This window comes from Microbacterium sp. (genome assembly GCF_047605725.1).
Lineage (GTDB): Bacteria > Actinomycetota > Actinomycetes > Actinomycetales > Microbacteriaceae > Microbacterium.
The window spans coordinates 1-51,913 of record NZ_JASGFE010000014.1 but is presented as its reverse complement, the minus strand read 5'-3'; the positions used below and the strand labels follow the sequence as shown (position 1 = coordinate 51,913).

The 51,913-nt window shown below is 71.5% G+C and carries 48 protein-coding genes, 2 pseudogenes and 1 riboswitch; of the genes and pseudogenes, 19 read left to right on the top strand and 31 right to left on the bottom strand.

Annotation, left to right across the window (positions count from 1 at the left end; genetic code table 11):
* Together QM641_RS04845 and QM641_RS04840 are read left to right on the top strand one after the other, a co-directional pair.
* Nucleotides 1-207 (top strand): annotated as a pseudogene (locus QM641_RS04845) (DUF1003 domain-containing protein); the annotation flags it as partial.
* Nucleotides 204-1,358 (top strand): P-loop NTPase, encoded by a 1,155-nt coding sequence (locus QM641_RS04840; RefSeq protein ID WP_415114003.1) that lies wholly within the window; start codon nt 204-206, stop codon nt 1,356-1,358. The pseudogene QM641_RS04845 and the gene QM641_RS04840, both read left to right, overlap by 4 nt.
* On the opposite strand, the gene QM641_RS04835 is transcribed toward QM641_RS04840, so the two are convergent.
* On the bottom strand, nt 1,359-1,796 hold the full coding sequence (locus QM641_RS04835; protein WP_415113999.1) for a twin-arginine translocase TatA/TatE family subunit: 438 nt from the start codon (nt 1,794-1,796) through the stop codon (nt 1,359-1,361).
* A gap of 72 nt (nt 1,797-1,868) precedes the next feature.
* On the opposite strand from QM641_RS04835, the gene QM641_RS04830 reads away from it, so the two are divergent.
* Nucleotides 1,869-2,513 carry an O-methyltransferase gene (locus tag QM641_RS04830; protein WP_415113998.1) on the top strand — a complete coding sequence of 215 codons (645 nt, stop codon included), beginning with the start codon at nt 1,869-1,871 and terminating at the stop codon, nt 2,511-2,513.
* Between the two features lie 70 nt (nt 2,514-2,583).
* Here QM641_RS04830 and QM641_RS04825 read toward each other — a convergent pair whose 3' ends face one another.
* From QM641_RS04825 to dapE, 3 genes are all read right to left on the bottom strand, one after another.
* Nucleotides 2,584-2,757 (bottom strand): DUF3117 domain-containing protein, encoded by a 174-nt coding sequence (locus QM641_RS04825; protein ID WP_082406089.1) that lies wholly within the window; start codon nt 2,755-2,757, stop codon nt 2,584-2,586.
* Between the two features lie 62 nt (nt 2,758-2,819).
* Entirely contained in the window at nt 2,820-4,028 is a 1,209-nt protein-coding gene (locus tag QM641_RS04820) for a hypothetical protein (RefSeq protein WP_415113996.1), read from the bottom strand.
* Nucleotides 4,016-5,086, bottom strand: a complete 1,071-nt coding sequence (dapE, locus tag QM641_RS04815) for a succinyl-diaminopimelate desuccinylase (protein WP_415113994.1) — start codon at nt 5,084-5,086, stop codon at nt 4,016-4,018. Before dapE ends, QM641_RS04820 begins: the two co-directional genes overlap by 13 nt.
* 43 nt (nt 5,087-5,129) lie before the next feature.
* On the opposite strand from dapE, the gene dapD reads away from it, so the two are divergent.
* The gene (gene dapD, locus QM641_RS04810) at nt 5,130-6,074 is read left to right on the top strand and encodes a 2,3,4,5-tetrahydropyridine-2,6-dicarboxylate N-succinyltransferase (protein WP_415113992.1); all 945 of its coding nucleotides are present in this window, start codon (nt 5,130-5,132) and stop codon (nt 6,072-6,074) included.
* Nucleotides 6,075-6,112: 38 nt separating this feature from the next.
* Here the strand turns inward: dapD and QM641_RS04805 are convergent, their stop codons facing one another.
* Genes QM641_RS04805 through QM641_RS04795 form a run of 3 tightly spaced genes read right to left on the bottom strand, consistent with a single transcriptional unit; the run spans nt 6,113 to nt 8,521 of the window.
* Complete coding sequence (locus tag QM641_RS04805) at nt 6,113-6,850, bottom strand: amino acid ABC transporter ATP-binding protein (protein WP_415114007.1); 738 nt, start codon at nt 6,848-6,850, stop codon at nt 6,113-6,115.
* A 29-nt stretch (nt 6,851-6,879) separates the two neighbouring features.
* On the bottom strand, nt 6,880-7,650 hold the full coding sequence (locus QM641_RS04800) for an amino acid ABC transporter permease (protein ID WP_415113990.1): 771 nt from the start codon (nt 7,648-7,650) through the stop codon (nt 6,880-6,882).
* Nucleotides 7,651-7,684: 34 nt separating this feature from the next.
* On the bottom strand, nt 7,685-8,521 hold the full coding sequence (locus QM641_RS04795; protein ID WP_415113988.1) for an ABC transporter substrate-binding protein: 837 nt from the start codon (nt 8,519-8,521) through the stop codon (nt 7,685-7,687).
* Nucleotides 8,522-8,740: 219 nt separating this feature from the next.
* Here QM641_RS04795 and ppk2 point away from each other — a divergent pair, with 219 nt between their 5' ends.
* A complete protein-coding gene (gene ppk2, locus QM641_RS04790; protein ID WP_415113986.1) occupies nt 8,741-9,604 on the top strand; it encodes a polyphosphate kinase 2 in 864 nt (287 codons plus the stop codon).
* A 136-nt stretch (nt 9,605-9,740) separates the two neighbouring features.
* On the opposite strand, the gene ddaH is transcribed toward ppk2, so the two are convergent.
* The 6 genes from ddaH to typA all read right to left on the bottom strand — a co-directional run bounded on the left by ddaH (nt 9,741) and on the right by typA (nt 15,945).
* Nucleotides 9,741-10,499, bottom strand: coding sequence for a dimethylargininase (gene ddaH, locus QM641_RS04785; protein WP_415113985.1), 759 nt, complete (start codon nt 10,497-10,499; stop codon nt 9,741-9,743).
* 1 nt (nt 10,500) lies between these two features.
* Nucleotides 10,501-11,796, bottom strand: coding sequence for a citrate synthase (locus QM641_RS04780; RefSeq protein ID WP_415113983.1), 1,296 nt, complete (start codon nt 11,794-11,796; stop codon nt 10,501-10,503).
* 38 nt (nt 11,797-11,834) lie between these two features.
* A complete protein-coding gene (gene dapC / locus QM641_RS04775; protein ID WP_415113981.1) occupies nt 11,835-13,007 on the bottom strand; it encodes a succinyldiaminopimelate transaminase in 1,173 nt (390 codons plus the stop codon).
* Complete coding sequence (gene fdxA / locus QM641_RS04770) at nt 13,008-13,328, bottom strand: ferredoxin (protein ID WP_415113979.1); 321 nt, start codon at nt 13,326-13,328, stop codon at nt 13,008-13,010. It abuts the gene before it with no gap.
* 77 nt (nt 13,329-13,405) lie between these two features.
* Nucleotides 13,406-13,786: a histidinol dehydrogenase gene (locus tag QM641_RS04765; RefSeq protein ID WP_415113977.1), complete on the bottom strand. Its 381-nt coding sequence runs from the start codon at nt 13,784-13,786 to the stop codon at nt 13,406-13,408.
* 245 nt (nt 13,787-14,031) lie between these two features.
* The gene (typA, locus tag QM641_RS04760) at nt 14,032-15,945 is read right to left on the bottom strand and encodes a translational GTPase TypA (protein ID WP_415113975.1); all 1,914 of its coding nucleotides are present in this window, start codon (nt 15,943-15,945) and stop codon (nt 14,032-14,034) included.
* Between the two features lie 126 nt (nt 15,946-16,071).
* On the opposite strand from typA, the gene QM641_RS04755 reads away from it, so the two are divergent.
* The 4 genes from QM641_RS04755 to QM641_RS04740 are packed head-to-tail and all read left to right on the top strand — an operon-like array spanning nt 16,072 to nt 20,099.
* Nucleotides 16,072-17,205 (top strand): ABC transporter ATP-binding protein, encoded by a 1,134-nt coding sequence (locus QM641_RS04755; protein ID WP_415113973.1) that lies wholly within the window; start codon nt 16,072-16,074, stop codon nt 17,203-17,205.
* Nucleotides 17,205-18,380, top strand: coding sequence for a spermidine/putrescine ABC transporter substrate-binding protein (locus tag QM641_RS04750; protein ID WP_415113971.1), 1,176 nt, complete (start codon nt 17,205-17,207; stop codon nt 18,378-18,380). Before QM641_RS04755 ends, QM641_RS04750 begins: the two co-directional genes overlap by 1 nt.
* Nucleotides 18,373-19,257 carry an ABC transporter permease gene (locus tag QM641_RS04745; protein WP_415113969.1) on the top strand — a complete coding sequence of 295 codons (885 nt, stop codon included), beginning with the start codon at nt 18,373-18,375 and terminating at the stop codon, nt 19,255-19,257. Before QM641_RS04750 ends, QM641_RS04745 begins: the two co-directional genes overlap by 8 nt.
* Nucleotides 19,254-20,099, top strand: a complete 846-nt coding sequence (locus tag QM641_RS04740) for an ABC transporter permease (RefSeq protein ID WP_415113967.1) — start codon at nt 19,254-19,256, stop codon at nt 20,097-20,099. The genes QM641_RS04745 and QM641_RS04740 overlap by 4 nt, the downstream gene beginning before the upstream one ends.
* A gap of 2 nt (nt 20,100-20,101) precedes the next feature.
* On the opposite strand, the gene QM641_RS04735 is transcribed toward QM641_RS04740, so the two are convergent.
* The 6 genes from QM641_RS04735 to QM641_RS04710 form a co-directional block, all read right to left on the bottom strand.
* Nucleotides 20,102-20,455, bottom strand: coding sequence for a cupin domain-containing protein (locus tag QM641_RS04735; protein WP_415113965.1), 354 nt, complete (start codon nt 20,453-20,455; stop codon nt 20,102-20,104).
* A gap of 22 nt (nt 20,456-20,477) precedes the next feature.
* A complete protein-coding gene (locus QM641_RS04730) occupies nt 20,478-21,866 on the bottom strand; it encodes an aspartate aminotransferase family protein (RefSeq protein ID WP_415113963.1) in 1,389 nt (462 codons plus the stop codon).
* 79 nt (nt 21,867-21,945) lie between these two features.
* Entirely contained in the window at nt 21,946-23,604 is a 1,659-nt protein-coding gene (locus tag QM641_RS04725; RefSeq protein ID WP_415113961.1) for a dipeptide ABC transporter ATP-binding protein, read from the bottom strand.
* Nucleotides 23,601-24,545: an ABC transporter permease gene (locus tag QM641_RS04720; protein ID WP_415113959.1), complete on the bottom strand. Its 945-nt coding sequence runs from the start codon at nt 24,543-24,545 to the stop codon at nt 23,601-23,603. The genes QM641_RS04725 and QM641_RS04720 overlap by 4 nt, the downstream gene beginning before the upstream one ends.
* Nucleotides 24,538-25,464: an ABC transporter permease gene (locus QM641_RS04715; protein ID WP_415113957.1), complete on the bottom strand. Its 927-nt coding sequence runs from the start codon at nt 25,462-25,464 to the stop codon at nt 24,538-24,540. The genes QM641_RS04720 and QM641_RS04715 overlap by 8 nt, the downstream gene beginning before the upstream one ends.
* A 90-nt stretch (nt 25,465-25,554) precedes the next feature.
* Complete coding sequence (locus QM641_RS04710; RefSeq protein ID WP_415113955.1) at nt 25,555-27,180, bottom strand: peptide ABC transporter substrate-binding protein; 1,626 nt, start codon at nt 27,178-27,180, stop codon at nt 25,555-25,557.
* 139 nt (nt 27,181-27,319) lie between these two features.
* Between QM641_RS04710 and QM641_RS04705 the strand changes: the two genes are divergently transcribed.
* Together QM641_RS04705 and QM641_RS04700 are read left to right on the top strand one after the other, a co-directional pair.
* On the top strand, nt 27,320-28,114 hold the full coding sequence (locus tag QM641_RS04705; protein ID WP_415113953.1) for a CPBP family intramembrane glutamic endopeptidase: 795 nt from the start codon (nt 27,320-27,322) through the stop codon (nt 28,112-28,114).
* A gap of 251 nt (nt 28,115-28,365) precedes the next feature.
* Nucleotides 28,366-29,355 (top strand): hypothetical protein, encoded by a 990-nt coding sequence (locus QM641_RS04700; RefSeq protein WP_415113951.1) that lies wholly within the window; start codon nt 28,366-28,368, stop codon nt 29,353-29,355.
* Nucleotides 29,356-29,624: 269 nt separating this feature from the next.
* Here QM641_RS04700 and gcvP read toward each other — a convergent pair whose 3' ends face one another.
* From gcvP to QM641_RS04680, 4 genes are all read right to left on the bottom strand, one after another.
* On the bottom strand, nt 29,625-32,441 hold the full coding sequence (gcvP, locus tag QM641_RS04695) for an aminomethyl-transferring glycine dehydrogenase (protein WP_415114005.1): 2,817 nt from the start codon (nt 32,439-32,441) through the stop codon (nt 29,625-29,627).
* 62 nt (nt 32,442-32,503) lie between these two features.
* Nucleotides 32,504-32,896: a glycine cleavage system protein GcvH gene (gcvH, locus tag QM641_RS04690; protein ID WP_415113950.1), complete on the bottom strand. Its 393-nt coding sequence runs from the start codon at nt 32,894-32,896 to the stop codon at nt 32,504-32,506.
* Nucleotides 32,893-34,017: a glycine cleavage system aminomethyltransferase GcvT gene (gene gcvT / locus QM641_RS04685; protein WP_415113949.1), complete on the bottom strand. Its 1,125-nt coding sequence runs from the start codon at nt 34,015-34,017 to the stop codon at nt 32,893-32,895. Before gcvT ends, gcvH begins: the two co-directional genes overlap by 4 nt.
* Nucleotides 34,018-34,168: 151 nt before the next feature.
* Nucleotides 34,169-34,263, bottom strand: a riboswitch (glycine riboswitch).
* 63 nt (nt 34,264-34,326) lie between these two features.
* A complete protein-coding gene (locus QM641_RS04680) occupies nt 34,327-35,499 on the bottom strand; it encodes a MarP family serine protease (RefSeq protein ID WP_415113947.1) in 1,173 nt (390 codons plus the stop codon).
* A gap of 284 nt (nt 35,500-35,783) precedes the next feature.
* Here QM641_RS04680 and QM641_RS04675 point away from each other — a divergent pair, with 284 nt between their 5' ends.
* The 6 genes from QM641_RS04675 to QM641_RS04650 are packed head-to-tail and all read left to right on the top strand — an operon-like array spanning nt 35,784 to nt 42,345.
* Nucleotides 35,784-36,458: an NUDIX hydrolase gene (locus QM641_RS04675; protein ID WP_415113945.1), complete on the top strand. Its 675-nt coding sequence runs from the start codon at nt 35,784-35,786 to the stop codon at nt 36,456-36,458.
* Nucleotides 36,459-36,469: 11 nt separating this feature from the next.
* Nucleotides 36,470-37,798: a quinolinate synthase NadA gene (nadA, locus tag QM641_RS04670; protein ID WP_415113943.1), complete on the top strand. Its 1,329-nt coding sequence runs from the start codon at nt 36,470-36,472 to the stop codon at nt 37,796-37,798.
* Nucleotides 37,795-39,441, top strand: coding sequence for an L-aspartate oxidase (gene nadB, locus QM641_RS04665; protein WP_415113941.1), 1,647 nt, complete (start codon nt 37,795-37,797; stop codon nt 39,439-39,441). Before nadA ends, nadB begins: the two co-directional genes overlap by 4 nt.
* Nucleotides 39,441-40,280: a carboxylating nicotinate-nucleotide diphosphorylase gene (nadC, locus tag QM641_RS04660; RefSeq protein WP_415113940.1), complete on the top strand. Its 840-nt coding sequence runs from the start codon at nt 39,441-39,443 to the stop codon at nt 40,278-40,280. Before nadB ends, nadC begins: the two co-directional genes overlap by 1 nt.
* Nucleotides 40,277-41,404, top strand: coding sequence for a cysteine desulfurase family protein (locus QM641_RS04655; protein ID WP_415113939.1), 1,128 nt, complete (start codon nt 40,277-40,279; stop codon nt 41,402-41,404). The genes nadC and QM641_RS04655 overlap by 4 nt, the downstream gene beginning before the upstream one ends.
* Nucleotides 41,401-42,345 (top strand): glycosyltransferase family 2 protein, encoded by a 945-nt coding sequence (locus QM641_RS04650; protein ID WP_415113938.1) that lies wholly within the window; start codon nt 41,401-41,403, stop codon nt 42,343-42,345. Before QM641_RS04655 ends, QM641_RS04650 begins: the two co-directional genes overlap by 4 nt.
* 122 nt (nt 42,346-42,467) lie before the next feature.
* Here the strand turns inward: QM641_RS04650 and QM641_RS04645 are convergent, their stop codons facing one another.
* Both QM641_RS04645 and QM641_RS04640 read right to left on the bottom strand, forming a co-directional pair.
* Nucleotides 42,468-43,484, bottom strand: a complete 1,017-nt coding sequence (locus QM641_RS04645) for a zinc-dependent alcohol dehydrogenase family protein (RefSeq protein WP_415113936.1) — start codon at nt 43,482-43,484, stop codon at nt 42,468-42,470.
* Between the two features lie 178 nt (nt 43,485-43,662).
* The gene (locus QM641_RS04640) at nt 43,663-45,528 is read right to left on the bottom strand and encodes an ABC transporter ATP-binding protein (protein ID WP_415113934.1); all 1,866 of its coding nucleotides are present in this window, start codon (nt 45,526-45,528) and stop codon (nt 43,663-43,665) included.
* A gap of 289 nt (nt 45,529-45,817) precedes the next feature.
* Between QM641_RS04640 and QM641_RS04635 the strand changes: the two genes are divergently transcribed.
* A complete protein-coding gene (locus tag QM641_RS04635; RefSeq protein WP_415113932.1) occupies nt 45,818-47,263 on the top strand; it encodes an MDR family MFS transporter in 1,446 nt (481 codons plus the stop codon).
* 22 nt (nt 47,264-47,285) lie between these two features.
* On the opposite strand, the gene QM641_RS04630 is transcribed toward QM641_RS04635, so the two are convergent.
* Entirely contained in the window at nt 47,286-47,432 is a 147-nt protein-coding gene (locus QM641_RS04630; protein WP_415113930.1) for a hypothetical protein, read from the bottom strand.
* Between the two features lie 71 nt (nt 47,433-47,503).
* Here QM641_RS04630 and QM641_RS04625 point away from each other — a divergent pair, with 71 nt between their 5' ends.
* On the top strand, nt 47,504-47,992 hold the full coding sequence (locus tag QM641_RS04625; RefSeq protein ID WP_415113928.1) for a DUF6328 family protein: 489 nt from the start codon (nt 47,504-47,506) through the stop codon (nt 47,990-47,992).
* Between the two features lie 13 nt (nt 47,993-48,005).
* On the opposite strand, the gene QM641_RS04620 is transcribed toward QM641_RS04625, so the two are convergent.
* The 5 genes and pseudogenes from QM641_RS04620 to QM641_RS04600 all read right to left on the bottom strand — a co-directional run.
* Nucleotides 48,006-48,644 (bottom strand): DUF1345 domain-containing protein, encoded by a 639-nt coding sequence (locus QM641_RS04620; protein WP_415113926.1) that lies wholly within the window; start codon nt 48,642-48,644, stop codon nt 48,006-48,008.
* 81 nt (nt 48,645-48,725) lie between these two features.
* Nucleotides 48,726-49,445 carry a DUF1684 domain-containing protein gene (locus QM641_RS04615; RefSeq protein ID WP_415113925.1) on the bottom strand — a complete coding sequence of 240 codons (720 nt, stop codon included), beginning with the start codon at nt 49,443-49,445 and terminating at the stop codon, nt 48,726-48,728.
* Nucleotides 49,442-50,575 carry an LLM class flavin-dependent oxidoreductase gene (locus QM641_RS04610; protein ID WP_415113923.1) on the bottom strand — a complete coding sequence of 378 codons (1,134 nt, stop codon included), beginning with the start codon at nt 50,573-50,575 and terminating at the stop codon, nt 49,442-49,444. The genes QM641_RS04615 and QM641_RS04610 overlap by 4 nt, the downstream gene beginning before the upstream one ends.
* Nucleotides 50,572-51,606, bottom strand: a complete 1,035-nt coding sequence (locus QM641_RS04605) for an LLM class flavin-dependent oxidoreductase (protein ID WP_415113921.1) — start codon at nt 51,604-51,606, stop codon at nt 50,572-50,574. Before QM641_RS04605 ends, QM641_RS04610 begins: the two co-directional genes overlap by 4 nt.
* A gap of 15 nt (nt 51,607-51,621) precedes the next feature.
* Nucleotides 51,622-51,913 (bottom strand): annotated as a pseudogene (locus tag QM641_RS04600) (ABC transporter ATP-binding protein); the annotation flags it as partial.

The window sequence follows — 51,913 nt, the reverse complement described above, 5'->3', positions numbered from 1 at the left end:
CGCGACCGCGTGCAGATCGAGCAGGACCGCCAGCGCGCCGAGCGCAACCTCGCCGACACCGAGTATCTCGCCCGCGAGATCGTCGCGCTGCGACTGTCGCTGAAGGACGTCACCGACGACGTCGTCACGCGGGACGTGCTCCGCCACGAGCTGCGGGCGCTGCTGGACCAGCTCGACGAGCGCGCCGCCGGACCGGACGAGCGATGACGGCATCCGCCGACGCGGTGCGCGCCGCGGTGGGCGCGGTCGTCGACCCGGAGCTGCGCCGCCCGATCGGCGAGCTCGACATGGTGCGCGAGGTCGCCGTCTCGGCCGAGGGGTCCGCCTCGATCGGGATCGCGCTGACGATCGTCGGATGCCCCGCCGCCGACCGCATCGCCGCCGACGTCCGCGCCGCAGCCTCAGGCGTGCCCGGTGTGACGGCGGTCGCGCTGAGCGTCGGGGTGATGAGCCCGGCCGAGCGGCATGAGCTCACCGAGCGCCTGCGCGGCGGACGCGCCGCTCGCCGGATGCCGTTCGGCCCCGACTCCCTCACCAGGGTGATCGCCGTCACCAGCGGCAAGGGCGGCGTCGGCAAGTCCACGCTGACGGCGAACCTCGCCGTCGCTCTCGCCGCGCGCGGGCTCGCGGTGGGGCTCGTCGACGCCGACGTGCACGGGTTCTCCATCCCGCGGCTGCTCGGCCTGGTCGGCCCCGACGGCACGGCGCCGACCCCCACGCGGCTGGACGAGCTCATGCTCCCCCCGGTCGCCTACGACGTCAAGGCCGTCTCGATCGGGATGTTCCTGCGCCCGCGGCCCGGTGAGGCGCCCGTGGGAGCCGTCGCGTGGCGCGGTCCGATGCTCCACCGCACCGTGCAGCAGTTCCTCACCGACGTGTACTTCGGCGACCTTGACGTGCTCCTGATCGACATGCCGCCGGGCACCGGCGACATCGCGATCTCGGTCGGCCAGCTCCTGCCCGGCGCCGAGGTGATCGTCGTGACGACGCCGCAGCCGGCGGCCGCCGAGGTGGCTGTGCGCAGCGGCCTGGTCGCCCGCCAGACCGGCCAGCGCGTGGTGGGCGTGATCGAGAACATGTCCGCACTGACCCTCCCCGAGGGTTCCACGATGGCCCTGTTCGGCGCCGGCGGCGGGGACGCCGTCGCCGAGGCGCTGTCGACGGATGCCGAGCCCGTGCCGCTGCTGGGCACCGTGCCGCTCAGTGCGGCTCTGCGCGAGTGCGGCGACGACGGCAGGCCGGTCGTGGCGGCCGAGCCCGGCGATCCCGCCGCCCGCGCGATCCAGGCGATCGCCGCGGCGATCGCGCGCAGCCCTCGGGGACTGGCCGGCCGCGCGCTGCCGCTCACGCCGCGCTGATCAGGTCGCCTCGGAGTCGAACGGGACCGTGGGCGTCCGCTTCGCGGCATCCCCCGCCGTCGGGTTCTGCTCGGTGGAGGCACCGCCGATCGGGTCGGACGCGACCGTGATGCCGCCCAGCGGACCGGACGCACCGGGCGCCGGATGGAGCACACTTGCCGCCGCCACGGCCGGCACGGCGGGCTCCTCCAGCAGCGCATCGCGGATGATCCGACGCGGGTCGTACTGGCGCGGGTCGAGCTTTCGCCACTCGACGTCGTCGAAGTCCTCGCCCATCTCCTCCTTGACGCGCGTCTTCGCGCCGCGGAGCCACTCGCGCGCGCGCACGGTGAACCGCCCCAGCATCTCCGCGTACTGCGGCAGACGCTCGGGGCCGAGCACCACGACGGCGACGACCCCGATCAGGAGGAGCTTCTCCATGTCGAGCCCGAAGAACATGGGTCAAGGTTACCCGTGCGCCTGAGCGTCGAACGCCCGCACCACGCATAATCTTGCCGTGGAGGTGCACACATGGGTGATTTCGATGCCGTCCGCAGATTCGTCGACGAGGCCACGGTCGAGCCGGAGGCGTGCGCACGGGCACGCGCGCACGCACTGGAGCTGGGCGCCGACCCGATCAGCGCACCGGTCGGCGCGCAGTGCGCGCTCATCGCCGCCGCCTCGAGCGCGCTCAACATCGTGGAGATCGGCACCGGAGGCGGGGTGTCGGGGCTCTGGCTGCTGCACGGCTCGCCCCGGGCGACGCTGACGACGATCGACAACGAGCCCGAGCACCTCGCGGCGGCTCGACAGGCGTTCGCCGAGGCGAAGATCGCCCCGGCGCGTACGCGGTTCATCTCCGGCCGCGCGGCCGACGTGCTCCCCCGCATGAACGAAGCCTCTTACGACATCGTGCTGGTCGACGGCGACCCCGAGAGTGTCATCGAGGACGTCGAGCACGGACTCCGGCTGGTCCGCCCGGGCGGCACGGTGCTGGTGCCGCGCGTGCTCGCCGGCGGCGCGGTCGCCGACCCGGTGCGCCGCGACCGGGTCACGACGCTGTACCGCTCGCTGATCCAGGAGACCCAGGACTCCCCCGCCGTGCTCGGCGCGCTCTCGATCGTGGGCGAAGGGCTCCTTCAGCTGACCGCGGTCGCGGTCGATCGCACGCCCTGACCGCGCACGGCCTTCTCGAACGCGATGAGCGGCCGGTCCGAGGACCGGCCGCTCATCGCGTTCGAGAAGGTCAGGCTGCGCCGACGACCTCGCCGAGGACGCTGTGCAATTCCTTCGCCTCGTCGTCGTTGACCGACACGACCAGACGCCCGCCGCCTTCGAGGGGCACGCGCACGATGATCAGGCGTCCCTCCTTCACGGCCTCCATCGGTCCGTCTCCGGTTCGCGGCTTCATGGCTGCCATCGCGGTTCCCTTTCGTTCGCGGACTACCCGTCAAGTTTAGCGGGCGGCGCGGGTCGCGCCGCTCACGGCACCTGCCAGGCGGTCTGACCCAGTCCGTACATCTGGAGGATCCACCACCATTGGCCCGCGAGCCCCGCCGCGAGCACCCCCACGCGCCACGCCGTGGAGCGGGGGGCGGCCAGTGCCCCGGTCAGCGGGGTGAGCGGCACGAGCAGGCGGAACACGCTCGACTGGGGGAAGACCACCGCGAGGAGGTACAGGAGGTAGGCCGCCGACCACAGCCGCACCTCGGCGCCCAGTCGCCGCACGTGCGGCTCGAAAGCCAGCGCCCATGCCACCAGCCCCACAAGCGCGATCAGGACGAGCGGGCCGATCACCTCCGGCACCCCGCAGAGGCGGGCCCACATCGCCGCCCCCTGCAGCACGCCCTCGAACGGCACGAAGCCGTCCCCGGCCTCGGGCAGCCAGATGCGCCGCCACGACAGCTCCGTCTCCAGGTAGGCGCCCGGAACGCCGGTCACCGCCCCGGCGATGAGCGGCCACGACAGTCCCACCGCGGCAGCCATGAGGCCCAGCAGCACGATGTGGACGACCTCCCGTGCGCCGAGGATCGCGTCGCGCCGCCGACGCCACAGCAGCGCGCCGTGGAGGGCGAGCAGCAGCGCGAAGGCGAGCACGCCGGGCCGCGTGTAGCCCAGCAACGGCACCAGGAGGTACAGCGGTCCGTAGCGGCGCCGCTGCACGCACACGAGGGCGAGGAAGAGCCACAGGAGGAACAACGTCTCGGCGTAGCCCACCTGCGCAAGCGCCGCCAGCGGCCCCGCCGTGAAGAACACCACCGCCCAGGTCGCGGCCACGTCATCGAGGCCGGAACGCAGCAGCGCGTGCAGGGCCAGGCACGCGAGATAGCCGGCCACGAACGACACGACGATCGCCGCGACCGGATACGACCCGGTGGCCACCGACACCATCCGGCACAGCGCGGGGTAGACCGGAAGGAACGCCCACGCGTTCTGCGTGACCTGCCCGTCCGCCGTGCGCGGCAGCTCAGCGGGGTAGCCGCCGGTGCCCACTACCCAGTACCACTGCGCGTCCCACGCCATCGACATCGACGCGAGAGTGGCGGGCTCGCCGTGCCGCGCCGAGGCGCCGACCTGGGCGGCCAGCAGGAACAGGAGGGTCGTGACGGCGCGCGCGGCCAGGTAGATCACCGCGATGCGGAGGGCCACCGGAAGGCGCACTCCGCGCGCGGCGAGCCTCAGATCAACCACGCTCGCAGACCCCGCTCGACGTCCTCGATCTGCGCGAACGGGACGCGCTCCTCGTCGTGGTGGGCCAGGCGAGGGTCGCCGGGACCGTAGTTGACGGCGGGGATGCCGAGCGCCGAGAACCGCGCGACGTCGGTCCAGCCGTACTTGGGGCGGGGAACGGCGCCGACCGCGGCGACGAACTCCTGGGCCAGCGCCGCGTCCAGCCCCGGGCGGGCGCCCTCGGCCAGGTCGACCACCTCCACCTCGAACCCGTCGAAGACGTCGCGCACGTGCTGCTCGGCCCCGGCGGCATCACGGCTCGGCGCGAACCGGTAGTTGATCTCGACCTCGCACAGGTCCGGGATCACATTTCCCGCGACGCCGCCGCCGATGCGCACGGCATTGAGCCCTTCGCGATACTCCAGACCTTCCACCTCGACCGTGCGGGGGCGATATCCGGACAGGCGCGTGAGGATGGGCGCGGCCATGTGGATCGCGTTCTCGCCCACCCACGCGCGCGCACTGTGCGCGCGCACGCCGTGCGTGCGCACGACGGCGCGCAGGCTCCCGTTGCAGCCGCCCTCGACCTGGCCGTTGGAGGGCTCGCCGAGGATCGCGAGGTCGCCGGCGAACAGGTCGGGGCGCGTACGGGACAGCCGCGTGAGCCCATTGAGGTCCGCCTCCACCTCCTCGTGGTCGTACCACATCCAGGTGATGTCGAGGCGGGGTCGGACGAGCTCTACGGCGAGCTTGAGCTGCACTGCGACCCCCGCCTTCATGTCCACGGTGCCGCGGCCCCACAGGCACGGCTCGCCGTCGACCTCGACATCGCGGGTGGGCACGTTCCCGTTGATGGGCACCGTGTCGATGTGTCCGGCGATCACGACCCGCTGGGCCCGGCCGTTGCGGGTGCGCGCCACGATCGTGTCGCCGTCGCGGAACACGTCGAGGTGTTCGAGGTCGCGCACGACCTCGAACATCGCGTCGGCCAGAGCGGTCTCGTCTCCCGACTCGCTCGGGATGTCGCAGATGGCACGGGTGAGGTCGACGCTGGAGAGCGCGGGATCGAGCCGAGGCATTCCCCGAGTCTAGCCATGCGAGTCAGGCGGTTACCCTGGTGTGGTGAACGATGAACGATGGGTGTGGGGTGCGGGTCTTCAGACCGTGGATGCCGACGGAACGGTCCTCGACGCGTGGTTCCCCGAGCCCGCACCCGGGCGCGCCCCCGAGCATGCCGACACCGGCGCGCTGACGGCCTTCGTCGGCCCGGACGAGCGCCGTGCGGTCGAGCGCGAGGCGATCGTCGTCGAGATCGACCTGGACGCGCCTCCGGCCGGCACGGCGGACGCCTATCTGCGACTGCATGCGCTCTCCCACCGGCTGGTCGCTCCGAACGACGTGAACCTCGACGGCCTGTTCGGGCACCTTCCGATCGTCGCGTGGACCAATGCGGGACCCATGCGACCCGAGGTCGCCTCAGGGCTCCGCCCGCAGCTGGTGCGCCACGGCATCCACGTGCGCAGTCTCGACAAGTTCCCGCCGCTGACCGACTACGTGAGCCCTCCCGGCGTGCGCATCGCCGACACCTCCCGCGTGCGCCTGGGCGCCTACCTGTCCCCAGGGACGACGGTGATGCACGAGGGCTTCGTGAACTTCAACGCCGGCACGCTCGGGGCGTCCATGGTCGAAGGACGCATCTCGCAGGGCGTGGTCGTCGGCGACGGCAGCGACATCGGCGGCGGCGCCTCGATCATGGGAACGCTCTCCGGCGGCGGCACGCACCGCGTCTCGATCGGGGCTCGCACGCTCCTGGGAGCCAACGCCGGCATCGGCATCTCGCTCGGCGACGACTGCGTCGTCGAGGCCGGGCTGTACGTGACCGCCGGCTCGAAGATCGTGCTGGCCGACGAACCGGTGCGCGCCGACGGCACCCGTCCGGTCGTCAAGGGCGCCGAGCTGTCCGGCCGGGACGGCATCCTGTTCCGCCGCAACTCGCTCTCCGGCGCGATCGAGGCGGTACGCCGCCGAGGCGTGGGCGTGACCCTCAACGAGGCGCTGCACGCCTGACCCGGCACGCGGCAGCCCGGCTCGGGGCCGTCGCGCGCTCAGAGCACCTGGGACAGGAAGCGCTGCAGCCGTTCGCTGCGCGGATCCTCGAACACCTGCTCCGGCGCACCCGACTCGATCACACGGCCCTGGTCCATGAACAGCACCTGCTCAGACACCGAGCGCGCGAAGCCCATCTCGTGAGTGACGACGAGCATCGTCATGCCCGATGCCGCCAGCTCCGCCATCGTGGCCAGCACGCCCTTGACCAGCTCAGGGTCCAGAGCCGAGGTGGACTCGTCGAAGAGCATCACCTCGGGATCCATCGCGAGCGCCCGCGCGATCGCCACGCGCTGCTGCTGACCGCCGGACAGTCGCGACGGGCGCACGTCGGCCTTGTGCGCGAGCCCCACCCGATCGAGCTCGGCGATCGCACGCTCGGACGCGGCGTCCTTCGACATGCCCTTGAGCTTGGTCAGGCCCAGCGTGATGTTCTCGCGCACGGTCTTGTGCGGGAACAGGTTGAAGTGCTGGAAGACCATGCCCACGCGCTGGCGCAGCTGATCGGGGTTGTCGGCGAGCACCGAGCGACCGTCGAGCAGCACATCGCCCGAGTCGGGCTCCAGCAGGCGGTTCACGATGCGCAGCACCGTCGACTTGCCCGAGCCGGACGGGCCGATGATGCACGCCGTCGTCGCAGCCGGCACGTCGAGGTCGATGCCGCGCAGCACGCGGTTGCGCCCGAAGGCGAGGTGGATGTCGCGGGTCGCGACGCTCACGCCATGGCTGTGCGACACGGCCGGCCCGTGCGCGGCGGGTTCGGTGCTCAATGCGCCTCCTGGGTCAGGGCGACCGGGTCGCCGTCGCTCTGGTCGCCGTCGTTGCCGTCGGCCCTGCGGCCCTCGCGCAGGCGCTTGTCGATAGCGTTCACGGCGTGGGTGAGCGGAACGGTGATCGCGAGGTAGAACAGCCCCGCCAGCACCAGCGCGGACTGGTTGCCGGTGTTGGCCGCGGCATCCTGACCGATCCGGAACAGCTCGCGCTGGCTGGCGAGCAGGCCCAGGAAGTAGATCAGCGAGGACTCCTTGATGAGCGCGATGAACTGGTTCACCAGCGCCGGCAGCACGCGGCGCACGCCCTGCGGGATGACCACGAGGCGCATCGCCGAGCCGTGCGAGAACCCGAGCGCGCGCGAAGCCTCCATCTGACCCGCGTCGACGCTCTGGATGCCGGAGCGGAAGATCTCGCCGATGTACGCGCTCGCGATGAGCGAGAGGGCGAGAATGCCGAGCGGATAGGGGTTCGGGCCCCAGATCTGCATTCCGAGGGGCGAGAGCCCCACGCCGATCAGCAGGATCGTCACGACCGCGGGAAGGCCTCGGAACACGTCGGTGTAGACGCGCGCCGGCCAGCGGAGCCAGCGGTGCCGGGACAGCCCCGCCACGGCCAGCAGCATGCCCAGCAGAGTCCCGATGACGCCCGACGCGAGTGCCAGGATCAGGGTGTTGGGAAGACCCACCGTCAGCAGCTCGGGGAAGGCGGCCTTCATCGCCTCGAAGTCGAAGAAGGTCTCCCAGAGGTTGGTCAGGGCGTCCATCGGCCCTCCTCACCGGTACGGGGCTGGCGGGGGCTCACTGCTGCGCGGCGCCGCTGCCGGGGACGAAGCCCTCGGGGATCTCGCGGTCGGGGTAGTACTGCTTCTGCAGCTTCTCCCACGTGCCGTCCGCGATGACCTCGTCGAGCGCCTCGTTCAGCGCGTCCAGCAGTGCGGTGTTGTCCTGCGAGACGACGAAGCCCATGCCGTTCGCATCGAGCTGCGAGGCGACCGCGACGACCTTGCCGCCGGATTCCTCCGCCATCTTCTTGCCGATCACGTCGGGGGTGATCCAGGCGTCCGCGGTGCCGGTGTTGAGCTGGTTGATGGCGGCGTTGTAATCGGGCACGCGCACGGGGTCGAGGCCGGCCTTCGTGGCGTAGTCGTCCTGCACAGTGCCCTGGACGACCGCGACGCGCTTGCCCTCGAGCTGGTCGAACGAGGTGATGTCGGAGCCGGCCGGCACGTCGAGGCCGAGGAAGCCGAAGTCGTACTTGTTCGTGAACGCGACGTTCTTCTTGCGCTCCTCGGTGATGCTCACCGAAGAGGAGCCCACGTCGAACTTGCCGGTCTTGACCTGCGCGAGCAGGGAGCTGAACTCGGTGCCCACGAACTCGACCTCGAGGTCGAGCTTGGCGGCGACCGCGACCAGCAGGTCGTTGTCGAAGCCGGTGAACTTGCCGTCCTCGATGTATACGTTCGGCGGCGCGTCGGTGAGCGTGCCGGCACGCAGGACGCCGGGCTGGATCAGGCCGTACGGGTTGTCGTCGGCGGCGGCGTCGGAGGAGGCGTCCGAGCCGGACGCGCACGCCGTGAGGGACACGGCCAGAGCGGCGGCGGCGAGGGCGGCGAGGGAGCGTGAGCGCAGAGTCATGAGGGACTGTCTTTCGAGTCGGCGGGACGGCCACGGGCGCGCTGGGCGGCACCGAGCGTCTAGCGAACGTATCGGATGGTGCGGGGCGCGGCCGGACCGGAACGAAACATTTCGACACGTGCGCCGCGGGACCGCGAGCTTGTTCACGGCATCCTGCGCTGGCGCACCGACCGACCGAGCCCCTAGGGTCGAGGGAAACCAAACCGAGGAAGGTGGGGCATGGGCGCACGTGTGCCGAAAGGCTTGTACGAGGCCGAGCTGAAGAAGCTGCAGGGCCAACTGGTGGAGATGCAGGCGTGGGTCCAGGAGACCGGCGCCCGCATCGTGGTGATCTTCGAGGGCCGCGACGCCGCGGGCAAGGGATCCACGATCAAGCGGGTCACCGAGTACCTCAACCCGCGCGTCACGAAGGTGGTGGCGCTGCCGACGCCCACCTCGCGCGAGCAATCGCAGTGGTACTTCCAGCGCTACGTGCCGCATCTGCCGGCCTCCGGCGAGATCGTGCTGATGGACCGCTCCTGGTACAACCGCGCGGGGGTGGAGCACGTGATGGGCTACTGCACCAACGCCCAGTACCACCGGTTCCTGCACCAGGCGCCGATCTTCGAGCGGATGCTGGTGGAGGACGGCATCCTGCTGCTGAAGTACTGGTTCAGCGTCTCCGACGTCGAGCAGGAGAAGCGCTTCCGCTCCCGGCACGACGACCCCATGCGGCACTGGAAGCTCTCCCCCAACGACGTGCTGTCGATCACGAAGTGGGAGGACTACTCCCGGGCCAAGGACACGATGCTCGTGCACACCGACATCCCCGAGGCGCAGTGGAACGTCATCGAGTCCGACGACAAGCGCCGCAGCCGCCTCAACATGATCGCGCACCTGCTGTCGTCGATCCCCTACCACCGCGTCGAGCGGCCCACCGTGGAGATCCCGGAGCGCCCGCCGGCCGGCGGGTACGAGCGCCCGCCACGCGACCTGTCGCACTACGTGCCCGACTACGCCGGCGACCTCATCGCCGCCCACCAGCGGGCCAAGGAGGAGCGTCGGCAGGCCAAGGCCAAGGCCGACGCCGAGGCACTGCCCTGACGCCGAGTCACTGCCTTAACGCCGAGTCACTGCCCTGCAGCACAGTGACTCGCTTGCAAGGCAGTGAGTCGTGAGCTGACGCAGTGAGCGGATGCCGAGCTGAGCCGCGATCTCCCACCGAGGCGGGGGTCGCGGCTCAGTCGCGTACGCGCACGGACAGGCAGGTGACGCAGCCCTCGAGCTTCTCGAACTCGGTGATGGGCACCGCGACGACCTCGAGCCCGCGCTCGCGCCACAGCGCGGCCGTCTGCGGCGCGTCGGCGGACATGAGCACCGTGCCCTCGTCGAGGACCACGACCGCGGTGCCGTGCTCCTCCGGGACGCCTGCGAAGCGCGCGAACCCCGCAGGGTCGTCCACCAGCGGCTCGTAGCCGACGACAGTGCCGTCGGGGAGGGCCGTGATGCCGCTCTTCAGATGCAGGACCTTGGTGACCGGCACCGTCTCGACGCTCCAGCCGCGCGGAGCAAGGAGGGCCCGCAGCTGCGCGATGCCCTCGGCATTGGTGCGCGAGGACGCGCCCACGTAGACGGTGCGGCCGACCTTGAGCACGTCGCCGCCGTCGAGCGTACCGGGCCCCTCGATCGCGGCGACCTCCAACCCGGTCCCCTCGACCACCGCGCGCGTGGTGACGATCTCGCCACGGCGGGAGTCGACGCCCGGACGCGTGATCACCGCGAGGTCGCCGAAGACGACCACGGTGTCCTCCACGAACACGCCGTCGGCGTGCTCGTCGGCGGCGGGGATCTCGATGACCTCCCAGCCGCGGGCGCGGAACACGTCGACGTAGCCCCGCCACTGGTCCAGGGCCAGGTCGGGGTCGACCGGCACACGGCCGATGTGGGTGAGCTCCCCCTCGGCCAGACGCGGGGACGGACGGCGCACGAGCAGGCGCATATCAGGAACCTCCTGGGTAGTCGCGGCGCGGGGAGCCCACGTACAGCTGCTGGGGTCGGCCGATCTTGGTCTGCGGGTCGGCCTGCATCTCACGCCAGTGCGCGAGCCAGCCGGGCAGGCGCCCGATCGCGAACAGCACCGTGAACATGCGAGGGGGAAAGCCCATCGCCTTGTAGATGACGCCGGTGTAGAAGTCGACGTTGGGGTAGAGCCGGCGCTCGATGAAGTAGTCGTCGGCCAGCGCGATCTCCTCCAGCTGCTTGGCGAGGTCGAGCAGCGGGTCGTTGACGCCGAGGGCGGCCAGCACCTCGTCGGCCGACTCCTTGACGAGCTTCGCTCGGGGATCGTAGTTCTTGTAGACGCGGTGGCCGAAGCCCATGAGCTTGACCCCGTCCTCCTTGTTCTTCACGCGCTCGACGAAGCGCTCGACGGTCTCGCCGGAGTCCCGGATGCGCCCGAGCATCTCCAGCACCGCCTCGTTGGCGCCGCCGTGCAGCGGCCCGTACAGCGCGTTGATGCCCGCCGAGATCGACGAGAACTGGTTCGCTCCGGTGGACCCGACCAGACGCACCGTCGAAGTCGACGCGTTCTGCTCGTGGTCCTCGTGCAGGATGAGCAGGCGCTCCAGCGCCCGCGACATCACCGGGTTCACCTCATAGAGCTCGCTGAGCACCCCGAAGTTGAGCTTGAGGAAGTTGTCGACGAAGCTCAGCGAGTTGTCCGGGTAGAGCATCGCCTGTCCGACGCTCTTCTTGTGCGCATAGGCGGCGATGACCGGGAGCTTGGCGAGCATCCGGATCGTGTTGAGCTCGATGTGCTCGGGATTGTGCGGGTCGGACTGGTGCTCGTAGTACGTCGACAGCGCGGCCGTGGCCGCCGAGAGCACCGACATCGGGTGCGCGGTGTGCGGGAGGGCGGAGAAGAAGCGCTTCAGATCCTCGTGCAGCAGGGTGTGGCGGCGGATGCGCTCATCGAAGGCCGCCAGCTCGTCGGCCGAGGGCAGCTCGCCGTAGAGCAGCAGCCACGCGACCTCCAGGTACGTGGAGTGCTTGGCCAGCTGCTCGATGGGATAGCCGCGGTAGCGGAGGATCCCCCGGTCGCCGTCGATGTAGGTGATCGCCGATTTCGCCGACGAGGTGTTGACGAACCCGTAGTCGAGGGTCGTATGACCGGTCTGGCGCGTGAACGAGGAGATGTCGACCGTCGGCGTTCCCTCGGTGCCGACGAGCACGGGCAGCTGCGCGGTCCGGTCGCCGACGGTCACGGTGGCCAGCGGTGGGGTGCCCGTGTCGTTCACGAAGCCTCCTCGGGTCGTCGGGGCGCGGTGGCTCCAGCCTAGCCGTCGCGCGAAGGCCGACCGGACGCGTCGACCGATGCCGAAACCTGCGCGAAACGCACCCGCTCCGCAGCGCGCAGCCGAGCGGCGGCGGCGGCGATGCGCTCGTCGGTGGCGGTGAGCGAGAAGCGCACGTGCTCGGGGAAGTGCTCGCCGTAGAAGTGACCGGGGCCGGCCAGAATGCCCAGCTCCGCCAGGCGCCCGAGAGTGGTCCAGGCATCCTCTCCCGCGGTCGCCCACAGGTAGAGGCCGCCCTCGCTGCGATCGATGCGGTACCCCGCGGCCTCCAGCGCGGGGCGGAGGACGGCACGTCGGGCGCGGTAGCGCTCCTTCTGCGCGGCCACGTGCGCATCGTCGCCGAGCGCGACAGTCATCGCGGCCTGCACGGGCGCGGGGAGCATGAGGCCGAGGTGCTTGCGCGCGGTCAGCAGCGGCGCCACGAGCGCGGGGTCGCCGGCGAGGAACGCGGCGCGGTAGCCGGCGAGATTCGACTGCTTGCTCAGCGAGTACACCGACAGCAGGCCGGCCGGGTCGCCGCCGGTCACTCGCGGGTCGAGGACGCTCGGAATGCCGGCATCCGCCCACTCGCCGTCCCAGCCGAGCTCGGCATAGCATTCGTCGGATGCCACGATCGCGCCGGCTGCGCGGGCGTGCTCGACCACGGCGCGCAGCTCGTCGACGCCGAGGACGCGCCCGTCCGGGTTTCCCGGCGAGTTCAGCCACACCAGGCGCGTTCCGGCCGGCCAGTGCGCCGGGTCGTCGGAGGCGAACGGCCTCGCCCCGACCAGCCGCGCGCCCACCTCGTAGGTGGGGTAGGCCGCGCGCGGGTGCACGACGACGTCGCCGGGACCGAGGCCGAGCAGCAGCGGCAGGAGCGCGACGAGCTCCTTCGAGCCGACCGTGGGGAGGACGTTATCGACGGTTAGTCCCGGCACGCCGCGACGGCGCGCATACCACGCGACGATCGCCTCGCGCAGAGCCTGCGTGCCGACCGTCTGGGGGTACGCGTGCGCGTCGGTGGCCTCCCGCAGCGCCGCGGCGACGACCTGCGGGGTCGGGTCGACGGGTGACCCGATCGACAGGTCGACGATGCCGTCCGGGTGCGCTCGTGCCGTGCGGGCGTAGGGCGCAACGGCATCCCAGGGGTAGTCGGCGAGATCGCGGACGGTCATCTACGGCGCCTGCGGGGGCAGCTCGGCCACGATCGCGTGGTCGGAGTGGATGACGCCGACCTTCGCCGCGCCGCCGGGCGAGCCGATCTCCTCGAAGAACTCGACGTTCGCCGCGTAGTAGTCCTGCCACTCGTCGGGCAGGTCGTCCTCGTAGTAGATCGCCTCGACGGGGCACACCGGCTCGCACGCACCACAGTCGACGCACTCGTCGGGGTGGATGTACAGCATCCGGTCCCCCTCGTAGATGCAGTCGACGGGGCACTCATCGACACACGCGCGGTCCTTCACGTCCACGCAGGGCAGGGCGATCACATACGTCACCCGTCCAGTCTAGTTCGCCGCCGGGCGCCCACTCCGAGGAGGCGGGTCGGCTGGGCGCGCGCGGGCGCGGGGATGCCTCAACCCACCGCGCGTCGGCGCGGGGACGGCCAGAGCACCACCGCAAGCACGATCAGCGGCACCGCGATCGTCCAGACCAGGCCCCACGGCATCTCGCCCTGGTCAGCGGCCGGAACGACGATCGAGCCCCCGGGGCCCCGCCCGGAGAACAGCGCGGCGGCCACGACGACGCCCACGCCGGTCGCGAGCGCCGCACCGCGGTCGTCGGTCAGCAGGCGCATCGCTATCACGAGCGCCCCCACCCCGACGAGCGCCACGACGAGCCCGACCGGCAGCACGCCCCACCTCGCGGCGTGGCCGATCGTACCGGCCACTCCGTAGACGGTGCCCACCACGAGCGCCAGCAGCCACGTGACCACCCGCGCCGCCGTGATTCCCATCGCGCCAGTCTATGAGCCCCGCCCCGCCCCCTCTCGCGAGGGTGCCACTTGTTCTCGCGAGGGTGCCACTTGTTCTCGCGAGGGTGCCACTTGTTCTCGCGAGGGTGCCAGTTCTGGTATGGCTCGCGGGCAGAACGAGCACCCTCGCCGGGAGAACTGGCACCCTCGCGGGGAGAACGAGCACCCTCGCGGGGAGGACTGGCACCCTCGCGGGGGGGGAGGGAGCGGGGCGCGGGGCGGCGAGGTCAGGCGTTCGCGTCCTGGCGCTTCAGGCGCGATGCGGCGCGGGCGCGCTCGGTCTGGTCGAGCACCACCTTGCGGATGCGCACCTTCTCGGGCGTCACCTCGACGCACTCGTCGTCGCGCGCGAACTCCAGGCTCTCCTCCAGCGACAGCCGCCGCGGCGGGGTGAGGCGCTCGAGCTCGTCCGCCGTGGACGAGCGCATGTTGGTGAGCTTCTTCTCCTTGGTGATGTTCACGTCCATGTCGTCGGCGCGCGTGTTCTCGCCGACCACCATGCCCTCGTACACCTCTTCGGTGGGCTGGACGAAGAACGTCATGCGCTCCTGCAGTGCCATCATCGCGAACGGCGTCACGACACCGGCGCGGTCGGCGACGATCGACCCGTTCTGGCGGGCCTGGATGTGGCCGGCCCAGTCGTCGTAGCCGTGCGAGATGGCGTTCGCGATGCCGGTTCCGCGCGTGATCGAGAGGAACTCGGTGCGGAAGCCGATGAGGCCGCGAGACGGCACGACGAACTCCATCCGCACCCAGCCGGTGCCGTGGTTGGTCATCGTCTCCATGCGGCCCTTGCGCGCCGCCATGAGCTGGGTGATCGCGCCCAGGTGCTCCTCGGGCGCGTCGATCGTGAGGTGCTCGAACGGCTCCTGCACCTGGCCGCGCTCGCCCTTTCGGGTGACGACCTGGGGCTTGCCGACGGTCAGCTCGAAGCCCTCTCGGCGCATGTTCTCCACGAGGATGGCAAGGGCCAGCTCGCCGCGGCCCTGGACCTCCCAGGCATCCGGACGGCCGATGTCGACGACCTTGAGCGACACGTTGCCGACGAGCTCGCGGTCGAGCCGATCCTTGACCATGCGCGCGGTGAGCTTGTGGCCCTTGACCTTGCCGATGAGGGGCGAGGTGTTCGTGCCGATCGTCATCGAGATCGCCGGGTCGTCGACGGTGATCGCCGGAAGCGGCCGCACGTCCTCGGGGTCTGCGATCGTCTCGCCGATCGTGATCTGCTCGATGCCGGCGATCGCGACGATGTCGCCTGGGCCGGCCGACTCGGCGGGGTAGCGCTCCAGCGCGCGGGTCTTCAGCAGCTCGGTGACCCGTGCGTTCGACACCGTGCCGTCGTGGCGCACCCACGCGACGGTCTGGCCCTTTTTGAGCGTGCCGTTGAAGACGCGCAGGAGCGCGAGACGCCCGAGGAACGGTGACGAGTCGAGGTTCGTCACCCACGCCTGCAGCGGCGCCTCGTCGTCGTACGACGGGGCGGGCACGTGCTCGAGGATCGCCTGGAACAGCGGCTCGAGGTCGCCGTTGTCGGGCAGCTGTCCGTTCGCGGGGCGGGTGCGGGATGCCGCGCCCGCCCGTCCGGACGCGTAGACGACCGGGACATCGAGCAGGGCGTCGACGTCGAGGTCGGGCACATCGTCGACGAGGTCGGAGGCGAGCCCCAGCAGCAGGTCGTGCGCCTCCTCCTCGACCTCCGCGATGCGCGCGTCGGGGCGGTCGGTCTTGTTGACCAGCAGAATGACCGGGAGCTTCGCCTCCAGCGCCTTGCGCAGGACGAAACGGGTCTGCGGGAGAGGTCCTTCCGACGCGTCGACCAGCAGCACGACGCCGTCGACCATCGACAGCCCGCGCTCCACCTCGCCGCCGAAGTCGGCGTGACCCGGCGTGTCGATCACGTTGATCGTGACGGGGACGTCGGTGTGCGCTCCGGCATAGGTGATCGCGGTGTTCTTCGCGAGGATCGTGATGCCCTTCTCGCGCTCCAGGTCGTTGGAGTCCATGGCACGCTCCTCGACGTGCGCGTGCTCGCCGAACGAACCGGTCTGACGGAGCATCGCGTCCACGAGCGTCGTCTTGCCGTGGTCGACGTGCGCGACGATCGCGACATTGCGAAGATCCGGACGGAGTGCGTGCGCCATGAAAGACCTCGAAGAAGGGGAATGTGCCGGGATGCCGACATTCCAGCCTACCCCGCTCCCCTCCCGCCCTCCCGCTCGACGGGACGCGTGTGCAAGAATCCGAGCACGCACACACGTGGAGGACGCATGCCGGACCCCTCATCGCCGCCGCGCGCGGCCGCCCGCGGCGTCGAGACCGTCGACGTCACCAAGCGCTACGGCGAGGCGATCGCCGTGGACGATCTGACGCTCACGATCGAGCCGGGCGAGTTCCTCTCGCTCCTCGGCCCGTCCGGCTGCGGCAAGACGACGACGCTGAGGATGATCGCCGGCTTCGAGCACCCCGACAGCGGGGACATCCGCATCGGCGGGACGAGCGTCGTGTCCCTCCCGCCCTACCGGCGCGAGGTCAACACGGTGTTCCAGGCGTATGCGCTGTTCCCGCACATGACCGTCGCCGAGAACGTCGCGTACGGCCTCCAGCAGCGGCGCGTCCCCAAGGCCGAGCAGCGCGAGCGCGTGGCCGAGGCGCTCGACCTGGTGCAGCTGCGCCGGTTCGCCGACCGCAAGCCCACCCAGCTCTCCGGCGGACAGCAGCAGCGCATCGCGCTGTCGCGCGCCCTGATCAACCGGCCGTCGGTGCTGCTGCTGGACGAGCCGCTCGCAGCCCTCGACCGCCAGCTGCGCGAGGACATGCAGCTCGAGCTCAAGCTGCTCCAGTCGCGCCTGGGCATCACGTTCGTGTTCGTCACGCACGACCAGTCCGAGGCGCTGTCGATGAGCGACCGGATCGCGGTCATGCGCGCCGGGCGCATCGAGCAGCTCGACGCGCCCGCGACGGTGTACGACTCCCCGGCATCCGCCTATGTCGCCTCGTTCATCGGTCAGCAGAACTTCCTGCACGGCGTCGCCCGCGCAGACCGCATCGAGACCTTCGCCGGGCCGGTCCACGGCCGGTGGGGCGGTGCACCGGCCGCCGACGGAACGGATGCCGTCGCGGCCATCCGCCCCGAGTTCGTGCGGCTCGCGAGCCCCGGCACCGAAGGCCCCGGGCTCGACGGCACCGTGCTCGGGGTGTCGCACCTCGGCGAGACGCTGCAGGTCGCGGTCGACATCGGTCACGACCGGACCGTGCTGATCCGGATGCCGGCACCCGGCGCGCCGCGCGTCGCGGTCGGCGACGCGGTGCGGTGCACGTGGAGCGCCGCCGACGTGCGACTGTTCCCCGCCGACGATCTTCCGGCGGCCACGCACGTGCTCGCACTGCCGAAGGCGTCGTGATGGCGGAAACGCCGCTGCGCGTCCTGGCGAACGGCCCCACGGCCGGTCGCATCCGCAGCGAGCTGACCCGCCGCGGTTTCCTCGCCACGGCGCTGGCCGCCTCGGGCGCGATGCTGTTCACGGCGTGCACGCCGCGCGGAGCGTCCACCGCGCCGCAGGCGCACGGCGGTCCGCTGGAGGACCGGCTGTCGATCTTCACCTGGAGCGACTACGACAACCCCGAGGTGCTCGACGCCTTCACCGCCGAGGTGGGGCCGCGCATCGTGATCGACGCGTTCAACTCCAACGAGGAGCTCATCGCCAAGCTCGTCGCCGCCCGCGGCACCTCCGGCTACGACGTCGTGGTGCCCACCGGGGTGTTCGTGGCGCCGATGGCCGAGAACGGTCTGCTCGAGCAGCTCAACCTCGACCTGATCCCGAACTTCGCCTCGATGAACCCGGATTTCATCCACCGCAGCTTCGACCCCGAGAACCGGTACTCGATCTGCAAGGCGTGGGGCACCACCGGGTTCGTGTACGACACGACCGTCATTGAGCGCGAGCTGCGCACGTGGGCCGACTTCATCGACGCGGCCCAGCACGAGGCATCCGGTCGCACGTCGGTCATCGACGATCCGCGGACCCTCTGCGGCGTGTACTTCTGGGCGAATGGGATCGACTGGAACACGACCGACGAGGCGGAGCTGGATGCCTGTGAGCGATTCCTCACGGACGAGCTCGCCCCCCACATCGCGGCCTTCGACTCGGCCCCCGGCGGGCAGATCATCCCGCAGGCGACGCACGCTCTCGTGCAGGCCTACAACGGCGATGCGCGCACCGGGATGATGGAGTCCGATCCGCCCGACCGCTGGCAGTGGGTGCTGGGGGCGCCCGACACGGAGCTGTGGATGGACAACTGGGCGCTGGCCAAGGGCGCCCCGCATCCGGAGGCGGCGCACGCGTTCATCGACTACATCATCTCGCCCGACGTGCAGCTTGCCCAGGTCGACTACATCGGCTACGACACGGGCGTCACCGGGGTGCGGGAGCAGGCCGAGGAGGCCGGGCTGGAACGGCTCGACATGGTGTTCTTCACTCCCGAGGAGGTCGCGACGATGCATGAGGGCGCGTTCAACGAGTCCCAGGACCGGGTCGTGCAGATCTGGAACGCGACGAAAGCGGCGGCCGGTGCGTAGGGTCAGGTTCGGTCTCGCGCTCCCCGCCTGGGCGTGGCTCGTCGTCTTCTTCGTCATCCCGATCGGCATCGTCGTCTGGTACAGCTTCGGCTACAAGCCGAGCATCTTCGCCACGAACGCCAACGACAGGCTGTCGTTCGACCGCTATGTCGAGGCGCTGTCGCCGACGTTCTTCGCGACGTTCCAGAACACCCTGTGGGTCGGCGTGCTCGGCACGCTCCTGTGCCTGGTGATCGGGGCCCCGGTCGCGTACTGGATCGCGGTCAAGGCGCCCCCGGCGCGCCGGGGGGCGCTGCTCGCGCTCGTGATGGTCCCGTTCTGGACCAATTTCCTGGTGCGCACGATCGGCTGGCAGATCATCCTCGCCCCGGAGGGATGGCTCTCGCACGCGCTGCAGGTCGTGGGCGTCATCCCGGGCCCGCTCGACCTGCTCAACTCGCGCGGCGCGGTGCTGCTGGGCGTCGTCTACAACTACCTGCCGCTGATGATCCTGCCGCTGTTCGTCGCGTTCGACCGCGTGAGCGGCCCGCTGCGCGAGGCGAGCAAGGATCTCGGGGCCGGCAGCTGGACCACGTTCCTGCGGATCACGGTGCCGCTGGCGCGCCCGGGCATCGTCGCCGGGGTGCTGCTGGTCTACATCCCGCTCATGGGCGACTACATCACGGCGACGGTGCTGGGCGGGGCGAAGGGCAACATGGTCGGCCAGATGGTGGCCGCGCAGTTCCAGACCGCGCAGAACTGGGCGCTCGGCTCCGCGATGGCGGTGCTGCTGATCCTGCTGATCGGCGCCTCGATCGGGGTGGCCGCCCTGCTGATCTGGCTCGTGTCGCTGCCGATCAGCAGACGGAACCGGCTCGACCTCGGGGAGGCACGATGAGAACGCCGCGCAATCCCAGCCGGTGGCTGCTGCCGCTGTGGTCCACGCTCGTGTTCGTCTTCCTGTTCCTGCCGATCGCCGTCGTGGTCGTCTACTCGTTCAACGTCGGGCGGCTGCTGATCTCGTGGGACCACTTCGGGTTCGACTCGTTCGCGGCCATCGTCACCAAGCCCGCCGTACGCGACGCCGTGCTCGTCTCGATCCGCACCGGCCTGATCGCGGCGGTGTTCGCGACGGCGCTGGGGACCCTCGCCGGCATCGCGATGGCCCGCACGCCCGGGCGCTGGGTGGGCTGGTTCCTGGGGCTCCTCCTGCTGGTGTCGGTGACGCCCGAGATCGTCGACGCGGTCGCGCTCCTGCCGTGGCTGGTCTTCCTCGGGCAGGATGCCGGGCTGTCGCTGTTCAACGACGGCACGGTGCGCCTCGTGGTCGGCCAGTCCCTGTTCTCGATCGCGATCGTCTCGTACATCGTGCGGGCGCGCCTGGTGGGGCTGGACGCACGCCTGGAGGAGGCATCCGCCGATCTGTACGCGCCGCCCCTTCGCACGTTCCTGCGGGTCACCCTGCCGCTGGCGATGCCGGCCGTGCTCGCCGGATTCCTGCTGTCGTTCACGCTGGGCCTGGACAACACGATCGTCTCGGCCTTCGTGCAGGTCTCGGGCACCACGCCCTGGCCGGTCTATGTGCTCAGCGCGCTGCGCAGCGGCCTCCGGCCGGAGATCGCCGCCGTCTCGACGATCATGCTGGTGCTGACCCTGGCCGCACTCGCTCTGGTCGCGCTCGTGCTGAGGCGGGCGGGGGACTCCGCCGCCGACATCGCCCGCACGATGGCGGGCGGGTGAGCTCACGCGATGTAGATCTTGCGGAGCGTCTCGGTGACCGTCCACACGGTCCGCTGACCCTCGGCCAGGCGCACCACCGAACCCGGGCCGACGTCGAGGTCGGCGACGTCTGCGTCGTCGAAGGCGATGTGCGCCCGCCCGGCGAGCACCACGAAGACCTCGTCGCTCTCGGTGTCGGCGGCAACGCCCGGTGTCATCTCCCAGATGCCGACCTCCACGCCGCCCACTTCGGCCAGCGCCCGCACGGCCGTCGTCGGGGCGCCGGAGCGCACCTCCTCGGCGGGCAACGGCTCGTGGCGGAGAACCGCGCCCACGGCGTCGGTCGCCTCCCCCGGTGCCAGTCCTGCCGTTCCCATGACCCCTCCTGTGCCGCGCGGCTCAGAGCCGGGCGGCGGCCTCGCTCAGCACGCCGCGCAGGATGCCGGCGATCTCACGGAACTGCGCCGGCCCGATCGTGAGCGGGGGCGCGAGCTGGATGACCGGATCCCCCCGGTCGTCCGCACGGCAGTACAGGCCCGCCTCGTACAGGGCCGGTGAGAGGTGACCTCGCAGCAGCCGCTCGGACTCTTCGTCGTCGAAGGTCTCCCGGGTGGCGGCATCCTTCACCAGCTCGATCCCGAAGAAGTAGCCGTCCCCGCGCACGTCGCCGACGATCGGCAGCTCACGAAGGGTCTCCAGCTCGGCCCGGAACAGCGGCGAGTTCTCGCGCACCCGCTCGTTCAGACCCTCCTCGTCGAAGATGTCGAGGTTCTCCAGCGCGACAGCCGCCGAGACCGGATGCCCCCCGAACGTGTAACCGTGCATGAACGAGGTGCTGCCGTGCGCGAACGGCTCATGGATGCGGTCGCTGACGATCGTCGCCGCAAGCGGCGCGTAGCCGCTCGTGATGCCCTTCGCGCACGTGATCATGTCGGGGACGTAGCCGTACGTCGAGCAGGCGAACGTGCTGCCCAGCCGACCGAACGCGCAGATGACCTCGTCGGAGACCAGCAGCACGTCGTGCCGGTCGCAGATCTCCCGCACGCGCTGGAAGTAGCCGGGCGGGGGCGGGAAGCAGCCGCCGGAGTTCTGCACCGGCTCCAGGAACACCGCCGCGACCGTGTCAGGGCCCTCGAAGACGATCGCCTCCTCGATGCGATCCGCCGCCCAGCGGCCGAAGGCCTCGAGGTCGTCGGCCGGCGCCCCCATCTCGGCGGCGCGGTAGAAGTTCGTGTTCGGCACCCGGAAGCCGCCCGGCGTGATCGGTTCGAACGGCTGCTTCATGCCCGGGATGCCGGTGATCGCAAGCGCGCCCTGCGGCGTGCCGTGGTAGGCCACCGCGCGAGAGATGACCTTGTGCTTGCCGGGGCGCCCGGTGAGCTTGAAGTACTGCTTGGCGAGCTTGAACGCGGTCTCGACCGCCTCCCCGCCGCCGGTCGCGAAGAACACGCGGTTCAGGTCCCCCGGCGCCTCGGCCGCGAGCCGCTCGGCGAGCTCGATCGCGGCCGGGTGGGCGTAGGACCACAGCGGGAAGAACGCCAGCTGTTCGGCCTGGCGTGCCGCGGCCTCGGCGAGGCGCCGCCGACCGTGACCGGCGTTGACGACGAAGAGGCCCGCGAGCCCGTCGATGTAGCGCTTGCCGTCGAGATCCCAGATGTGGTGCCCCTCGCCGCGCACGATGATGGGCGGGCCGTCGGGCGCCATCGTGGACTGGCGCGAGAAGTGCATCCAGAGGTGGTCGCGCGCGGTCTCGCGCAGCTGAGCGGCGTCTTTCGTGCGGGCGTTCATCGGGTCCCCCACTTCGGCGCCATGCGTCAATTCTGCTGCCGCCATGGCGCGATCTCAACCGAGCAGGCGGCGCATGGGATCAGGCGCCGCCGCCGAGCGTGATCGACGCGCCCGGGATGGCGTCCAGGAGCCTCCGGGTGTACTCCTCGGCCGGGTCGGCGAAGATCTCGTCGACGCTCCCCTGCTCGACCACGCGCCCCTTCTCCATCACGCACACGAGGTCGGCGATCACACGCACGACGGCGAGGTCGTGCGTGATGAAGAGGTAGGTGAGCCCGAGCTCGGACTGAAGCTCCGTGAGCAGCTTCAGGATCTGGTCCTGCACGAGCACGTCGAGGGCCGAGACCGCCTCGTCGAGGATGATGAAGTCGGGCTTGAGCGCGAGAGCGCGCGCGACCGCGATGCGCTGGCGCTGACCGCCGGACAGCTCGTTCGGGTAGCGCGTGGCGAGCTCGCGCGGGAGTGCGACCTGGTCCAGCAGCTCGTACACGCGCTCGCGACGCGACGCGCGGTCGCCGACCCGGTGGATCTCCAGCGGCTCGGCGATCGTGTTCTCGATGTTGCGAAGCGGATCGAGTGTGCCGTAAGGGTCCTGGAACACGGGCTGCAGGCGCCGACGCAGCAGAAAGGTCTCGCGCTTGTCGAGGGTCGACAGGTCCTTGCCGTCGATCTCGATCGTGCCGGCCGTGGGCTGCTCGAGCATGAGCACCATCTTGGCCACGGTCGACTTGCCCGAGCCCGACTCCCCCACCAGAGCCAGGGTCTTGCCGCGCGGGATGTCGAACGAGACGTCGTCGGCCGCTCGGAAGGGCTCGGTCTTGAACCCGCCGAGGCGGATCCTGAAGTCCTTCGTGAGCCCGCGCACCTTGACGGCGGGCGGCTGGTCGAACAGGTCGTCGAGAGTCTCCAGGCCCTTGCGCTCGTGGACCGCCTGGATGCGCTGCGACGCGATGCTGGGAGCCGCCGCGACCAGGCGCTTGGTGTAGGGGTGGACCGGGTTCTCCAGGATCGCCCGGCTCGGGCCCGATTCGACGATCTCGCCGTCCTTCATCACCACGAGCTTCTCGGCGCGCTCGGCGGCAAGACCCAGGTCGTGCGTGATCAGCAGCACCGAGGTGCCGCGCTCGCGCGTGAGCCGCGCCATGTGGTCGAGGATGACCCGTTGCACGGTGACATCCAGCGCCGAGGTCGGCTCGTCGGCGATCAGGAGCTTGGGATCGGCAGCCAGCCCGATCCCGATGAGCGCACGCTGACGCATGCCGCCGGAGAACTGGTGCGGATACTGATGCAGCCGTTTCGCGGCATCCGCCAGCCCCGCCTGCTGCAGCACCTCGATCGCGCGCTGCTCGACCTGTCGGCGGCCCCGTGCGATGCCGTTGGCCCGGACCGCCTCCTTCACCTGGAAGCCGATGCTCCACACCGGGTTGAGGTTCGACATCGGGTCCTGCGGCACATAGCCGATCTCGCGCCCGCGGATCCGCTCGATCTCCGACGACGGCAGGTGCGTGATGTCGCGCCCGTCGAGGGCGATCGTGCCGCCGGTCACCCGGCCCGTGCCGGGGAGCAGCGAGATGATCGCCGCGGCCGTCGTGGACTTCCCCGACCCCGACTCCCCCACGATCGCGACGGTCTCGCCGGGGTGGATGTCCAGCTCGATGCCGTGGACCACCTCGCGCTGGCCGCGCTGGGTGGTGAACGCGATCCTGAGGTCGCGGATGCTCAGCAGCGGGGTGCTCATCGGCGCGCCCTCGCTCTCGGGTCGAGGGCGTCTCGGATGAGCTCGCCCAGGATGATGAAGGCCAGCACCGTGATGGTCAGGGCGATCGACGGGTAGATCAGCGCCATCGGCGCGACCCGCAGCGAGGACTGCGCCTGGCTGATGTCGTTGCCCCACGACATCACTTCGGAGCCGAGACCCACGCCCAGGAACGACAGGGTCGCCTCGGCCACGATCGCCCCCGCCAGCGCCAGCGTCGCCACGACCAGCAGCGGCGCGACGGCGTTCGGGACGACATGGCGCAGGAGCGTCTGGAAGCGGGTCTGGCCGAGGGCGCGGGATGCCATGACGTAGTCCGCCTGCTTGACCCTGAGCACTTCGGCGCGCACGACGCGCGCGGTCGAGGCCCACGCGAACCCGCCGATCGCGAACGCGAGCGTGAGCACGTTGCGGTGCTGGGAGAACACGCTCATGACCACCACGGCGGCCAGGATGTAGGGGATCGCGAAGAAGATGTCGCCGATGCGGGAGAGCACCGAGTCGAGCCACCCGCCGTAGAAGCCGGCCAACGCGCCCATCACGAGGCCGATCGCGCTGCCGATGATCGTCGCGAGGAGGCCCACGGTGAGCGAGGTGCGAGTGCCCCACACGATGCGCGCCCACACGTCGCAGCCCTGGAAGGTGTAGCCGAGCGGATGCCCCGGGGCGGGGCCGCCGTTGGAATTCGAGAGCCGGCAGTCGTTGTTGGGCGGGGTCTGCGTGAACAGGGTCGGGAAGAAGGCCATCACGAGGAGGACGAACACGATCACGAGCGACAGCCAGAACAGGGGCCTGCGGCGCAGGTCCGCCCACGCATCGGTCCACAGGTTGCTGGGCTTGTCGTCGACCTTGACGGCGTCGACGACGACGGCCGTCTCTTTGATCGGGGCGACGTAGTGCTCGGAGCGGGGACGGTCAGGCATAGCGGATCCTCGGGTCCAGCAGGCCGTAGAGCAGGTCGACGACCAGGTTGACGAGCACGTAGAGGATCACGAAGACCGTGACGAACGACACGATCGTGGGGCCCTCGTGGCGAAGCGTCGCCTGGAACAGGGTGTTGCCGACGCCGGGGATGTTGAAGACCGCCTCGGTGACCGTGGCCCCCACCAGCAGCACCCCGAAGTTGGTCGCCGAGTTGGTGATGACCGGGATCATCGAGTTGCGCAGCACATGCACCGGGATCACGCGGCTGCGGGCCAATCCCTTGCTGTACGCGGTGCGCACCCAGTCCTGGTCGAGCGTCTCGATGACCGATCCGCGCATGAGCCGCATGCTCGTGGCGTACATGCTGAGCCCGAGCACGATCGCCGGCAGCCACAGGTCGCCCCAGTCGTTGCTCGCACCCACGGTGGGCTTGAACCACCCCCACTGGATCGCGAGGAAGAACTGCGCGAGGAAGCACATCACGAAGATCGGGATGGCGAGGAAGATCAGCGCGATGATGAGCGACACGTGGTCCACGACGCTGCCCTTGCGCAGGGCGGAGATCGTCCCGACGATGATCGAGAGCACGAACTCGATCGCGATCGCCATGATCGCAAGCCGCGCGGTCACCGGGAGCGTGCGCGCCAGCACGACCCCCACCGACTGACCGGAGAACGTCACCCCCAGGTCGCCCTGGAAGATTCCGCTGAGGTAGTAGAGGTACTGCATCAGGAACGGTTCGTTGAGGTGGTACTGATCGCGGATCTGCTCCAGCAGCTGCGGGCTGGGGGTCTTGTCGCCGAAGAGCGCGAGGATCGGGTCGCCGGGCATGGCGAACACCAGGAAGTAGATCAGCAGCGTGGATCCGAAGAAGACCGGGATCACCTGCAGCAGACGTCTGAGGATGTAGGCGAGCATCCGCGCTCCCTCCGTCGGGGCTGGTCCTTGACGGCCACGGCGTGGGGCGGCGACCAGGTCACCGCCCCACGCCGTCAGCTCACGAGACGGCTACTTCTTCGTGATCTCGTAGTACAGCGGCCACGAGTTCCACCCGAACGAGACGTTCGAGACGGTGTCGGCGTACCCGCCGGTCACGTTCGAGTACCACATCGGGATCTGCGGCAGGTCCTGCAGCAGGATCTCCTGCGCCTTCTGATAGTCGGCGATCGCATCGGCGGAATCCTGCGCGGCCGCTCCCGACGCCAGCAGCGCGTCGAACTCGGGGTTCGAGTAGCCGCCGGTGTTCGAGCTCGCTCCGGTGCCGTAGATGGGCTGCAGGAAGTTGTACATGCCCGGGTAGTCCGCCTGCCAGCCCGCCCGGTACGCCGTCTTCATCGATCCGTCGTTGATGGCCGTGCGGATGGCCGCGAAGTCGGCATAGAGGGCGGGAGAGGCCTCGATGCCGAGCGTGTTCTTGATCGAGTTGCACACGGCCTCGGCCCACTCCTGGTGACCGCCGTCGGTGTTGACCGCGATCTGGAACGTCCCCGACCACGGCGAGATCGCATCGGCCTCGGCCCACAGCTTCTTGGCCTCGTCGGGGTCGTACTCCAGCACATCGGCGCCCTCCAGCGAGTCCGACCAGCCGTCGAGCACCGGGGAGGTGTAGTCGGTGGCGGGGGTGCGGGTGTCGGAGAAGATCGTCTTGGTGATCTCCGGCCGATTGATGGCCTTGGAGATCGCCGCGCGGCGGAGCTTCCCCTCCTCGCCGGTGAAGTGCTCCATGTCCATATCGATCCAGAACGTCTGGATGATCGCAGCCGGCTGGTTGACGGCGCGATCACCGAGGTCGTCCTGGAACGCCGAGAGGGACGACGGCGGAATCGCATCGATCACGTCGACGTTGCCCGCCAGCAGGTCCGCGTACGCGGCATCCAGCGTCGAGTAGAAGACGATCGTCAGTCCGCCGTTGACGACCTCACGACCGCCCGTGTAGTCCTCGTTCTTGACGAGCTCGATCTTGACGCCGTGCTCCCACGCCGCGTCGGAGGCGAGCTTGTACGGACCGTTTCCGATCGGGTGCTCGCCGAACGCTGCCATGTCCTCGAACGCCGACTCGGGCAGCGGCGCATAGGCGTTGTAGCCGAGCCGCGTGACGAAGTCGGCGGCCACCGGCGCGGTGAGCGCGATCGTGAAGGTGAGGTCGTCGACGACCTTCAGACCGGTGAGCTCGGAATCGGCGTCGGCGCTGAAGCCCTCGATGTCGGCGAACCAGGACTGGTTGAGCTGGGCGTTGGACAGCTGGGCGCCGTAGTTCCACGCCTTGGTGAAGCTCTCGGCCGTCACCGGGGAGCCATCGCTGAAGGTCTGCCCCTCCTTGAGCGTGACGGTCAAGTGCGACGCGTCGTCGATGACGATCTCGTCGGCCATTTCGTTGACGATCTTCCCGTCGCCGTCGTAGTAGATGAGACCGGCGAAGATCTGCTCGAGGATCTTCCCGCCGCCCGCCTCGTTCGTGTTGGTCGGGATGAGCGGGTTCTCCGGCTCGGACCCGTTGGTCGTCACGATGGCCGCGGCGTCGCCCTCGGGAGACTCGGTCGGCTCCGCCGCGTCGCCGCCGGCGCAGCCTGCGAGGGCGAGGGTGCCCGCCGTCAGCAGCGCGAGCCCGGCGAGGGCGATTCTGTTGCGCTTCACTTTTCCTCCTGCGAAAGGTTGCTGTCGCCGGGCGCGCGTCACTATGGGAGCCCGATGAGAGCAACGATAGGTGCGCGGCGGCGCTCTGACCCGACTCGACACCCAAACTGTTACAGAGCCTTTACTCAGTGACGCCACGATGTGGCATCCTGACGGTGTGCCCGACCCGTCCGCCCCCTCGCGCGCGCGGCTGTGGTGGGAGATCGGTCTGGTCCTGGCGCTGTCGGTCGGACGCTCCGCGCTGTACTCGGTGCTCGCCCTGGTCCAGGCGCTTACGCGGGAGGCGCCGCTGGGCGACCAGCAGACCTCGCTGAATCCGGGGGCGAACGCGCAGCAGTTCTGGGACGTGCTGTACGAGGTGCTCGGGGAGGTCTTCGCTCTCGTGCCGGTGGCCCTCGCGGTGTTCCTCCTGTGGGAGCCGGGGCACAGCGCCCTGCGCCGGATCGGGCTGGACTTCCGGAGGTTCGGCGGGGACGCCGCTCGCGGCATCCTGCTCGTGGCGATCATCGGCCTTCCCGGGCTGGGACTGTACGCGGCCGGACGAGCGCTCGGGATCACGGTGCAGGTGGATGCCGCACCGCTGGACTCCTCGTGGTGGACGGTGCCGCTGCTCGTGCTCTCCGCGCTTCGGGCAGGCCTTACCGAGGAGGTCGTCTTCGTCGGCTACCTGTTCGATCGGCTGCGCCGGATCGGGTGGGGGCCGTGGACGATCATCCTCGCCACCGCCGGCCTGCGCGGGCTCTACCACGCCTACCAGGGGTTCGGCCCGATCGTCGGCAACCTCGCGATGGGCGTCGTGTTCGGCTGGTGCTACCGGCGCTGGGGCCGGGTCATGCCGCTCGTGGTCGCACACACCGCGATCGATGTGGTCGCGTTCGTCGGCTACCCCGTGGCCGTCGCCCTGTGGCCCGGTGTGTTCGCCCCGGCATCCTGACCCCCGTCCCCGCCCCCGCCCGTCGTCCCCGCCCCCGCCGGTCCACCCCCCCCGCCCCCGCCGGTCCGCGAGACTTCATCCGTGCACCGAGACTGCACGCTGGGCATGCAGTCTCGGTGCACCCGTGAAGTCTCGCTGTCGCGGTGGGGCGGTGCGCAGGGGCTCCTCCACAGGGGGCACAGCTGGCGTGAGTTGTCCACAATGGGCGATAATCCCCATCGGCGGGCTGCGATCCGAGGCATCCTGACCTGATGGTGACGACGTTGACGAAACCGGGCATCGTTCCTTGCCCCATCATGCTGGTCTCGCGAGCTCAGGACGCTCACGCCGCCCGCGCGGCGACGCGCGGCGAGTACGTCCGGGTCATCCGAGGCGTCTACGCACCACGGGCACGGTGGATCGAGCTGAGGCCCTGGGAGCGCTATCTGGCTCGTGTCCACGCCGTCGCGCTGCGCGATCCCGATGCCGTCTTCTGCCTCGCCTCCGCCGCTGCGCTGCGAGGCCTCCCGGTCTTCCTGGAACCGGCCGAAGTCCATGTGCTCAGCCGAGCGTCCTCGACGTCGCGGGCGGTCTCGGGCGTCCGGACGCACGTCACGGCCGAACGGCGCACGATCGACGAGATCGACGGGATGCTGGTCTGCGGCGTTGCGGACATCGTGGTCGACATCGCTCGGCATCGCCACAATGCGATCGGTCTCGCCGTCGCGAGCGCTGCACTTCGGGCCGATGCCGACCTGTCGATCGCAGAGCTCCGCGCGCTCAACGAGGACCGATGCAGCGCACGTTGGCGCCGCCATGCGCGCTGGCCGCTGGCGCGCGCGACGCCCGTGCCGGAGAGCACCTTGGAGAGCGTGAGCCTCGCCACCATCGAGTGGCTCGGTATCGAGCCGCCCGAACTGCAGAAGTGGTTTCGCGGGCCGACGCACAACGACCGATCGGACTTCTGGTGGAAGGCGACCCGAACCGCGGGCGAGGCCGACGGGGACCTGAAGTACGACGGCACCTACGGCGACGCGACCGAAGCCCTCCGTGAGCGGAGGGCCCGGGATGCGCGGCTTCACGCTCAGGGCGCCGCCGCGACCGTGCATTGGAGCTGGAGCGAGGCCATCGGCGGCGATGCTCTGCAGGCCGTGCTCGCCGCAGGCGGCGTCCACCCCGCGTTTCCGAGGGACGTCCGTCAGCTGCACAGCCTTCGCGCTGCCCTTGCGCCGCGCACCTCCCCCCGCCCCCGGACCTCCTGACCGCCCCCGGACCTCCTGACCGCCGGCCGATCCCCCGGGCCGCCGACCCCACGGACCCCCGCACCCCGCACCCCGCGAGACTTCATCCGTGCACCGAGACTGCACGTTGGCCATGCAGTCTCGGTGCACCAGTGAAGTCTCGCGGGCCGGGGGTTGGGGCGCGGGAGCGCGGGGACGGGGGGCGGGGCCGGGGACGAGGGACGAGGGGCTGGGGCGCGGGACCGCGGGGACGGGGGGCGGGGACGAGGGACGAGGGGCGACGGATGCCGTCAGGCGAAGGCCGCGGGCGGGGGGCAGGCGCACACGAGGTTGCGGTCCCCGTGGACGTTGTCGATGCGGCGCACCGGGGGCCAGTACTTGCGGCGGACCAGGGAACGCACCGGGAAGACCGCGGTCTCGCGCGGGTAGGGGTGGTCCCAGGCATCCGTCGCCACGGACTCGGCGGTGTGCGGCGCGTTCACGAGCGGGTTGTCGTCCGCGGGCCACTCCCCCGCACCCACCCGCAGCGCCTCGGCCCGGATCGCCACCATCGCCTCGACGAAGCGGTCGAGCTCGGCCAGATCCTCCGACTCGGTCGGCTCTACCATGATGGTGCCCGCGACCGGGAACGACATGGTCGGCGCGTGGAAGCCGTAGTCGATCAGCCGCTTGGCGACATCGTCGACGGTGACCCCGGTCTGCTCGCGCAGCGGACGCAGGTCGAGGATGCATTCGTGTGCGACGAGCCCGCCCGGGCCGCAGTACAGCACCGGATAGTGATCGCGCAGCCGCGCGGCGAGATAGTTCGCGGCCAGCACCGCCGCCCCCGTCGCCTGCCGCAGACCCCGCGCGCCCATCAGCCGCACATACGCCCACGAGATCGGGAGGATGGATGCCGACCCGTACGGCGCCGCCGACACCGGACCGCCCGCGAAGACGAGACCGCCGGCATGCGCGCTGCGCTGCGCGAACGGGTGCGAGGGCAGGAACGGCGCGAGGTGCGCCTTGGCCGCGACCGGCCCCACCCCGGGCCCGCCGCCGCCGTGCGGGATCGCGAACGTCTTGTGCAGGTTCAGGTGCGACACGTCGCCGCCGAGCTCGCCCAGGCGCGCCACCCCGAGGAGGGCATTGAGGTTCGCCCCGTCGATGTAGACCTGCCCGCCGGCGTCGTGCACGGCGCGGGTGACCTCCCGCACGTCCTGCTCGTACACTCCGTGCGTCGACGGGTAGGTGATCATGAGGGCCGCCAGCGCGCCGGCGTGCGCGTCGATCTTCGCGCGCAGGTCGGCGAGGTCCACGTCGCCCGCCGCATCGCACGCGATCACGACGACCCGCATTCCGGCCAGGACCGCGGATGCCGCGTTCGTGCCGTGCGCAGAGGACGGGATGAGGCACACCGTGCGCCCCTCGTCGCCGCGGGAGCGGTGGTAGCCGCGGATCGCCAGCAGCCCCGCCAGCTCCCCCTGCGACCCGGCGTTGGGCTGCAGCGAGACCGCGTCGTAGCCGGTGAGTTCGGCCAGCCACCCCTCCAACTGGTCGATGAGGGCGAGGTAGCCCTCGACATCGGATGCCGGGGCGAACGGGTGCACGCGCGCGAACTCCGGCCACGACACCGCGGCCAGCTCCGCGGCGGCGTTGAGCTTCATGGTGCAGGAGCCGAGCGGGATCATCCCGCGGTCGAGGGCGTAGTCGCGATCGGCCAGCTCCTTGAGATAGCGCATCATCGCCGTCTCGGAGCGGTGCGCGTGGAACACCGGATGGACCAGGTACGCGTCCTCCCGCCGCAGGCTGTCGGGGAACGTAGGCCCGTCTGCGGGCGCCCCGCCCGGCGCCGCGTCCTCCCCGCCCGCGCCGGCGATCGCCTCCACGAGCGCAGGCAGCACCGATCCGTCGGCGGCGCTGACCTCGTCGAAGCTCACCCCGACCGTCGCGTCGTCGACGTGGCGCAGCAGGATGCCGCGCTCCCGGGCCGCCGCGACCACGGCCGCGGCATCCGTCACCCGCACCTGGATCGTGTCGAAGAAGTGCTCCGTGCACACCGTGACGCCCCGGCGGCGCAGCGCCTGCGCGAGCATGCCGGTAGCGGCATGTACGCGCTCGGCGATCGCCCGCAGCCCGTCCGGACCGTGATGCACCGCGTACATGGCCGCCATGACGGCCAGCAGCACCTGCGCGGTGCAGATGTTCGACGTCGCCTTCTCACGCCGGATGTGCTGCTCACGGGTCTGCAGCGCGAGCCGGTAGGCGGAGGCTCCGTCCGCGTCGCGCGAGACGCCGACCAGGCGCCCGGGCAGCTGGCGCTCCAGTCCGGCACGCACGGCGAGGTAACCGGCGTGCGGCCCGCCGAACCCCATCGGCACGCCGAAGCGCTGCGTCGTGCCGACTGCGACGTCGGCGCCGAGCGCGCCGGGCGATCGCAGCAGCGTCAGGGCGAGCAGGTCCGCCGCCACGACCACGAGGCCCCCCTGCGCCCGCACAGCGGCGATGACCGCGCTCGGGTCCCACACCCGGCCGGACGCACCGGGGTATTGCACGAACGCGCCGAAGACGTCGATGTCGTCCGGCGGCGGCGACAGATCGTACGCCGTCTCGTGCAGCACGATCCCGAGGGCCTCGGCACGCTGCGCCAGCAGCGCCTTCGTCTGCGGCAGGGCGTCGGCGTCGACGAGGAAGACGTCCGACCGCGATCTCGACGCGCGCCGGGCCAACAGCATCCCCTCCACGACGGCGGTGGCCTCGTCGAGCATCGAGGCGTTCGCGGTCTGCAGGCCGGTGAGGTCCTGCACCATGGTCTGGAAGTTCAGCAGAGCCTCCAGCCGCCCCTGCGAGATCTCCGCCTGATAGGGCGTGTACGCGGTGTACCAGGAGGGGTTCTCCAGCACGTTCCGCGCGATGACGGCGGGCGTGACCGTGTCGTGGTAGCCGAGGCCGATCATCGCCACGGCGGGACGGTTCCGCCCGGCCAGGGCGCGCAGCTCGGCGAGCATGTCGGCCTCGCTCGCCGCCTCCGGGATCGCCCCGGCATCCGTCGACGCGCCGCGCACGGATGCCGGGACCGCAGCATCCACGAGCGCATCGACGCTCTCGTACCCGAGCACGTCGAGCATGCGGCGCTGGGCCGCGGCATCGGTCCCGATGTGCCGCGCGGCGAACGCGCCGTCCCGGCCGGTCACCCTTTGCCGCCGGTGAGCGCGGCGTACGCGGCCCGGTCGAGCAGCCCCTCGACCGCCGCCGGGTCGTCGACCCGCAGGCGCAGGAGCCACCCTTCCGCGAACGGCGCGCCGCTGATGTATGAGGGGTCCTCGACAGCCTCCTCGTTGACCTCCACGACGGTGCCCGACAGCGGCGCGTAGATCTCGCCGACCGACTTGGTCGACTCGATCTCGGCGCACACGTCGCCGGCCGCGACCGCCGTGCCGGGATCGGGCAGCTCGGCGAACACGATGTCGCCCAGGTTCGCGACGGCGAAGTCGGTGACCCCGATCGTGGCGATGCCGCTCGCGGTGTCGAAGGCGATCCACTCGTGCTCGGCGGTGTACCTCAGGCTATTCAGGTCGGTCATGTCGTCCTCCGGTAGAAAGGCAGGCTGGTCACGGTCACCGGGACGCCGGTGCCCCGCACGTCGATGGTCAGCTCGGTGCCCGGCGCGCTGAATCCGGGCCGCACATACGCCATGGCGATCGGATGCCCGAGGGTCGGGCTCAGCGCCCCGCTCGTGACCGCCCCGACGCGCTCGTCGCCGTGCTGCACGCCGTAGCCGGCGCGACCGGCACGGCGGCCCGTGCCGGTGAGCCCCACGAGCACCGGCGCGCCGGGCGGGGCCCCCGCGTCGATCGCCGACTTGCCGGCATAGGCCTCCTTCTCGACGGCGACCACGCGGGCAAGTCCGGCCTGAGCGGGGGTCACCTCGAGCGACAGCTCGTGCCCGTACAGCGGCATCCCCGCCTCCAGGCGCAGTGTGTCGCGGGCCGCGAGCCCGGCGGGAACGAGCCCGTGCGGCTCCCCCGCGTTCAGCAGCGCGTCCCACAAGGCGCCGGCCGCGGCCACCGGCACGAGCAGCTCGAAGCCGTCCTCGCCGGTGTAGCCGGTCCGTGCGATCAGGACCGGAGAGCCCGCGAAGACGGCATCCGTCGCCGCGTAGTACGACAGAGCCGCGAGGGGCGCGCCCAGGCCGGTGAGCCCCGACACGGCCGCGAGCACGTCGACCGCGCGCGGTCCCTGCACCGCGACGAGCGCGACGTCGTCGCTCACGTCGGCGACCTCGACGTCCCAGCCCTCGGCGCGCTCCTGCAGCGCCTGCCGGACCGGCGCGCGGTTGCCCGCGTTGGCGATCACGAGGAAGCGCTCCGGAGCGAGCCGGTAGACGATCACGTCATCGACGATGCCGGCGGACTCCGCGAGCACGAGGCTGTACCGCGCCCGGTGCACGCGCAGCGCCGTGAAGCGGCCGGCCAGCGCCGCGTCGAGGAAGCCTCCCGCGACGTCGCCGGTCACGACGAACTCCGCCATGTGCGAGATGTCGAACAGGCCCGCTGCGGTGCGCACGGCGTGGTGCTCGGCCAGGTCGGAGGTGTAGCGCACCGGCATGAGCCATCCGCCGAAGTCGGTGAACGAGGCCCCTCGCGCCTGATGCTGCGCGTGCAGCGGCGAGCGGCGCGGCGGCGCGGATCCGGTGTCTGACATGAGCTCTCCCGTCATCGTGCGGGCGGATGCCGGGGATCCGGCATCCGAGGAACTCCCCCTCTGTCATGGACCTGAGAGCTTCGCCGGGCCGAGGACCCGGCTTTCACCGTCGGCGGATCCCCCGGGGCGGGGGATCGCTTTTCAGAGTGGCCGGACGCGCGCGGTACGCGGACCTGAGAGATTGGCGGGGAGGCTTGCTCCTTCGGTGTCCGGTGCAGTGCGCCGGAGCTCTCCCGCGCGGGTCGTCGGCCGAGTCTTCAGTTGCCCTGTCAGCATAGCGGGCCGCCGCCGACGCGCGCGTGTCGCGGGTCACGACACGCAGGCACCCGACGAGACGGTCGGACCCGCGCTCGACACGCCCGCCAGGGCCGGGGAGAGCTCGGCGGGGGTCATCGCGTAGCCGAGCTCGTCGTCTCCCTCGCCGCGGGCGAAGACCACGCCGGCCACCTCTCCCGAACCGGTCAGCAACGGGCCGCCGGAGTTTCCGGGGCGCACGTCGGCCTGCAGGGCGTAGATCTCCCGCAGCGCCGTCGAGTCGTCGTAGATGTCGGGCACCGCGGCGGTCCCGACCGACAGGACGTGCGCCGACGTGGAGGTGAACGGTCCGCCGTACGGATAGCCCTGCACCACGGCCGAGGCGCCAGCCGTCAGCGTCGATGCGATCGTGAGGGGCGTGGCATCCAGTCCGTCGACCGCGATGACGGCGAGGTCGTCGACCGGATCGAGGTAGACCAGCCGGCCCTCGCGGGCCGGCTGTCCCGGCAGCTGCACGAGGGGGGTGTCGACACCCGCCACGACGTGCGCGTTGGTGACGACGAGATCCTCGTCCACGACGAAGCCCGAACCGCTCGACGAGGTGCCGCACGCCGAAGCCGTGCCGAAGATGCGGGGTACCGATGCCGCGGCCGCCTCCAGCTGCGGATCGTCCAGGGCGACCGGCTCGTCCAGCGTCGGAGTGCCCGGGCTCAGCAGATCGGCCAGCCGTGGCAGCCCGTCGTCCACGAGCAGTCCGCGCAGCTCTGCGACCGCGACGTCGATCGGCTCGGGGGTGACGGAGTCGATCACAGCGAGCACGCGCGAGGACGCGATCGCCGACGCGATCGCCGGCGGCGCGGTCAGGGTCAGCACCGGCGCGACGATCACGATGCCCAGCGCCGCGACCACGAGGCCCGCCACCCCGCCGAGGAAGCGCTCCAGGCCCCGCAGGCGCATCCGGTCCGCACCGCCCCGGAGCGCCTTCCCGATCGCACGGCCCAGCGCCGCGCCGAGGACGAGGAGGCAGACCGCCGTGACCAGCGAGACGATTCCGCGAAGTCCCGCCGCCGGAACCCACAGGTTCACCAGCGGCACGAGGCCCGATGCGGCGAGGCCTCCGGCGATCAGGCCCAGCAGGGTGCCGAGGCTCGCGAACAGACCCCAGGCCACGCCGCCGCACACCGCGATGACGAGGATCACCACGGTGAGCACATCCACGACCACCATGCGCCCCTCTTCTCCTCGCCCGCGGCTCCCGGTCCGCGCCGAGCGTAGGCGAGCCGGCTGGGAGTTGTGCATCCAGGCCCCGGGAAACCGCACGGAGCGTCCCGCTTACAGGGCGAACCGACCCCTGCGGCGCCCGCCAGGGCTGCGAGCCCCGTTCTGCCCTGTAAGCGGGACACAAGTCGGCCTCGCCGCGCGCCGACGGTACGCGGTCGAGGCCTGCGCCGACCTAGTTGCACTTCAAGTCGCAGTGACTATAAGATAGGGCTCGAGGACATAGGGTCACCATGACACGAACCAGCGCGGAGCACCCGAGGGTCGCCGTCTCGACGGTGATCTTCAGCCTGCGCGCGGGCGACGAGCGGCCCGCCGTCGTGCTGCCGCTCGTGCGCCGGACGCGCGACCCGCACGAGGGCCTGTGGGCGCTGCCCGGCGGATGGCTCGGTGAGTCTGAGAACCTCGAGGCCGCCGCGTCGCGCACCCTCGCCGAGACCACCGGCCTCGCGCCCAGCTACCTGGAGCAGCTCTACGCGTTCGGCGACGTCGACCGCTCCCCCACCCGCGTCGTCTCGATCGTGTACTGGGCGCTCGTGCGCGAGGACGTCTCCGGCCGACTCGCTCCCGAGAACGTCGCCTGGTTCGATGCCGCGAGCCTGCCGCGGCTCGCGTTCGACCACAACCAGATCGTCGAGTACGCGCTGTGGCGCCTGCGCAACAAGGTCGGCTACAGCCGTATCGCGCACGGGCTGCTCCCGGCCGAGTTCACGCTCGCGGAGCTCCGCGAGGTGTACGAGGCGATCCTCGGCCGCCGTCTCGACCCGGCGAACTTCCGCCGGCAGGTGGACAGCTCGGGCACTCTCATCCCGACCACGCGCTTCCGCACCGGAAACCACCGCCCGGCCCGTCTCTACCACTACAACCAGGATGTCGAGCTGGCCGAGCGCGGCCCGCTCCACCGATGAAGGAGACCGTCATGACCCGACTGACTCTTCTGCCCCGCCCCGCCGGTCCCGTCGACCCGAGCGTCGACCACGAGCTGCAGGCGATCGTCGCAGGCGACTCGACGACCGAGACCTGCACGACCGACCTCGCCGCCGGTCCCTGGAACTTCGACACCCGGCCCGGCTACGGCCCCGGCTCATCGATGGGCGACGTGATCCCCGTCGGTGCCCCGCGCCAGGGCGAGCTTCCGCGCGAGTACCGCGAGGCCTCGGAGGACGAGCTCGATAGCCGCATCCGCGCAGCCAAGGCCGCCCTCGGCGACCGCGTGGTGGTGCTCGGCCACTTCTACCAGCGCGAGGAGGTCGTCACCCACGCCGACTACGTGGGCGACTCGTTCCAGCTCGCGAACGCCGCCAAGGCCCACCCCGAGGCCGAGGCGATCGTCTTCTGCGGCGTGCACTTCATGGCGGAGACGGCCGACCTCCTCTCCGGGCCGGATCAGGCCGTGATCCTCCCGAACCTCGCGGCGGGCTGCTCGATGGCCGATATGGCCGACATCGACCAGGTCGAGGAGTGCTGGGAGCAGCTGGAGGAGGTCTACGGCGACCTCGACACGCCGGACGCCGACGGCCTCGTGCCGGTCGTGCCGGTGACCTACATGAACTCCTCCGCCGCGATCAAGGGCTTCGTCGGCCGCCACGGCGGCATCGTCTGCACCTCCTCGAACGCGCAGACCGTGCTCGAGTGGGCGTTCGCGCGCGGCCGCCGGGTGCTCTTCTTCCCCGACCAGCACCTGGGCCGCAACACCGCCAAGGCGATGGGCGTTCCGCTCGAGCGGATGCCGATGTGGAACCCCCTCCGGCCGCTCGGCGGCAACGACGCTGAGGCGCTCACGGACGCCCAGGTGATCCTCTGGCACGGGTTCTGCTCTGTGCACCGCCGCTTCACGGTCGACCAGATCTCCCAGGCCCGCGCCGCACGCCCCGGCGTGCGCGTGATCGTGCATCCGGAGTGCCCGATGGAGGTGGTCGACGCCGCGGACGAGTCCGGATCGACGGACCACATCCGCCGGGCCATTGAGGGCGCGACGGAGCCGACGGCCTTCGCGATCGGCACCGAGATCAACCTCGTGCGGCGCCTGGCCGCGCAGCATCCGCAGCACGAGATCACCTGCCTCGACCCGGTGGTCTGCCCCTGCTCGACGATGTACCGCATCCACCCCGGCTACCTCGCCTGGGTGCTCGAGGAGCTCGTCGCCGGACGGGTGCCGAACCGCATCCGGGTCTCCGACGACGTCGCCGAGCCCGCCCGCATCGCCCTCGAGCGGATGCTCGCGGCCACGCCGAAGGCCGTCGGATGAGCACCCGCGTGCTGGTGGCGGGGAGCGGCATCGCCGGGATCATGGCGGCCCTCCACGCGCACGAGGCCGGCTGCCGGGTGGCCCTCGTCACGAAGGACGTGCTCGAGCACGCCAACACCCGGTTCGCGCAGGGCGGGATCGCCGCGGTCACCTCCGCCGATGACAGCGTCGATGACCACGTCCGAGACACGATGGTCGCCGGTGCAGGGCTCTGCGACCCGGCCGCCGTCCGACTGCTCGCGACCGAGGGGCCGGCGCTCGTCCGGGAGCTGGTCGGGCTCGGTGTCGCCTTCGATCGCGACGAGGACGGCGCCTTCCGCACGGGGCTGGAGGCCGCGCACTCCCATCCGCGCATCCTGCACGCCGGGGGAGATGCGACCGGCAGCGTGATCGAGCGCGCGCTCGTGGAGCGGGTGCGGGAGAGCGGGATCGCCGTGATCGAGCACGCCTTCCTCGCAGACCTCGTGGTGGAGGAGGGGCGCGTCGTCGGGGCCGACCTCCTCGTCGGCAAGCCTTCGACGGGCTCAGGGACCGGGTTCGGGCATCGGGAGCGGATCGACGCGGATGCCGTGGTGCTCGCCACCGGCGGGGCCGGGCAGCTCTACGCGCACACCACCAACCCCCCGGTCGCGACAGGGGACGGGATCGCCGCCGCGCTGCGCGCCGGCGCGTCCGTGCAGGACCTGGAGTTCTTCCAGTTCCACCCCACGATCGTCGCGGCCGGCGCGCCGTTCCTCGTCTCCGAGGCCGTGCGGGGCGAGGGCGCGACGCTGATCGACGAGCACGGGGGGCGGTTCGTCCTCGACGCGCATCCGGACGGCGAGCTCGCGCCCCGCGACGTCGTCGCCCGCGCCATCGCCGACCGGATGGCGGCCCAGGACGGCCGCCCGGTGTACCTCGACGCCACCGGCATCCGCCCGACCGAGGCGGAGCGCCGGGCGTTCCTCGCCGCGCGTTTCCCCACGATCGACGCCGCCCTGCGCGAGCGCGGCATCGACTGGGCGACCGAGCCGGTGCCGGTCACGCCCGCCGCGCACTACCTGATGGGCGGCATCGTCACCGATCTCGACGGCCGCACGACCATGCCCGGGCTCTACGCGGCCGGCGAGGCCGCCTGCACCGGGGTGCACGGAGCGAACCGGCTGGCGAGCAACTCGCTGCTGGAGGGCGCTGTCTTCGGCGCCAGGGTCGGCGACGCCGTGGCGGCGGATGCCGGGCTCTGGCCGGTCGCGACGGCATCCTCTCCGGTGTTTGGGGCGCGTTCCGGCCAGAATCCGGGGTGTGGCGCGCCCCGAACACGGGAGTCCGCCCCGAACCCGCAGAGATGCGCCCCGACCCGCGGTGTCGGGTTCCGGCGGGAGGCGCTGCAGGAGTTGATGTGGCGGGATGCCGGGCTCGTCCGCGACGAGGACGGGCTGCGCCGCGCCGCCGCGACGATCGCCGCCTGGCGCGCGCAGCGGCGGAGCCCGATCACGGTGCGGGAATGGGAGGACGAGAACCTCCTCCTCGTGGCCGCGCACCTCGTGGAGGCCGCCCTCGCCCGCACCGGGTCGGTCGGCGCGCATCACCGCCGCGACGATCCCGGCTCGCACCGGGACCGCTCGCGCGACGACGATCGCGCCGCCCTGAAGGGAGCCGCCTGATGCTCACAGACGCCCGCATCGACCGCATCGTCGCCGCCGCGCTCGAGGAGGACGCCCCGTGGGGCGACGTCACCGGCATGCACCTCATCCCGGCGGAGGCGACGGCCGAGGCCGACCTCGTCGCCCGGGAGCCAGGGGTCTTCAGCGGCGGCACGGTGTTCGCCGCCGCCTTCCGCCTGACCGACCCGGCCATCGAGGTCGACGTGCACGTGAGCGAGGGCGACGCGTTCGCCGCCGGCGACGTGCTCGCCTCGGTGTCGGGGAACGCCCGCGGCATCCTCGCCGCCGAACGGGTCGGCCTGAACCTCGTGCAGCGGCTGAGCGGCATCAGCACGCTCACCGCCGCCTTCGTCGCGGCGGTGGAGGGCACCGGCGCGCGCATCGCCGACACCCGCAAGACCACGCCGGGCCTGCGGATGCTGGAGCGTCACGCCGTGCGGGCCGGCGGCGGCACCAACCACCGCTTCTCGCTCTCGGACGCCGTGATGGTCAAGGACAACCATGTCGGCATCCTGTCCGCGCACGGCATCGACCTCCCTGCGGCGTTCGCCGAGGCCCGCCTTCCGCATACGATGCACGTCGTGATCGAGGTGGACAGGATCGACCAGATCGAGGCGGCGCTGGAGGCCGGGGCGCACACCGTGCTGCTGGACAACTTCCCCCTCGACGGCCTGCGCGCCGCGGTCGCCCTCATCGGCGACCGGGCGAGGACGGAGGCCTCCGGCGGGGTGACCCTGGAGACCGTGGGCGAGATCGCCCGCACCGGCGTCGACGTGATCTCCGTGGGGGCGCTCACCCACTCCGCCCGCGCGCTCGACCTCGGCCTGGATCTGCGGTGAGCACCCTCTACCTCGACAACGCCGCCACCTCGCCCGTGCGCCCCGAGGTGCGGGAGGCGATGCTGCCGTTCCTCGGCGAGACGTTCGGCAACCCGTCCAGTCACCACGCCGTCGGGGAGGCCGCGGCATCCGCGCTCGACGACGCCCGCGCCCGCGTGGCGCAGGTGCTGGGGATGCGGCGGGGCGACGTGGTGTTCTGCTCCGGCGGCACGGAGGCGAACAACCTCGCGGTGAAGGGGATCGTGCTGGGCTCGGACGGCCGGCGCCTGGTCACGACCGCGATCGAGCACGAGTCAATCCTGGGCTCCGCCGACTACCTGGCGCGCCGGCACGGGGTCGAGGTGGTGCATGCACCGGTCGACGCGAACGGGGTGCTCTCCCCCTCCACCCTGCGCGAGGCGCTCGCGGAGGGGGCGGCCCTGGTGTCGTTCGGGCACGGCAACAACGAGGTCGGCACGGTGCAGGACGTCGCCGCGCTCGTCGCTGTCGCCCGAGACGCCGGGGTGCCCGTGCACGTCGACGCCGTGCAGTCGGCGGGCTGGCTGCCGCTGCACGGCCTCGGAGCGGATGCGGTGACCCTCTCGGGGCACAAGCTCGGCGCACCGAAGGGCATCGGGGTCGCCGGGATCCGCGGGCGGATCCCCGTCGAGCCGCTGGTCCACGGCGGCGGTCAGGAGCGCGGCCGCCGCAGCGGAACGGAGAACGTCGCCGCCGCGGTCGGGTTCGCCCGCGCGCTGGAGCTCGCCGAGGCGGAGCGCGCGGAGGCGTCGGCCCGGGTGGCGGCGTTCCGGGACGCGTTCGTCGCCGGCGTCCTCTCCCTGGTGCCCTCGGCACGGCTCACCGGGCACCCGACCAGGCGCCTCCCCTCGGTGGCGGGATTCACGTTCGCCGGCGTCAACGGCGAGACGGTGCTGCTGGAGCTGGAGAGACGCGGGGTCGTGGGCTCCAGCGGAGCGGCGTGCGCGGCGGGGAGCGACGAGCCCTCGCACGTGCTCCTGGCCCTCGGCATCCCTCCTGAGGTCGCACGGACCTCGGTGCGCATCACATTCCCCCATCGGCATATGCCGGTGTCCGCCGCGGAGCTCGCCGCTCTCGTGGCCGATTCGGTGGCGGCGGTCGCATGAGCGCCCTCGTGACGATGATCGTGCCTGGCCGTGACGTCGCCGCGTTCGCACCGCAGGCGATCGCGTCGCTGCAGGCGCAGACCGAGCCGCGGTGGCGGGCGGTGCTGATCGACGACGGCTCGGTGGACGGCACCGGCGACCTCTTCGTCCGCGCCGCCGCGGAGGACGGGCGGTTCGAGGTGCTGCGGCATCCGCGCTCGATCGGGCTGGGCGCGGCCCGCAACGTCGGCCTCGACCGGGTGGGCACCGAGTTCCTCGGCTTCCTCGACGCCGACGACGAGCTCGCGCCCACCGCGCTCGAGCGCCTTCTCAGCATCCTGCGGGAGACCGGCAGCGACTTCGCCGCCGGCGCCTACGGGCGGCTCCGCCTCGGCGCCGGCGGGTACGTGCGAGGACGCGTGCAGCCCTGGGTGTCCGCAGCGACCTCGCCGGAGCGCCGGCGGGCGACGATCGCCGAGCATCCGGACGCCTCGGGGAACATCGTCGCCTGGTCGAAGATCTGCCGCACCGGGTTCTGGGAGCGCGAGGGGTTCCGCTTCCCCGAGGGCGTCGCCTACGAGGACCAGGTGCTCGCGCAGCGGATGTACACCAGGGCGGCGGCGTTCGACACGATCCCGGATGCGGTGGTCGGATGGCGCGTGCGCGCCGATGGCGGCTCGATCACCCAGTCGAAGGCGCAGCGCGTCGTGATGCACGACTACCTGCGGGCGCTGCGCGGCGGCATCGAGGTGCTCCGCGAGGCGCGGGCGACCGCCGCCGTGCGCTCCCGCGTGCGGCTGATCCTCTCGATGGACCTCCCCTCGCTCGCGGAGATCGCGCGGACCCACCCCGACCCCGGCTACGCCGCCGACCTCGGGGAGTTCACCGCCGAGCTGCGCGCCCTGCCCGAGGCGGCCGGCGTCGAGGCGGACCCGTCCTTCTTCCCCGCCCTGGCCTGGTAGACGCCCTCCCTGCATCCGGATCTAGGACGAATGCACGTTCTTCGGACGACGCCGCCGCACGCATCCGAGAAACCGGCGACGGTCCGAAGAACGGATGCCGAGGGCGACAGCGACGGAACGAGCTACGGGATGAGGAGCGCCTTGATCGCGCGCCGCTCGTCCATCGCGGCGTACCCCTCGGCCACCTCGGACAGCGGGAGGGTGAGGTCGAACACCCGGCCGGGGTCGATGCGGCCGTCGAGCACGCGCGCGAGCAGGTCGTCGAGGTAGGCGCGCACCGGCGCGATGCCGCCGCGGATGCCGACGTTGCGCCGGAACATGAGGTCCTGCGGGATCTCGGCGATGTGCGGCACCCCGACCCAGCCGACCGTCCCGCCGGGGCGCGTCGCCCGCAGCGCCTGGACGACGGACTCCTCCGTGCCGACGCACTCCAGCACGGCATCCGCGCCGATCCCGCCGGTGAGCTCCTGCACGCGCGCGATACCCTCGTCGCCGCGCTCGGCGACGACGTCCGTCGCGCCGAACGACCGCGCGATCTCCTGCCGGTCGGCATGCCGGCTCATGGCGATCACCCGCTCCGCGCCGAGCTCGGACGCCGCGAGCACCCCGGAGAGACCGACCGCCCCGTCCCCGACGACCACCACCGTCGAGCCGGGCGCCACTCCGGCGCTCACCGCGGCGTGCCAGCCCGTGCACATCACATCGGACAGCGCGAGGATGCCGGGGACGAGCGCGTCGTCCGGGCGCCCGGGCACCCTCACGAGCGTGCCGTCGGCCTGCGGGATGCGGATCAGCTCCGCCTGGCATCCGTCGTAGATCCCGCCGTTCAGGCAGTTCGCCTGCATGCCCTTCGCGCACACCGGGCAGGTGTTGTCCGAGGGGGAGAACCCGCCGACGACGAAATCGCCTGGGGCCACGGTCGTCACGTCCGCGCCGACCTCCTCGACGATCCCGACGTACTCGTGCCCGATCGGCACCGGGCGGGACACCGGCGAGACGCCCCGGTACCGCCAGAGATCCGACCCGCACACGCAGGTGGCGACGGTGCGCACGATCGCATCCGTCGGCTTCCGGATCACCGGATCCGCCCGCTCCTCGTACCGCACATCCCCCGCACCGTGGATCACCGCTCCGTGCACCGTCGTGCTCCTTCCGTCCGTCCTCTCGACGTTATCCCCTCGGCATCCGATTCTCGGACGGATGCCCGTTCTTCGGATGCCGGCGCCTCTTCCGCCCGAGAAAACGGCGTCCGCCCGAAGATCGGATGCGGCATCCGCGGCTGACGGGCCACGCGCGGTGCGAAGCCGTGCGCGCCCACTACTGCGCGCGGCGGGCGGAGGCGAGCTGCTCGGCCGCGAGCCGGGAGTACAGCCCGCCCGCGGCGAGGAGCTGAGCGTGCGTCCCCGACTCGACGATCCGCCCGCCGTCGACGACGTGGATCTCGTCCGCGCCGGCCACGGTCGACAGCCGGTGCGCGATCGACAGCGTCGTCCGCCCGCGCGCCGCCGCGTCCAGCGCCTCCTGCACGACCCGCTCCGACACGGTGTCCAGGGCGCTGGTCGCCTCGTCCAGAAGCAGGACGGGCGGATCCTTCAGCAGCACCCTGGCGATCGCGATGCGCTGCTTCTCCCCGCCGGAGAGACGGTAGCCGCGCTCCCCCACGATCGTGTCGTAGCCGCGCTCGAAGCCCGCGATCACGTGGTGGACGTTCGCCGCCCGGCAGGCCGCCTCGAGCTCATCGTCCGTGGCGTCCGGCTTCGCATAGCGGAGGTTGTCGCGGATCGACGCGTGGAAGAGGTAGGTCTCCTGCGACACGATCCCGATCTCGTCGATGATCGACTCGCGCGTCAGCGTGCGCACGTCGGCCCCGGCGAACAGCACGCTCCCCTCCGATGCCTCGTACAGCCGCGAGGCCAGGTACAGCACGGTGGTCTTCCCCGCGCCGGACGGCCCGACGAACGCGACGTGCCGCCCCGGCTCGGCGACGAACGACACCCCCTGCAGCGTGGGACGGGAGTCCGCCGCGGCATCCGGATAGCGGAACACGACGTCCTGGAACTCGATCCGCCCGCGCGGGCCCGGCGCCTCGGCGGCGGAGACGGCATCTGGGGCGTCGCGGATGGCCGGCTCCAGGTCGAGGTACTCGAAGATGCGCGCGAACAGCGCCCGCGACGTCTGCACGTCCAGCGCCACCCGCATGAGGCCCACCAGCGGCATGAGCAGCCGCGCCTGCACGGTCGTGAACGCGACGACGGTCCCCGCGGTCATCCCTCCCGTGCCCCCCGCGATGAGCAGGCCGGCGACGAGGTAGATCACGGCCGGGACGCTCGCCATCAGCACCTGCACGAGCGCGAGGAAGCCCTGCCCGCTCATGGCCCTGCGCACCTGCAGACGCACCTGGTTGCCGTTCTCGCGCTGGAACCGCTCCGACTCGGTGCGCTGTCTGTTGAACGACTTCGACAGCAGGATCCCCGACACGCTCAGGGTCTCCTGCGTGATCGCGGTGAGCTCGGAGAGCGACTCCTGCGTCTCCGCGGCGATGCGCGCCCTCACCTGCCCGACCCGCCGCTGCACGAGCACGAGGAAGGGCATCAGCACGACGGCGATCAGCGTCAGGCGGACGTCGATGAGGATCATCGCGACCAGGGACGCGGCGACCGTGACGGTGTTGCCGAGGATGCTGGACACGGTGTTCGTGAGGACCCCGGCCACCCCGCCGACGTCGTTCTGCAGCCGCGACTGGATCTCCCCGGTGCGCGTGCGGGTGAAGAAGGCGAGCTCCATCGCCTGCAGGTGCTCGAACAGCCGCACCCTCAGATCGCCCGTGACGCTGTTGCCGACCGTCGCGGTGAGCCAGGTCTGCACGAGCCCGACCGCCGCGGAGAGGAGGAACAGTGCGACCATCCCCGCGACCAGCCACGCCAGCAGGCCGATCCGCGGCGCGCCGCCGGGGAAGAGCGCGTCGTCGAAGATCCGCTGCACCAGCAGCGGGGGGACGACCCCGATCGCCGCGCCGAGCACGACCAGCAGCATGGTCCACGCGATCCGGACGCGGTAGGGCCGGAAGAGCGAGACGGTCCGCGGCCACAGGTCGGGGATGCGGGGCGCGGCGGCGTTGCTGCGACGCTGCGCCTCCTCATCGACGCCGCGGAACGCGCCGCGGGCGCCCCCGCCCATGCTCATCTCCTCAGCGTACGACCCCGGGGATCGCGGGTCGTCCGGCGGGCAGACCCTGCTCGTCCGTCCCCTCCGGTCGCCTCGCCGGCGGGAAGCGCCCTCTCGGGACGGATGAGCGGATGCCCTCGGCGCTCATCCGTCCCGTCGCGTCGCCTCCCGCGCCGGAGCCGGCGACCGCGGACGGATGAATGCGGGCCACCGGGAATGCGCCGGCCCCGTCCGGGGTTATTCTGGTGGGCTGCCGTCGCGTCCACGGCATCCGCAATCCCTCTCTCTTCCCGCACCCGGAGGTGCCATGCCTGCTGCCGACACCGGGAGGGCCCCCACCGCGGAGATCTCCCGCGAGCACACGCGCGTCATCTGGGTGCTGCTGGTCGCCGCGTTCGTGGCGATCCTCAACGAGACCACGATGGGGATGGCGATCCCGCACCTCGTCACCGACCTCGGCATCACCCCGCTCGGCGCGCAGTGGGTGACCTCGGCGTTCATGCTCACGATGGCGGTGGTGATCCCGATCACCGGGTTCCTGCTGCGCCGGTTCACGACCCGGCAGGTGTTCCTCACCGCGCTCGTGCTGTTCTCGGCCGGGACGCTCATCGCCGCGCTGGCCCCCGGCTTCGTCGTGCTGATCGTCGCCCGGGTCGTGCAGGCCTCCGGCACCGCGATCATGATGCCGCTGCTGATGACGACGATCATGGACCTCGTCCCGCCGTCCTCGCGCGGGCGGATGATGGGGCGCGTCAGCGTCGTGATCGCCCTCGCCCCGGCGATCGGCCCCACGATGTCCGGCTTTCTCCTGGATCACTTCGGCTGGCGGGCGATCTTCGTGGTCGTGCTGCCGATCGCGCTGATCGCGCTGTTCATCGGATGGCGCTGGCTGACCAACGTCGGCGAGACCACCCGCGCCCCGATCGACCCGCTCTCGATCGTGCTGTCGGCGATCGGCTTCGGCGGCATCGTCTTCGGCCTGAGCCATGTCGGCGAGGGCGGCGGGGCGTCGATCGCGACGCTCGTCATCTCGCTCGTGGGCGGCACGATCGGCCTCGGGCTGTTCCTCTGGCGCCAGGTGGTGCTGCAGCGCGAGGACGACGCGCTGCTGGACCTGCGCGTGTTCACCTTCGGGGGCTTCTCGCTCTCGATGGCCTACCTGTTCGTGCTGTCGCTGGGCTTCTTCGGCGCGATCACGGTCGTGCCCCTGCTCCTGCAGAACGCGCTCGGGCTGCCCGCCGCGGAGGCAGGGCTCACGGTGCTTCCCGGGGCGCTCGCGATGGGGCTCCTCGGCCCGACGATCGGCCGCGTCTACGACGACCGGGGACCGCGTGTGCTGCTCGTGCCCGGGTCGATCATGGCCTCCGCCGTGCTGTGGTTCTACACGACCGTGGGCGTGCACACCTCGATCTGGATCATCCTCATCGCCCAGACGATCCTCTCCGTGGGTCTCGCGATGTCGTTCACGCCCCTGTTCACCGCAGGGCTGGGCTCGCTCACGCCGAAGTTCTACTCCTACGGCAGCGCGGTGCTCGGCACCGTGCAGCAGGTCGCCGGGGCGGCGGGGATCGCGGTGCTGATCGCGGTCATGACCGCGGTGATGGGCACCTTCCCGGATCCCGAGTCGGCGGAGGCGGTCGCCGCGGGGTCGAGGGCGGCGTTCGTGATCGCCGCGGTGGTCGCCTCGGTCACGATCGTCGGAGCGTTCCTCGTCCGCAAGCCCGCGGACGAGGGGATGCCGGCGGCGCACTGAGCCCCGCGGCGGTCCCGACTGCTCAGCCGGCGGAGCAGCATCCGTCCGCCCCGCAGCAGCTCTGCGCGGCGGCGTCGAGGAGTGTCAGCTCCACGGTCTGCGCTCCGGAGGGCGCGGTCTCGACGGGGGTGCTCAGGGTGCTCTCCGCAGGGGTGCTCGCAGCGGCCATCCCGTCATCGTACGCCTCCACACGCCGCCGGGGTCCTGGACATGCCCGGGCCGGGGATCGACACTCGGAGCATGACCACCGCTGACTCCGGCCGGCACGAGACGGTCGAGGAGCGCGCCGACCGCAACTGGGACGAGCTGCTCCAGGAGCTGCGCGTGATGCAGACCGGCGCGCAGATCCTCACCGCGTTCCTGCTCGCAGTCGCGTTCCAGCCGCGCTTCACCGAGCTCGACCCGCTGCAGCTCGCGCTCTACGTGACGCTCGTGGTGCTCGCCGCCGTGGCGACAGTGCTCGCGCTCACCCCGGTGGGCCTGCACCGGATGCTGTTCCACCGCCGCCTCAAGGCCGAGCTCGTCGCGGCGGCCGCGGTGATCCTGAAAGTCGAGCTCGGGGTGATCGGGCTGCTCACGATCGGGGTGACCGCGCTCATCCTCGACTTCGCGCTGGGGAGGACCGCCTCGATCCTCGCTCTCGGGATCGGGATGCCGCTGATCGCCCTGCTGTGGCTGCTCCTCCCCCGCCGCCTGCGCCGGCTCAGCCGAGCCCGGCGATCACGTTGATGCCTGCGCCGGCTCAGCCGAGGCCGGCGATCACGTTGATGATGGTGCCGAGGATCACGGCGCCGAACAGATAGGCGAGCAGGGTCTGCGCGATCACCAGCCGCCGGATGCCGTTGGTGGTCACGTCGGTGTCGGCGACCTGGTAGGTCATCCCGAGGCCGAGGGAGAAGTAGGCGAAGTCGGTGTACTCCGGGTCCTCCTCCTGGTTGAAGTCGATCCCCCCGACCGGGTCCGAGTAGTACATCCGCGCGTAGCGGAGCAGGTAGTCGACCTGGATGAGTCCCCAGGACGCCACGACGCTCAGCACGGCGAGCGCGGCGAGGAGCGTCTCCTCCGCGCCGGTGGCGTCGCGGCTCTGCAGGAGCACCACGCCCACCGCGACGAGGCTGATGAGGCTGCCGGCGACCGACACGATGCGCGCGACGCCCCGCCCCGGGTCCTCCGCGGTGGCATGCGCGCGGGTGGCGGCGGCGTCCATCCGCCGGGCCATCAGCACGATCCACACCACGTTGATCGCGGCGAACGTCGTCCAGCCGGAGAGCACCCCGACGATCGGTCCGGCGGAGAGCCCCGCGGCGACGCCGGCGATGAGACCGGCGCCGATCGAGATCCCGGCGCGGATCCGCGCGTCGGTGCGCCTGGCCGCGGTCATCCTGGAATGCTAGCGCGACGGAGGAGAATGTCCGGATGCCCGTGCCACCGAGCGCCTCCGCCTGGGAGCGGCGCTGACCGGTCAGCCCGCGCGGATCGGGTTCCGCTCGCCGGCGCGGACCGGGATCGCCCACCGGTTGCCGGGGAGCGGCAGCGGGCACACGTACTGGTCGGAGAACGCGCAGGGCGGCAGGTGGGCGCGGTTGAAGTCGACCGTGATCCGGTCGCCGTCCCGCGCCCCGACCTCGAGGAACCGGAACCGGTAGGTCTCGGTGCCGTTGGTCGCGTCGGCGAAGACCGCGGAGAGCCGGTCGCCGGCCGCCGTGACGGTCAGCTCCACCTCCCCCTCCGGGGTGGGGAGCGCGATCGTGCCGGCCAGCCGCGCCCGCGAGACGACGCCGTCCACCGCCGCGACGTCGACCTGCTCGCCCTCCGGGGCAGCACGGAACTCCCCCTCGACGACCCAGGCCGGGTCGTAGGGGTAGGCCTGGATGCCGGTCAGCGTCGCCCGCCGCGGCGAGGCGGGGTCGAGGATGCGCAGCGCGAACGCGCCGTCGCGGAGGAAGGCGCGCAGGCGCCGGCCTCCGATGTCGTGCTCCTCGCCGGGGGCGAGCCGCAGCTCGCCCTCCGGGAGGTCGCCGATCACGACCCCGTCCTCGGCGCGCCAGGCGCCGGGGAGCCCGTCGATCGTCCGCGGCCCGTCGTCGAGCCACTCCGTCAGGTCGAGCGCGGCGGTCCCGTAGGGGGCCGCCACCGTCTTCCAGCGAGCCTCTCGCCAGGTCTCCCATTCGCGTGCGCTCATCGGGTCACCGCCTCCAGTTCCCATCCGTCCACCCGCGCCTCGAGGTCCCCGCGCGCGGCGAGCCATCCCTCCGTGACCAGCGGGACGACCTCCTCGACGAGGATACGGGCACGGGCGACGGTCTCCTCGATGCTCACGTGCGCCGGGTGGATGCCCAGGAGCAGCTCGTCCGAGAGCGTCACGGCCGGGTCGGCGAGCAGGTGCGCGGCGAGCTCGGCTGGCTCGCCCCAGACGATGTTGTCGGCCAGCAGCGCGTCCTGGGGGCTGCGGCCGGGGACGGCGCGGGAGAACTGCGCGGCGTAGTCGTACCAGCGCGCGTTGACCGCCGCGCCCTCCTCCGCGGTGCCTGGCCACACCGAGCGGGACACGACCGCGTAGGGCGAGCGGGTCTGGCCCCAGGTGCGCCGGAACTCGCTGCGGTAGTCCAGGAGCGAGTCGGCCTGCCGCCGCAGCAGCGACTGCCGTCCTTCCGGGGAGTTCTCGAAGGGCGTGTTGCCGAACCGCTCGAGCACCAGGCCGACGCCAGTGCGGGCGGCCCGGCGGATGGTGTCGCGATTCGAGGTCCCGATGTAGATGCGGCCGAGGAGCTCCTGCGCGCGCGGCCAGAGCGAGGAGCGCGAGTCGGGGATCGCCGGCGCCCCCAGCCCCCAGAGGAGCTGATCGACCTTCGCGTCGAACTCCGCCTCGCGCTGCCCCGCCCACCGCTCGAACACGTGGTAGGCGTCGGAGGGCACGCCCTTGCCGAGCCCCAGCTGCAGGCGGCCGCCGCTGAGCAGGTCGAGCACGGCCACCTCCTCGGCATCCCTGATCGGGTCGTCGACCAGCAGCGGCAGCACCGCGGTGCCCAGGTGGATGCGGCTGGTGGCCTGCGCGACGGCGCCCAGGAAGGCGAAGGGGCTCGGCAGCCCCGCCCACCCGGAGTGGAAGTGACGGGTCGCGATCCACGCGCTGTCGTAGCCGAGGTCCTCGAGAGCGCGGATCAGCGCGACGTTGTCGCGCAGGATGCCGGCCGGGTCGTCGTGCTGGTCGAGGTGGGTGATGAAGCCGACGCGCAAGCGCCGGCCGATGCCGGAGCGGTCATGGGGCTCGGCGGTGGAGGGGACGGGGTCCGTCCGGGGCTCTGCGCTCATGGCACGAGGCTCCTTTCCTTGGCGGTGTAGGCGCCGGGCACGGGCGCGTCCGCCTGGAGGGCGGGGAGCTCCTCGGCGAACAGCTCGATGGCCCGCAGCGCCGCCTGGTGCGCGACGCCGGGCCCCTGGAACTGGATCGCGGTGACCTCGGTGCCGCCGAACTGCTCGGTCCACGCGCGGATCCGGTCGGCGACCTCGGGGGCCGTGCCGATCGCGAAGCTCAGCTGGTCGGCGAGCTCGTCGAACTGCTGGCTGTCCGGCCCCCCGCGCCAGTCCAGGCGCAGGTAGACCTTGGCGTACTCGCGGAGGAACTCCACGGCGTCCCGCCGGGCCTCGTCCCGGGTGCGGCCGACGAGCCCGCTGCGCAGGTGCACGACCTCGCCCGCGTCGCCGGTGACCTCGCGGTACTCCCGGTTGAAGCGCAGGCGCTCGTCCAGCGGCAGAGGGCGGGGGATCATCAGCCGGTAGCCGTGTGCGGCGGCGAGCTCGGTGGAGTAGCGGCTGGCCGCCACCCAGAGCAGGTCCTTCGCGCTGCGACGGGCCGGCGGGGCGATCCGCACGCCCTGCACGCGGTAGTAGCGGCCGACGAAGTCGATCTCCTCCTCGTCCGCGGCCTGCCGCAGGATCTCGAAGATCTCCCTCGCCCGGTCGGAGGCCGACGCACGGTCGATCCCGAAGGCCTCGTCGAGGCGCTCGTCCCCGATCCCCGTGCCGATGCCGAGGTCGAGCCTGCCTCCGGAGAGCTCGTCGAGGAGGAACGCCGACTCAGCGAGCTTGACGGGGTTGTAGAACGGCGCGCAGACGATCGAGGTGCCCAGGCGGATCCGCTCGGTCCGCCCGGCGAGGTAGCCCAGGAACAGCAGCGGGTCGGGGACCTCCCCCCGCCAGTGCAGGTGGTGCTCGGTGATCCACACGCCGCTGTAGCCGAGCCGGTCGCCGAGCACCACCTGCTCCTCGATGTCGCGGTAGAGCCCGCCCGGCGTCTGTCCGGGCGAGGTGTCTCCGTAGTAGAAGAGGTCGATGCGGGGCACGATGCTCCTTCGGTGTCAGTGCGGAAGCGACGGGATCGAGGCGATCAGCTCGCGCGTGTACGGATGCTGCGGCGCCCCCAGCACGGCGCCGACCTCGCCCTGCTCGACGACCCGGCCGTCCTTCATCACCAGCACGCGATCGGCGATGTGCTGGACCACGCCGAGGTCGTGCGAGATGAACACGATCGCGACGCCGGTGTCGGCGCGCAGGTGCTCGAGCAGGTCGAGCACCTGCGCCTGCACCGTGACGTCGAGCGCGGAGACCGCCTCGTCGCAGACGAGGACGTCCGGGGCGGTGGCCAGCGCC

Bases quoted from the DNA above. Each gene is read 5' to 3' on its own strand.
- QM641_RS04840 (WP_415114003.1), top strand. From the start codon at position 204: ATGACGGCATCCGCCGACGCGGTGCGCGCCGCGGTGGGCGCGGTCGTC.
- QM641_RS04835 (WP_415113999.1), bottom strand. From the start codon at position 1,796: ATGTTCTTCGGGCTCGACATGGAGAAGCTCCTCCTGATCGGGGTCGTC.
- QM641_RS04830 (WP_415113998.1), top strand. From the start codon at position 1,869: ATGGGTGATTTCGATGCCGTCCGCAGATTCGTCGACGAGGCCACGGTC.
- QM641_RS04825 (WP_082406089.1), bottom strand. From the start codon at position 2,757: ATGGCAGCCATGAAGCCGCGAACCGGAGACGGACCGATGGAGGCCGTG.
- dapE (WP_415113994.1), bottom strand. From the start codon at position 5,086: ATGCCTCGGCTCGATCCCGCGCTCTCCAGCGTCGACCTCACCCGTGCC.
- QM641_RS04800 (WP_415113990.1), bottom strand. From the start codon at position 7,650: ATGGACGCCCTGACCAACCTCTGGGAGACCTTCTTCGACTTCGAGGCG.
- QM641_RS04795 (WP_415113988.1), bottom strand. From the start codon at position 8,521: ATGACTCTGCGCTCACGCTCCCTCGCCGCCCTCGCCGCCGCCGCTCTG.
- ppk2 (WP_415113986.1), top strand. From the start codon at position 8,741: ATGGGCGCACGTGTGCCGAAAGGCTTGTACGAGGCCGAGCTGAAGAAG.
- ddaH (WP_415113985.1), bottom strand. From the start codon at position 10,499: ATGCGCCTGCTCGTGCGCCGTCCGTCCCCGCGTCTGGCCGAGGGGGAG.
- dapC (WP_415113981.1), bottom strand. From the start codon at position 13,007: ATGACCGTCCGCGATCTCGCCGACTACCCCTGGGATGCCGTTGCGCCC.
- QM641_RS04765 (WP_415113977.1), bottom strand. From the start codon at position 13,786: ATGGGAATCACGGCGGCGCGGGTGGTCACGTGGCTGCTGGCGCTCGTG.
- typA (WP_415113975.1), bottom strand. From the start codon at position 15,945: ATGGCGCACGCACTCCGTCCGGATCTTCGCAATGTCGCGATCGTCGCG.
- QM641_RS04755 (WP_415113973.1), top strand. From the start codon at position 16,072: ATGCCGGACCCCTCATCGCCGCCGCGCGCGGCCGCCCGCGGCGTCGAG.
- QM641_RS04750 (WP_415113971.1), top strand. From the start codon at position 17,205: ATGGCGGAAACGCCGCTGCGCGTCCTGGCGAACGGCCCCACGGCCGGT.
- QM641_RS04740 (WP_415113967.1), top strand. From the start codon at position 19,254: ATGAGAACGCCGCGCAATCCCAGCCGGTGGCTGCTGCCGCTGTGGTCC.
- QM641_RS04735 (WP_415113965.1), bottom strand. From the start codon at position 20,455: ATGGGAACGGCAGGACTGGCACCGGGGGAGGCGACCGACGCCGTGGGC.
- QM641_RS04730 (WP_415113963.1), bottom strand. From the start codon at position 21,866: ATGAACGCCCGCACGAAAGACGCCGCTCAGCTGCGCGAGACCGCGCGC.
- QM641_RS04725 (WP_415113961.1), bottom strand. From the start codon at position 23,604: ATGAGCACCCCGCTGCTGAGCATCCGCGACCTCAGGATCGCGTTCACC.
- QM641_RS04720 (WP_415113959.1), bottom strand. From the start codon at position 24,545: ATGCCTGACCGTCCCCGCTCCGAGCACTACGTCGCCCCGATCAAAGAG.
- QM641_RS04715 (WP_415113957.1), bottom strand. From the start codon at position 25,464: ATGCTCGCCTACATCCTCAGACGTCTGCTGCAGGTGATCCCGGTCTTC.
- QM641_RS04705 (WP_415113953.1), top strand. From the start codon at position 27,320: ATGTGGCATCCTGACGGTGTGCCCGACCCGTCCGCCCCCTCGCGCGCG.
- QM641_RS04700 (WP_415113951.1), top strand. From the start codon at position 28,366: ATGGTGACGACGTTGACGAAACCGGGCATCGTTCCTTGCCCCATCATG.
- gcvP (WP_415114005.1), bottom strand. From the start codon at position 32,441: ATGCTCGACGTGCTCGGGTACGAGAGCGTCGATGCGCTCGTGGATGCT.
- gcvH (WP_415113950.1), bottom strand. From the start codon at position 32,896: ATGACCGACCTGAATAGCCTGAGGTACACCGCCGAGCACGAGTGGATC.
- gcvT (WP_415113949.1), bottom strand. From the start codon at position 34,017: ATGTCAGACACCGGATCCGCGCCGCCGCGCCGCTCGCCGCTGCACGCG.
- QM641_RS04680 (WP_415113947.1), bottom strand. From the start codon at position 35,499: ATGGTGGTCGTGGATGTGCTCACCGTGGTGATCCTCGTCATCGCGGTG.
- QM641_RS04675 (WP_415113945.1), top strand. From the start codon at position 35,784: ATGACACGAACCAGCGCGGAGCACCCGAGGGTCGCCGTCTCGACGGTG.
- nadA (WP_415113943.1), top strand. From the start codon at position 36,470: ATGACCCGACTGACTCTTCTGCCCCGCCCCGCCGGTCCCGTCGACCCG.
- nadB (WP_415113941.1), top strand. From the start codon at position 37,795: ATGAGCACCCGCGTGCTGGTGGCGGGGAGCGGCATCGCCGGGATCATG.
- nadC (WP_415113940.1), top strand. From the start codon at position 39,441: ATGCTCACAGACGCCCGCATCGACCGCATCGTCGCCGCCGCGCTCGAG.
- QM641_RS04650 (WP_415113938.1), top strand. From the start codon at position 41,401: ATGAGCGCCCTCGTGACGATGATCGTGCCTGGCCGTGACGTCGCCGCG.
- QM641_RS04640 (WP_415113934.1), bottom strand. From the start codon at position 45,528: ATGAGCATGGGCGGGGGCGCCCGCGGCGCGTTCCGCGGCGTCGATGAG.
- QM641_RS04635 (WP_415113932.1), top strand. From the start codon at position 45,818: ATGCCTGCTGCCGACACCGGGAGGGCCCCCACCGCGGAGATCTCCCGC.
- QM641_RS04630 (WP_415113930.1), bottom strand. From the start codon at position 47,432: ATGGCCGCTGCGAGCACCCCTGCGGAGAGCACCCTGAGCACCCCCGTC.
- QM641_RS04625 (WP_415113928.1), top strand. From the start codon at position 47,504: ATGACCACCGCTGACTCCGGCCGGCACGAGACGGTCGAGGAGCGCGCC.
- QM641_RS04620 (WP_415113926.1), bottom strand. From the start codon at position 48,644: ATGACCGCGGCCAGGCGCACCGACGCGCGGATCCGCGCCGGGATCTCG.
- QM641_RS04615 (WP_415113925.1), bottom strand. From the start codon at position 49,445: ATGAGCGCACGCGAATGGGAGACCTGGCGAGAGGCTCGCTGGAAGACG.
- QM641_RS04610 (WP_415113923.1), bottom strand. From the start codon at position 50,575: ATGAGCGCAGAGCCCCGGACGGACCCCGTCCCCTCCACCGCCGAGCCC.